The organism is Candidatus Flexifilum breve (assembly GCF_016713355.1).
This window is the reverse complement of the sequence record NZ_JADJPI010000015.1, coordinates 172,161-229,329: the sequence shown is the minus strand read 5'-3', so window position 1 is coordinate 229,329 and position 57,169 is coordinate 172,161. Positions and strand designations below refer to the sequence as shown.

General features: G+C 56.1%; 57 protein-coding genes and 4 pseudogenes (1 of these 61 running past the window's edge). 36 read left to right on the top strand and 25 right to left on the bottom strand.

What is annotated here, in order from left to right:
- Window positions 1-902 precede the first annotated feature (902 nt).
- The 11 genes from IPK17_RS15395 to IPK17_RS15345 all read left to right on the top strand — a co-directional run bounded on the left by IPK17_RS15395 (window position 903) and on the right by IPK17_RS15345 (window position 7,066).
- A complete protein-coding gene (locus tag IPK17_RS15395) occupies window positions 903-1,472 on the top strand; it encodes a sensor histidine kinase (protein ID WP_343418573.1) in 570 nt (189 codons plus the stop codon).
- A gap of 2 nt (window positions 1,473-1,474) precedes the next feature.
- Window positions 1,475-1,912, top strand: coding sequence for a sensor histidine kinase (locus tag IPK17_RS15390; RefSeq protein ID WP_343418572.1), 438 nt, complete (start codon window positions 1,475-1,477; stop codon window positions 1,910-1,912).
- Between the two features lie 10 nt (window positions 1,913-1,922).
- A complete protein-coding gene (locus IPK17_RS15385) occupies window positions 1,923-2,300 on the top strand; it encodes a response regulator (RefSeq protein ID WP_343418571.1) in 378 nt (125 codons plus the stop codon).
- Between the two features lie 513 nt (window positions 2,301-2,813).
- The gene (locus tag IPK17_RS15380; protein ID WP_343418570.1) at window positions 2,814-3,200 is read left to right on the top strand and encodes a helix-turn-helix domain-containing protein; all 387 of its coding nucleotides are present in this window, start codon (window positions 2,814-2,816) and stop codon (window positions 3,198-3,200) included.
- Between the two features lie 16 nt (window positions 3,201-3,216).
- Entirely contained in the window at window positions 3,217-3,423 is a 207-nt protein-coding gene (locus tag IPK17_RS15375; protein ID WP_343418569.1) for a hypothetical protein, read from the top strand.
- Window positions 3,424-3,509: 86 nt separating this feature from the next.
- Complete coding sequence (locus IPK17_RS15370) at window positions 3,510-3,743, top strand: hypothetical protein (protein WP_343418568.1); 234 nt, start codon at window positions 3,510-3,512, stop codon at window positions 3,741-3,743.
- Window positions 3,740-4,207: a glycoside hydrolase family protein gene (locus tag IPK17_RS15365; RefSeq protein ID WP_343418567.1), complete on the top strand. Its 468-nt coding sequence runs from the start codon at window positions 3,740-3,742 to the stop codon at window positions 4,205-4,207. Before IPK17_RS15370 ends, IPK17_RS15365 begins: the two co-directional genes overlap by 4 nt.
- A gap of 220 nt (window positions 4,208-4,427) precedes the next feature.
- Complete coding sequence (locus IPK17_RS15360) at window positions 4,428-4,835, top strand: extracellular solute-binding protein (RefSeq protein WP_343418566.1); 408 nt, start codon at window positions 4,428-4,430, stop codon at window positions 4,833-4,835.
- Window positions 4,819-5,907 (top strand): sugar ABC transporter permease, encoded by a 1,089-nt coding sequence (locus IPK17_RS15355; protein WP_343418565.1) that lies wholly within the window; start codon window positions 4,819-4,821, stop codon window positions 5,905-5,907. Before IPK17_RS15360 ends, IPK17_RS15355 begins: the two co-directional genes overlap by 17 nt.
- A 46-nt stretch (window positions 5,908-5,953) precedes the next feature.
- On the top strand, window positions 5,954-6,244 hold the full coding sequence (locus IPK17_RS15350; protein WP_343418564.1) for a carbohydrate ABC transporter permease: 291 nt from the start codon (window positions 5,954-5,956) through the stop codon (window positions 6,242-6,244).
- A 480-nt stretch (window positions 6,245-6,724) separates the two neighbouring features.
- A complete protein-coding gene (locus tag IPK17_RS15345) occupies window positions 6,725-7,066 on the top strand; it encodes a carbohydrate ABC transporter permease (protein ID WP_343418578.1) in 342 nt (113 codons plus the stop codon).
- 320 nt (window positions 7,067-7,386) lie between these two features.
- Here the strand turns inward: IPK17_RS15345 and IPK17_RS15340 are convergent, their stop codons facing one another.
- From IPK17_RS15340 to IPK17_RS15320, 5 genes are all read right to left on the bottom strand, one after another.
- On the bottom strand, window positions 7,387-8,127 hold the full coding sequence (locus IPK17_RS15340) for a hypothetical protein (protein ID WP_343418563.1): 741 nt from the start codon (window positions 8,125-8,127) through the stop codon (window positions 7,387-7,389).
- Window positions 8,064-9,941: a toprim domain-containing protein gene (locus IPK17_RS15335; RefSeq protein WP_343418562.1), complete on the bottom strand. Its 1,878-nt coding sequence runs from the start codon at window positions 9,939-9,941 to the stop codon at window positions 8,064-8,066. The genes IPK17_RS15340 and IPK17_RS15335 overlap by 64 nt, the downstream gene beginning before the upstream one ends.
- A gap of 214 nt (window positions 9,942-10,155) precedes the next feature.
- Window positions 10,156-10,365 (bottom strand): DEAD/DEAH box helicase family protein, encoded by a 210-nt coding sequence (locus tag IPK17_RS15330; RefSeq protein WP_343418561.1) that lies wholly within the window; start codon window positions 10,363-10,365, stop codon window positions 10,156-10,158.
- Window positions 10,366-10,406: 41 nt separating this feature from the next.
- A complete protein-coding gene (locus IPK17_RS15325; RefSeq protein ID WP_343418560.1) occupies window positions 10,407-11,534 on the bottom strand; it encodes a ParB/RepB/Spo0J family partition protein in 1,128 nt (375 codons plus the stop codon).
- Between the two features lie 56 nt (window positions 11,535-11,590).
- A complete protein-coding gene (locus tag IPK17_RS15320; protein ID WP_343418559.1) occupies window positions 11,591-12,409 on the bottom strand; it encodes a ParA family protein in 819 nt (272 codons plus the stop codon).
- A gap of 537 nt (window positions 12,410-12,946) precedes the next feature.
- Here IPK17_RS15320 and IPK17_RS15315 point away from each other — a divergent pair.
- The 7 genes and pseudogenes from IPK17_RS15315 to IPK17_RS15280 all read left to right on the top strand — a co-directional run.
- Window positions 12,947-13,147 (top strand): annotated as a pseudogene (locus IPK17_RS15315) (TrmO family methyltransferase domain-containing protein); the annotation flags it as partial.
- 408 nt (window positions 13,148-13,555) lie between these two features.
- On the top strand, window positions 13,556-15,682 hold the full coding sequence (locus IPK17_RS15310) for an alpha-galactosidase (RefSeq protein WP_343418558.1): 2,127 nt from the start codon (window positions 13,556-13,558) through the stop codon (window positions 15,680-15,682).
- A gap of 127 nt (window positions 15,683-15,809) precedes the next feature.
- Entirely contained in the window at window positions 15,810-17,717 is a 1,908-nt protein-coding gene (locus IPK17_RS15305) for an ABC transporter substrate-binding protein (RefSeq protein WP_343418557.1), read from the top strand.
- A gap of 69 nt (window positions 17,718-17,786) precedes the next feature.
- Window positions 17,787-18,770, top strand: a complete 984-nt coding sequence (locus IPK17_RS15300; RefSeq protein WP_343418556.1) for an ABC transporter permease — start codon at window positions 17,787-17,789, stop codon at window positions 18,768-18,770.
- Between the two features lie 24 nt (window positions 18,771-18,794).
- Window positions 18,795-19,937, top strand: a complete 1,143-nt coding sequence (locus tag IPK17_RS15295; protein WP_343418555.1) for an ABC transporter permease — start codon at window positions 18,795-18,797, stop codon at window positions 19,935-19,937.
- A 7-nt stretch (window positions 19,938-19,944) separates the two neighbouring features.
- Window positions 19,945-20,989, top strand: a pseudogene (locus IPK17_RS41060) (ABC transporter ATP-binding protein).
- A pseudogene (locus IPK17_RS15280) lies at window positions 20,973-22,014 on the top strand (ABC transporter ATP-binding protein). The pseudogenes IPK17_RS41060 and IPK17_RS15280 overlap by 17 nt, the downstream one beginning before the upstream one ends.
- Here IPK17_RS15280 and IPK17_RS15275 read toward each other — a convergent pair.
- A complete protein-coding gene (locus tag IPK17_RS15275) occupies window positions 22,011-22,943 on the bottom strand; it encodes an AraC family transcriptional regulator (protein WP_343418552.1) in 933 nt (310 codons plus the stop codon). The pseudogene IPK17_RS15280 and the gene IPK17_RS15275 sit on opposite strands and share 4 nt — an antisense overlap.
- A gap of 85 nt (window positions 22,944-23,028) precedes the next feature.
- Here IPK17_RS15275 and IPK17_RS15270 point away from each other — a divergent pair, with 85 nt between their 5' ends.
- The 3 genes from IPK17_RS15270 to IPK17_RS15260 are packed head-to-tail and all read left to right on the top strand — an operon-like array spanning window position 23,029 to window position 27,321.
- Complete coding sequence (locus IPK17_RS15270) at window positions 23,029-25,644, top strand: DUF5107 domain-containing protein (protein WP_343418551.1); 2,616 nt, start codon at window positions 23,029-23,031, stop codon at window positions 25,642-25,644.
- Window positions 25,538-26,350 carry a tol-pal system YbgF family protein gene (locus IPK17_RS15265; RefSeq protein ID WP_343418550.1) on the top strand — a complete coding sequence of 271 codons (813 nt, stop codon included), beginning with the start codon at window positions 25,538-25,540 and terminating at the stop codon, window positions 26,348-26,350. The genes IPK17_RS15270 and IPK17_RS15265 overlap by 107 nt, the downstream gene beginning before the upstream one ends.
- Window positions 26,350-27,321, top strand: a complete 972-nt coding sequence (locus IPK17_RS15260) for a hypothetical protein (RefSeq protein ID WP_343418549.1) — start codon at window positions 26,350-26,352, stop codon at window positions 27,319-27,321. The genes IPK17_RS15265 and IPK17_RS15260 overlap by 1 nt, the downstream gene beginning before the upstream one ends.
- A 78-nt stretch (window positions 27,322-27,399) precedes the next feature.
- Here IPK17_RS15260 and IPK17_RS15255 read toward each other — a convergent pair.
- The 10 genes and pseudogenes from IPK17_RS15255 to IPK17_RS15215 form a co-directional block, all read right to left on the bottom strand.
- Window positions 27,400-28,319 (bottom strand): annotated as a pseudogene (locus IPK17_RS15255) (glycosylasparaginase).
- A 28-nt stretch (window positions 28,320-28,347) separates the two neighbouring features.
- Window positions 28,348-28,575, bottom strand: a complete 228-nt coding sequence (locus IPK17_RS15250; RefSeq protein ID WP_343418548.1) for a hypothetical protein — start codon at window positions 28,573-28,575, stop codon at window positions 28,348-28,350.
- Window positions 28,572-29,741, bottom strand: coding sequence for an aminopeptidase P family N-terminal domain-containing protein (locus IPK17_RS15245; RefSeq protein WP_343418547.1), 1,170 nt, complete (start codon window positions 29,739-29,741; stop codon window positions 28,572-28,574). Before IPK17_RS15245 ends, IPK17_RS15250 begins: the two co-directional genes overlap by 4 nt.
- A 101-nt stretch (window positions 29,742-29,842) precedes the next feature.
- On the bottom strand, window positions 29,843-30,082 hold the full coding sequence (locus IPK17_RS40580; RefSeq protein ID WP_350341634.1) for a hypothetical protein: 240 nt from the start codon (window positions 30,080-30,082) through the stop codon (window positions 29,843-29,845).
- Between the two features lie 478 nt (window positions 30,083-30,560).
- On the bottom strand, window positions 30,561-30,686 hold the full coding sequence (locus tag IPK17_RS15240; protein ID WP_343418546.1) for a hypothetical protein: 126 nt from the start codon (window positions 30,684-30,686) through the stop codon (window positions 30,561-30,563).
- A gap of 117 nt (window positions 30,687-30,803) precedes the next feature.
- Window positions 30,804-31,892: a GTP-binding protein gene (locus IPK17_RS15235; protein ID WP_343418545.1), complete on the bottom strand. Its 1,089-nt coding sequence runs from the start codon at window positions 31,890-31,892 to the stop codon at window positions 30,804-30,806.
- Between the two features lie 93 nt (window positions 31,893-31,985).
- Entirely contained in the window at window positions 31,986-34,601 is a 2,616-nt protein-coding gene (locus IPK17_RS15230) for a GH116 family glycosyl-hydrolase (protein WP_343418544.1), read from the bottom strand.
- Window positions 34,602-34,603: 2 nt separating this feature from the next.
- Complete coding sequence (locus IPK17_RS15225) at window positions 34,604-35,476, bottom strand: carbohydrate ABC transporter permease (protein WP_343418543.1); 873 nt, start codon at window positions 35,474-35,476, stop codon at window positions 34,604-34,606.
- Window positions 35,477-35,489: 13 nt separating this feature from the next.
- Window positions 35,490-36,392: a carbohydrate ABC transporter permease gene (locus IPK17_RS15220; RefSeq protein WP_343418542.1), complete on the bottom strand. Its 903-nt coding sequence runs from the start codon at window positions 36,390-36,392 to the stop codon at window positions 35,490-35,492.
- A gap of 63 nt (window positions 36,393-36,455) precedes the next feature.
- Window positions 36,456-37,754: an ABC transporter substrate-binding protein gene (locus IPK17_RS15215; RefSeq protein WP_343418541.1), complete on the bottom strand. Its 1,299-nt coding sequence runs from the start codon at window positions 37,752-37,754 to the stop codon at window positions 36,456-36,458.
- A 397-nt stretch (window positions 37,755-38,151) separates the two neighbouring features.
- On the opposite strand from IPK17_RS15215, the gene IPK17_RS15210 reads away from it, so the two are divergent.
- The 4 genes from IPK17_RS15210 (at window position 38,152) to IPK17_RS41055 (ending at window position 41,234) form a co-directional block, all read left to right on the top strand.
- On the top strand, window positions 38,152-39,105 hold the full coding sequence (locus tag IPK17_RS15210) for a LacI family DNA-binding transcriptional regulator (RefSeq protein WP_343418577.1): 954 nt from the start codon (window positions 38,152-38,154) through the stop codon (window positions 39,103-39,105).
- A gap of 231 nt (window positions 39,106-39,336) precedes the next feature.
- Window positions 39,337-39,783 (top strand): tRNA (N6-threonylcarbamoyladenosine(37)-N6)-methyltransferase TrmO, encoded by a 447-nt coding sequence (tsaA, locus tag IPK17_RS15205; RefSeq protein ID WP_502748796.1) that lies wholly within the window; start codon window positions 39,337-39,339, stop codon window positions 39,781-39,783.
- 238 nt (window positions 39,784-40,021) lie between these two features.
- Window positions 40,022-40,561 (top strand): TetR/AcrR family transcriptional regulator, encoded by a 540-nt coding sequence (locus IPK17_RS15200; RefSeq protein WP_343418540.1) that lies wholly within the window; start codon window positions 40,022-40,024, stop codon window positions 40,559-40,561.
- A 106-nt stretch (window positions 40,562-40,667) separates the two neighbouring features.
- Window positions 40,668-41,234 (top strand): MBL fold metallo-hydrolase, encoded by a 567-nt coding sequence (locus tag IPK17_RS41055; RefSeq protein WP_502748806.1) that lies wholly within the window; start codon window positions 40,668-40,670, stop codon window positions 41,232-41,234.
- 178 nt (window positions 41,235-41,412) lie between these two features.
- On the opposite strand, the gene IPK17_RS15185 is transcribed toward IPK17_RS41055, so the two are convergent.
- Window positions 41,413-41,964, bottom strand: coding sequence for a hypothetical protein (locus tag IPK17_RS15185; protein WP_343418539.1), 552 nt, complete (start codon window positions 41,962-41,964; stop codon window positions 41,413-41,415).
- 282 nt (window positions 41,965-42,246) lie between these two features.
- Window positions 42,247-42,621 carry a hypothetical protein gene (locus IPK17_RS15180; protein WP_343418538.1) on the bottom strand — a complete coding sequence of 125 codons (375 nt, stop codon included), beginning with the start codon at window positions 42,619-42,621 and terminating at the stop codon, window positions 42,247-42,249.
- 383 nt (window positions 42,622-43,004) lie between these two features.
- Here IPK17_RS15180 and IPK17_RS15175 point away from each other — a divergent pair, with 383 nt between their 5' ends.
- From IPK17_RS15175 to IPK17_RS15165, 3 genes are all read left to right on the top strand, one after another.
- Entirely contained in the window at window positions 43,005-43,778 is a 774-nt protein-coding gene (locus IPK17_RS15175) for an ATP-binding protein (RefSeq protein ID WP_343418537.1), read from the top strand.
- Between the two features lie 94 nt (window positions 43,779-43,872).
- On the top strand, window positions 43,873-44,682 hold the full coding sequence (locus tag IPK17_RS15170; protein ID WP_343418536.1) for an ATP-binding protein: 810 nt from the start codon (window positions 43,873-43,875) through the stop codon (window positions 44,680-44,682).
- Complete coding sequence (locus tag IPK17_RS15165) at window positions 44,664-45,419, top strand: tetratricopeptide repeat protein (protein WP_343418535.1); 756 nt, start codon at window positions 44,664-44,666, stop codon at window positions 45,417-45,419. The genes IPK17_RS15170 and IPK17_RS15165 overlap by 19 nt, the downstream gene beginning before the upstream one ends.
- A gap of 223 nt (window positions 45,420-45,642) precedes the next feature.
- Here IPK17_RS15165 and IPK17_RS15160 read toward each other — a convergent pair whose 3' ends face one another.
- Both IPK17_RS15160 and IPK17_RS15155 read right to left on the bottom strand, forming a co-directional pair.
- Entirely contained in the window at window positions 45,643-46,614 is a 972-nt protein-coding gene (locus IPK17_RS15160; RefSeq protein WP_343418534.1) for a ribokinase, read from the bottom strand.
- Between the two features lie 2 nt (window positions 46,615-46,616).
- Window positions 46,617-47,474, bottom strand: coding sequence for a MurR/RpiR family transcriptional regulator (locus IPK17_RS15155; protein WP_343418575.1), 858 nt, complete (start codon window positions 47,472-47,474; stop codon window positions 46,617-46,619).
- A 258-nt stretch (window positions 47,475-47,732) separates the two neighbouring features.
- Between IPK17_RS15155 and IPK17_RS15150 the strand changes: the two genes are divergently transcribed.
- The 4 genes from IPK17_RS15150 (at window position 47,733) to IPK17_RS15135 (ending at window position 52,509) form a co-directional block, all read left to right on the top strand.
- Window positions 47,733-48,716 carry a sugar phosphate isomerase/epimerase family protein gene (locus IPK17_RS15150; protein ID WP_343418533.1) on the top strand — a complete coding sequence of 328 codons (984 nt, stop codon included), beginning with the start codon at window positions 47,733-47,735 and terminating at the stop codon, window positions 48,714-48,716.
- A gap of 128 nt (window positions 48,717-48,844) precedes the next feature.
- Entirely contained in the window at window positions 48,845-49,921 is a 1,077-nt protein-coding gene (locus IPK17_RS15145) for a sugar ABC transporter substrate-binding protein (protein WP_343418532.1), read from the top strand.
- 78 nt (window positions 49,922-49,999) lie between these two features.
- Entirely contained in the window at window positions 50,000-51,493 is a 1,494-nt protein-coding gene (locus IPK17_RS15140; protein WP_343418531.1) for a sugar ABC transporter ATP-binding protein, read from the top strand.
- Window positions 51,494-51,522: 29 nt separating this feature from the next.
- The gene (locus tag IPK17_RS15135) at window positions 51,523-52,509 is read left to right on the top strand and encodes an ABC transporter permease (protein ID WP_343418530.1); all 987 of its coding nucleotides are present in this window, start codon (window positions 51,523-51,525) and stop codon (window positions 52,507-52,509) included.
- Window positions 52,510-52,962: 453 nt separating this feature from the next.
- On the opposite strand, the gene IPK17_RS40575 is transcribed toward IPK17_RS15135, so the two are convergent.
- Together IPK17_RS40575 and IPK17_RS15130 are read right to left on the bottom strand one after the other, a co-directional pair.
- Complete coding sequence (locus tag IPK17_RS40575; RefSeq protein WP_350341633.1) at window positions 52,963-53,265, bottom strand: hypothetical protein; 303 nt, start codon at window positions 53,263-53,265, stop codon at window positions 52,963-52,965.
- A complete protein-coding gene (locus tag IPK17_RS15130; RefSeq protein ID WP_343418529.1) occupies window positions 53,168-53,830 on the bottom strand; it encodes an ATP-grasp domain-containing protein in 663 nt (220 codons plus the stop codon). Before IPK17_RS15130 ends, IPK17_RS40575 begins: the two co-directional genes overlap by 98 nt.
- A 15-nt stretch (window positions 53,831-53,845) precedes the next feature.
- Between IPK17_RS15130 and IPK17_RS15125 the strand changes: the two genes are divergently transcribed.
- From IPK17_RS15125 to IPK17_RS15110, 4 genes are all read left to right on the top strand, one after another.
- The gene (locus IPK17_RS15125) at window positions 53,846-54,061 is read left to right on the top strand and encodes a hypothetical protein (RefSeq protein ID WP_343418528.1); all 216 of its coding nucleotides are present in this window, start codon (window positions 53,846-53,848) and stop codon (window positions 54,059-54,061) included.
- 2 nt (window positions 54,062-54,063) lie between these two features.
- Complete coding sequence (locus IPK17_RS15120; protein WP_343418527.1) at window positions 54,064-54,324, top strand: hypothetical protein; 261 nt, start codon at window positions 54,064-54,066, stop codon at window positions 54,322-54,324.
- A 276-nt stretch (window positions 54,325-54,600) separates the two neighbouring features.
- Window positions 54,601-55,611, top strand: a complete 1,011-nt coding sequence (locus IPK17_RS15115) for an MFS transporter (protein WP_343418526.1) — start codon at window positions 54,601-54,603, stop codon at window positions 55,609-55,611.
- 143 nt (window positions 55,612-55,754) lie between these two features.
- Window positions 55,755-55,916 carry a hypothetical protein gene (locus tag IPK17_RS15110; RefSeq protein ID WP_343418525.1) on the top strand — a complete coding sequence of 54 codons (162 nt, stop codon included), beginning with the start codon at window positions 55,755-55,757 and terminating at the stop codon, window positions 55,914-55,916.
- Between the two features lie 134 nt (window positions 55,917-56,050).
- Here the strand turns inward: IPK17_RS15110 and IPK17_RS15105 are convergent, their stop codons facing one another.
- The 3 genes in view from IPK17_RS15105 to IPK17_RS15095 are tightly spaced (at most 51 nt apart) and all read right to left on the bottom strand, a layout consistent with a single transcriptional unit that may run on beyond the window.
- Window positions 56,051-56,530, bottom strand: a complete 480-nt coding sequence (locus tag IPK17_RS15105) for a LacI family DNA-binding transcriptional regulator (protein WP_343418524.1) — start codon at window positions 56,528-56,530, stop codon at window positions 56,051-56,053.
- Between the two features lie 51 nt (window positions 56,531-56,581).
- Window positions 56,582-56,929 (bottom strand): pyridoxamine 5'-phosphate oxidase family protein, encoded by a 348-nt coding sequence (locus IPK17_RS15100; protein ID WP_343418523.1) that lies wholly within the window; start codon window positions 56,927-56,929, stop codon window positions 56,582-56,584.
- 10 nt (window positions 56,930-56,939) lie between these two features.
- Window positions 56,940-57,169, bottom strand: partial view of a hypothetical protein gene (locus IPK17_RS15095; RefSeq protein WP_343418522.1) — the final stretch only. 307 nt of this gene lie beyond the right edge of the window; only the last 230 of its 537 coding nucleotides appear in the window; the start codon falls outside the window, past its right edge; its stop codon occupies window positions 56,940-56,942.

The following is a 57,169-nucleotide window of genomic DNA, read 5'->3' as shown; positions in this document are numbered from 1 at the left end:
ATATGCCGGGATTGAGTCGCGAAACGTGCATTCTCGAAAACACGATGGTCAAAGGAAGATCGTTCATGTGGGGTGGCTGCTAGCGGGTGAATCAAGGCTGGCCACAGCGTTTGTTTGCTCGATAGCAAAGTAGATTTTGAACAACCATGTTAAGAAGATTACGCGATTACGTCAACTGAAGTCATTTCTTGAAGACGAACGTTGTTCTTCTTTGTGCCCTATAATATGCGCTGTTCATCGCCGATGACGCTGCTGTTGTTCAACAGCTTTAACACGCTCAAACAGGAAAAAGAAAACAGCACCCGCACCGTACCAGATTCGCGACAATTTCGGATCACTACTACTGCGATATCAAGAACATCGTGGCGTACATCAGTATCAACGGTGATGTCAACAGGCGGTTACACGGTATGAGACTATGAGCTTCGCGGAACAAACTTTCTCAATAACCGCATTGCGAATGCGTTCAGTAACGTCAACGTCTTCCAAAACTTCCATCAACGACATCATCATTATCGGGCACAACGGGTATGTGCATAACCTGCCCAATATTATGCTGTCCAAGAGACGTATGACTGGTTAGCGCAGGACTGGTTGCAGAACGCCTCATCCGTCGGGCAATTCAAACTTTGGTTTCACCGACCCTCATTTAGCGAACTACTATGTGGCGAACTCTCCAGCGCGCTGGGTAGTCTCCTCGGTGCTGCCCCTGATGATTCAGGGACGGACGCTTGGCTTTGTGCAGGGGGATATCGATTATGAAAAGCTGCGCGAAGGCTTGGACACCGTGTATCGGCAGAACGAGATCGAAATCACCGTCGTGACTGCCGATGGCGTAGTAGTTTTCGACCGCGACCTCAACCGGGTGAACACCCCACTTGATCCGGCTCTGTTGAGCCAGCTTGAAGCGACAGAAGGCCTTCGTCAATCGGGGCCAGGGGCGACAGCAGCCTCAATGTGTATTGCAGTCGGAAGTGACGGGGTGGTATCTGATTGCTTCGATTCCCTATGCAGCACTCCTCAACCCTGCGTATCAGGTTTCCAGTACGATCCTGTTCGTCATTTTGCCCGTCAGCTTGTTGATTGCGCTGGCGCTGTTCCTGTTTCTCTCCGACCAGATCCGACAGCCGTGGAGCAAACTGGTGCATCGGATCGAGACCGTGACCGTCGCGGATTACGAACACGCTCAGATCGATTACGGGGTGGGGAAATCGCCGAGCTGGGGGACAAGTTTGAGGGCGATGCTCGCGCTGAATAAACAGCTTATCGAGCAGGTGTATGTGGCGGAGATTCGCAAGAAGAACGCTGAGTTGTATGCTCTTCGGGAAACAGATTACCCGCATTTCGTCTACAACTCGCTGCAAGTCATCAAAGGCCGAAGCGATTTTGCCAAGAATAAGGCGATTAGTCAGGTCGTCACCGCGATTGCTGAACTCCTGCGCTACTCCATGGATACGCGTCATCTCAGGTGACCGTGGCCGATGAACTCAACTATGTACGTAACTACCTCGACATCTACAAACGGCGCTATATCGGCAAATTCGAATATCAGATCGATGTCGCTGAGGTGATGCTGCCCTGCCGGATGCAAAAGATGGTCTTACAGCCGCTGGTGGAAAACTGTCTGAAACACGGGTTTGAAAATATGAAAACGGGCGGCTGTATTCAAATCACTGGGCGGCGTGATGGTGATGACTGCCTCTTTGAAGTGCAGGATAACGGCAAGGGGATTGCGGCGGCGAAGCTCCTCCAGCTTCGAGAGGAGCTGGACACCGCCGATCAGACCGAGGTAGAAGGCATCGGGTTATTCAACGTGCATCAGCGGATTGTCATGGAATACGGATTGGGCTATGGTATCCGAGCGATTGAGAGCCAAGAAGGAGCGTACACAGTGATGATTTTGAAAACATAGGAGCTTTAGGGTGTACAAGGTCATTTTTCTCGACGATGCACTGATTACCTTGCAGATGCTGGAGAGCGCGATCGACTGGCAGCAATACAGCATCGTCCTAAGTGGGGTGGCGACGGATGGTGAAGAGGGACTCGCGCTGTTTGAGCAGGTGCAACCGGATATCATCATCGCGGACATCCGCATGCCGAAGATGAACGGCATTGAGTTTGCTCGTGCTATCCGCCAGACCAAAGGACCCGTCAAGATCATCCTGTTGTCAGCGTATGCCGAGTTTGAATACGCGCAGAGCGCCTTAACCTATCAGATCAGCGACTATCTCCTGAAACCGCTGGATGAGAAACAAATTAGAGGCGGCGGTGGCGCGGATCGTTCAGGAGTTGGATCGTGACAGACGGTGAGCAGCACCATCGAAAATTATTTCGGCTGGAACGAGCTGAGAAGCTGCTTCAGCGCACTTTGAGCGAGTATCGCGACAATCCCAGGCTCGTAGAGCTGCCCGCCGAGCGCTGCCCAGCTGCGCGCTGCTTTTTCACAAGCTGATTGCGCTGCTGCTGTCTTGCGGGCTGATCCCGCCGAACCTCAGGTGGCTGTGGATGCTGAAGGGATCGGCCTTTTTCTCAAGGATCGGTTTGTCTGCACACCCCCGTGGTGTCGATCAGCCCGGTGGAACAGGTCGTCTTGTGTGCGGAACAAGCTGTTCAGCGACAGCTAGAGAAATTGTCACGGGTCTGCGTTTGCGCTCACAACCGATCAAAGTCGGCATGGCAGTCGGATACCCGAGCCATTCGACCTGCTTCAAGCCGTCCGAGAGTGGCAGCCTTTCTCGGATGATCTATCCATCAAGCTGTCCGACTTTGAGCCAGCCATCACCGAATTGGTTGAGCAAGGGAACAGCGGCGGGGTGATTGAGCAGTTACAGCGCCACTTGATGCCGATGTTCAGCCGTCAAGTCAAACCAGAGCTGATCGAGACGCTGCTGGTCGATTTCCTCGAATTGGGTCAAAATCGGGCTGGCAAAGCAGTATCCCGGGTATGCGTTCGGCGAATTGACGATTATGTTGGCCTGAGCAAAAATCACTTCTCCCGTGTTTTTCACAAAACAACCGGCGTTAAATTCTGGGATTATGTGACGCAGCTTCGCATCGAAAAGGCGAAAGAATTGCTCAAAGGGAGCAATCGCTCCAATTATGAGATCTGTCGCGAAATCGGATACGAGAGCGAGTTCTATTTCAGCAAAATCTTTAAAAAGGTGGTCGGCGTAGCCGCGCAGGAGTTCAGACGATTATGAAGCAAGCGCCAGCCCTTTGTTTCGCGACCCGATCCATGATGGCGCTGCCGATCCTGTGGTGATCTGGAATCGCGAGGAACAAGCGTGGTGGCTGCTCTATACCAACCGCCGCGCTAACGTGGAATGCCCCGGTGTCGCATGGGTGCATGGGGCGGATATTGGCATTGCCAGTTCGTCAGATCACGGCAGACGTGGCGCTACCGGGGCATCCTGCAAGGTTTAGAATTCGAGCACGGGCGGAATACCTTTGGGCACCGGAAGTGCTGTGGTACGAGGACTCTATCACATGTATGTGAGCTATGTCCCCGCGTGCCGCAGGACTGGTCGGGAACGCGCTCGATTGTGCATATGACCAGCCGCAACCTGTGGGATTGGCACTATGAAAGCACCTTGAGCTTGTCGTCGAATCGCGTGATCGATGCGGCCGTGATCCGGTCTGCCAAACGGGCGTTGGCGCATGTGGTACAAGGACGAAGTCAACCACGCGTACCTATGCTGCCGACAGTGACGACCTGTATCACTGGACGGTGCGCGGCCCGGTGATTACCGACTGTGCCCACGAAGGCCCGAATGTGTTTGTGTGGCAGGGCAGCTACTGGATGATCACCGATTTCTGGAATGGACTCGGCGTCTACCGCTCAGACGATGCGGAACACTGGGAGCGCCAGCCGAGTCCGCTTCTCGCCGCTCCGGGTCGGCGGCGCGATGATGGCGCGATCGGCGGCCATGCTGACATCGAAGTGCAGGGGGAGCGCGCCTTCATCTTCTATTTCCGCATCCGGATTGGGATCGCACCCGGCAGTACGGTCTGCACGAAACCATCCCTATCACGTGAAGCGCACGGCCATTCAGGTCGCGGAACTTGGAACTCCGCGATGGCGCTCGTTACGTGTGATCGAGACAAACATTTCGATTTTACGCTCCTGCCGGGGCGGACTAGTCAGACCGGTTTTATCCAGAATGCGACCGCAGAACTCCGTATTTTTGGACAAAAGGTGATATTTTAGGTCATTTTTACTTGCGGAAGTTCCTGTCACACTGTACTTGATGACCGTTGGCAAAGAGCTGAAGCTAACGGATGAAGAATAGGAGCTTCTAATATGAAGAAGAGTTTGTTGAGTCTTTTGGTACCCGTCGTCGTTCTTTTTCTCTTGGTGAGCGCCCCGAGCCTCGTCGCACGTCCCGGTCGCCGCGCAGGATGCCGCCGTTTCCGGAACTTTGAGCTTCTTGAGCTGGTACACGCAGGATCACTATCAGCCGGTGCTGGATGCGTTTCTCGCGCAGTACCCGGATGTCCAGATCGACTATCAGAATGTCCCGCCGGCGAACAACCAGTACGTGCAGCGCCTGCAACTGCTGGCCAGTTCTGGTGAACTGCCGGATCTCTTCTACTCCGGCCCGCCGATCACTCTGATGGCGGAAAATGGCTATCTGGCTGACATCACCGATCTCGAAGTCGTTCAGGCCTGCCCGAAGGGTACAAGCAGTACTATACCTACGAAGATCGTGTTTACGCCTACGCACCGGATGCCTGGGTCGGTGGCGTCTTCTACAATATCGCCCTGTTCCGCGACAACAACATCGCCGTTCCGACCACGTGGGATGAATTCATTGCGGCGTGCGCAACTTCTCTGAATTGGGCATTAAGCCGATCACCATGTCCGCGGACTCGATCCCGGATCTGATTTACTGGCTGCACAACACCGAAGTTCTGTCACAAGATCCTAATTTCGATGTGCGCATCAACACGGGCGAAACGACCTTCAGCGAAGGGTATCTGGATGCGCTGACCACGTGGAAGACGCAGTTGGTTGACACGGGCTACATTTCGCAGGATACGGTCGGCCTGACGGACGATCAGCGCTTCACCGAATTTGGGACCGGCACTGCCGCGGGGAGATCATCCTCGGGACGCTCACGCCTGAAGAACTCGTGCAGCAGCTCGACGAGCAGCAGGCCGAACTCGCGGCCAGCGGCGGCTAAGCTCAACAGTTGGGTGTCGCTAAAGGTGAACCGCCTGATCGACACCCTACAGGTCAGGCGGTTCATCCCCAAAGCGGATGTCCACTACCAGCAGTCAGGTCAGGAGAACATGATGACCGAAAAGGGTATCCGCCTCTCGCTTTCCCAAGGGTTTGCACGAAGAGCGTCGAGACGATCCGCGAAAGATTTCTTCAAAGGCAATCTCACCTACATTCTTTTTGTCCTTCCCGCTTTCACGATCTACACGATATTGACCATCATTCCCCTTGTGAACACGGTGGTCTACTCCTTCACAAACTTCAATGGGTTGTCGCCCAACTATGAGTTTGTGGGGATTGATAACTACCTACGGGCTTTCTCGACGCGGAATGCGGCGACCGCTTTCGGCAACAGCATCACCTATGCGCTGGTCGTCCCGATTTTGATCACGCTGCTCGCCCTCCCGCTGGCGCTGCTGCTCGACAGTCAGATGAAGACGCGCAACATCCAGCGGGCGATCTTCTTCTTCCCGTCAGTGATTAGCTCACTGTTCCTCGGTTTTATCTGGAATTTCATCCTTTCGCCGTCGAATCAGGGGTTGATCAACAGTTTGCTGCTGTCCGCGGGCCAGCAGAAGTTGCTGCTGCTGGCCGACCCGCGCGCGGCGATGGTTTTGCTGATTCTGGTAAGCGTGTGGGCGAGTACGGGTGGCATGCCTGCATTTACCTCGCCAATCTGCAAGTGATCGACAAGACCTTTTACGAAGCGGCGGATATCGATGGCGCGAACGGTTGGCAGAAATTCCGCTTCATCACTCTGCCGATCTCGCTCCGGCGATGACGGTGAGCGTCATGTTCCTGCTCATCGGCAGCCTCAAGGCGTTTGATCTGCCGTTCGCTTTGACCAATGGTGGTCCGGGCTACGCGACGACCATGATCACCCAGACCATCATCAACGAAGGCGTCAATTCCAATCGAGTCGGGTTTGCATCGGCGATGTCGGTGCTGTTCCTGCTGTTGATCGGTGTGGTGACCGCGTTCCAAGTGGGGATATTAGGCCGCCGGGAAGAGAAGCTGACATGAGAAAGTATCGGTTGTCGACGTTTGTCAGCGAAATCATCATGCTGGGCGTCTGCGCAGTTTTCGTGATCCCTATCTACTATCTGGTAGTCAGCACGTTCAAGACACAGGCGCAAATCATCGAGTCGCCGCTTGGACTACCGACCGCTGTAAATTTTGATAACTACCTCCGCGCGCTGGAAGGGATCGATTTCTTCAAGCATTTCTTCAATTCACTGCTCATCACGGTGGTTTCAGTGGTGCTGATCATCGTGTTTGGCTCGATGGCGGCCTATACGATTGCTCGGAAAACGAGCCGTTTTACCAAGATTTTGCGCGCTTACTTCCTCGTCGGGTTCATGGTGCCGCTGCAAACGACGATGCTCCCCCTGTTCCTGATTATGAAAAGCTTTGACCTGATCAATACGTATCAGGGGTTAATTTTTCCTGCACAGCAACGGTGCAGTGTTCGCTTTGTTCCTGTACACGGGCTTCATCCGCGCCATGCCGCGCGACTTGGAAGAGGCCGCGTTTGTCGACGGCGCGGGCGTATTTCGCACCTTCTGGCAAATCATTTTCCCGCTCTTGCGACCCGTTACCGCAACGCTCGTCATCTTCAACACGATCTGGATCTGGAACGATTTCCTGTTGAGTTATCTATTCCTCAGCTCGACCGATAAAGCAACACTGACCATGCAGGTGTACAACGGCGTCGGCCAGTATTTCACTGACTGGTCGATCATGATGCCGATGCTGGTCTTGGCGATGCTGCCAATGGTCATCTTCTATTTGTTCATGCAGCGCCATATCGTCAGCGGTTTGACGGCGGGTTCGTTGAAGGGGTAACCCGATTACAGCGATGAGCAGATTTGGGCAGGCCAAAACAGGCGTAGGGCGCAGCAATCGGGAATCGTTAATAATCCCCTACATACTTTCGCGCCCCAGTTGACCTGATTTTGACGGCTTCCCGCGCGTGCATGGCGCGAAATGTGCATTTGAGAAGGCGAAAAACTCTACATGGACTGCATACTCTACATACTCTTCATGGATCGAGGCTTCCTATGTAGAGTATGCAGAGTATGTAGACAATGAAGTGTTTTTTCGAGATTGCATCAACGAATTGATTACATCAGAACGCTGACCAACTCGTTGATGCATGAGTTAAATCACGAGACGGCGGCAATCTCGTAACGACGCATCATGTCGAGTACCACATCCCGACGGATGCAGTACATCATGCCGTCCATCTGACGCTTGCGATTGCCCGTGTCCAACAATTGCAGTCGAGTCATGATGTGGGCAATCCATTGAGCGTGCCCCAGTTGCTCAACTGGTTGTCCAAGGAGTCGGGCGACGTGTTCGCGAACCTGAGACGCTTTAATCCACATCTCGCCCAGCTCATTTCGTGTCATCAGCTCCAGCGCCTGCAAAACCGCTTCTTCGCGGTCGCTGAGTGCTTTGCCTTCGCTCATCTGCTCGTCCCACTGCGCCGCCTCAGAAATCGCATCGAGCAACCCCTTTACCCCGCCTTCCTCCTCGAAGAAGGCTGCCAGCGCGACGAGCGGTGACCACAGTTCACCTGACCGGTTGTGCAGCTTGTGCAGATCGGGGCGGTCGAAGTAGTTTCGGTGAATCGCTTCGAAGTGGGTCAGTGCCAGTGTGTAAAGCTGGTGACGAATCTCCGACCCGTCGAAGTTGGGCGGGAGGCACGGCATTTTCTTATCTGTGCGGCGCATCGGTATGGCAATGCAGCGGGAGGCGAGAATGTCTTCCAGACCGGCTATCGCCGCGAGGATCTTCGGCGAATACACGTCGAACGCCTGCGGTTTCATGTCCTCGCCGATCAAGCGGATGGCGGGCATCCCCGCCTTGTAGCCGCTGTTGAGCAGCTGGCGGATCTGCTGCATGCCGGGTCTTTCGGATTGTGATAGCGTTCCGCTTCGTCAATGCCCACCGTGCAGCTCGTTGTGTGGATGAGGCGGAACATCGCCGCGCCGGTCGGATCAGAGGTGGTGACCATGTTGAAGGCAATTGGCTGAAGCACCCGCATGACCGTGCTCTTGCCGCTGTTCTTTGGTCCGTTCAAGGCGAGGTAGGGGTATGCGGGGAACATCGTATAAAGATAGGTGCCGCACACCCATAGGGTGAGGATGCGGCTTTCAATCGGTGAGCGGAAATCGACATACTGCGTGAACAGATCATGCACCGACTGAAACACCTCTCCCGCGCTGACCACTTCCCCATTGAGGAAGCGCTGAATATCGCCATAGCGCCAGCGCCGCAGGAATTCGCTGCCTTCGGGCAGCACCCGCAAGGCGATCTCCTGCCCGCCGATCTGCAAGACCTGCTTATCCGTCAGACGCTTGATTTCGCGCTTGCTGGTGATGAGATACGGCTGAACGTTGAGGCGATCATCCTTGGTGCGCTCAAGGATGCAAGTCGTCACCAGCGCCAGATCGCGATGAAATCCGAGCGCGGGCGACAAAACTGGAATACCATCATCAACGATCCCCGGCATTTCCTCCTCTTTCTCTTCCGGTGCTTTTGAACGGGCAGCGCGCAGCATCTCGTTGAACGTGGCGCGCTTCACGCCCAATTCCGCCAGCGCTTCTTTGAATTCTGCCAACGCAAAGCGATCCAGATCCGCCGCGAGGGTGAACAGATCGCGGATCGCGTCCTGTCGTTCCAAACCTTCCAACCGCTCGACGCGGGCGATCTCCGCACCGATCCAACTTTGCGCGCGGTTGAGCATCGACCGTGCATCCTCCTCGGTCGCGCCGTGCTGTGCCAGCCATTCGTTTGCATCCTTTACGGCGGAGGGGAACTGGGGCAGATAAGCAGCACGGCCTAACGCCGCCGCAATCGTCTGGCTTTGCTTACGCGCATCGTCGGTGTTGTCCAGCGCGACGAAGACACGCTTGTGTTGTTTGAGCAGCGCCAGCAGATCGTCCGAGAGTTTCATCCCGCCGAGCGCGATTGCCGGGATGTTCCATTCCGCAAACGTGATCGCATCTGCCTGACCTTCGACCACAATCACGCGATCCGAATCGGCGCTGTAGGCATGATTGTAGTACGGCTGCCGGTCGCCGAGGATTTCACGCGGCGGGTTGTAGTGGCGTTTGCCTTCAATCGACCTTCCACTCAAGTACGTCAGCTGCCCTTGATCGAGGTGGACATACACGATCATTTCGGCTGGAAACTTGTGCAGTACAGAACGCCATTTATCCGGCAGGTTAAGGTCGGCAAGCAACGTGCGCTTATCTTGCGGCATATAGCCGACCCGCGCCGCCTCAACGGTTTGACGCTGCCATCCGCGCTTCTCGGTCACATAAGCGAATGCAGTTGGCGTTTTGAGCAGCGCCTCATGCAGTCGATCAATCAACTGGCGTTCTGCCCAGTCAGACGACTTACGAACATCCTCATTGGTATCCAGCGAAATCCCAGCCCTTTCTGCGAGAAATTTCACGGCCTCCATAAACATCACCGCATCACGTTGATTCCATGCCGAGCCGTAGTTGAGTAAATGCCGCCCGACAAAATCGAATACGTCGCCCTGTTCGCCCTGCGAGTTCCAGAAGTACCAACCGGTCGCAGGCACGACGACGAGACTGTCATGTTCCACGCCGATAAAACGCGTCCCCGATTTTTTGAGGACGAACTTTTCCGCGACCAGCGCCTCAATCGAGCTGCCGGAGCGGATGAGATTCAGATTTATTGACATTTGAGTTTCCCCGGTTACGAGCAAATCAAAGCTAGAGGCGCGCAGTTTTTCCGCGCCCAACGGGAGAATTTCAGTTGCAGGCAAGCCGGAGGTGTGATACATTGAGGGTGTCCAGTCCAACAATGTATCGTTTTCTCCAGCCCACCTGTGCGTTTCCTTGGTGGGTCTTTTTTTATCCGGGTGGAGATCGGGCTAAATGACTGGTCATGTCGGCTTACCCTCCAAATTCATCTTCGAGAAGCTCGAGAACCTCGTCAACAAAGGGCTGCAGCTTCTCCAGCAGCATGTATCCGACTTCCCCGTGATTTTGGTTTTCCAGCTTGCTGCGAAAGTAATTCGCGAACTCCTGTGGTGACGGAAGCTCTCCCCAACTGAGGATGTTGAACAAATCCTCGGTCGTGTCTTCGATGATTTCCTGATTCATGCTTTGTTATCCAAATCTATAAGTCCACCCGGGTGGACTTATCATTCATCCAACGGTGAGTTAGCAGCAGTGAGTGCGAGTTGCGCGAGGCGTTTCAAGTAGGCTTGTGCCAGCAGTGGATCCTTTTGTATGCGACATATAGCGAGCCACAAAGTCTGGGGATCATGCTTCTCAATATCCTTGACAATCATTCTCGCCAGCTTGATTGCGAAAATTGGCAGTTGCCCTTGCTCTTCAACGTGCCCATCCTCCTCATTGATGATTGCTTCAACCTGTCGACTGGTCAGATTGAGTTGAACGACTTGCTGAACCATCTCCGCCTGATCTTGTGCGGGCAAAAGCAAGATGTGACGCAGAATACGCTCGTCAATCTGATGACGATCCGCTAATTCCATTGCTTCGTCCGAAAGCTTGAGTAGGTCTTTGAACTGGCTAAACCGTCGCTTATCGATACCCCCCATCGCGCTGTAAACCCGTTCCGCTTCTCCACGAGGAAGTCGCAAATCCAGTGCCTGTCGATAAAAGTCGTTGGTGACGGCATAAGTGGGGATTTCGTAGCCATGGACCGTCAACAGCAAAAGAGCGGCTTGCCGAGCCATTGCCACTGCCGACAATCCGGAACGTGCTGAATTCTCTTTTGCCTGCCGAAAGACAGTCGAAGTTGTAAGCGGAACGATCGTGCACGGGATCATGCCATCACCCGTATAGCCGGGGATGAAATCGCGGAGCAGCCACGCTGCCCAGTAGCGGCGCTCACCTGTTTCGATGCGATACAACCGGGTCACGCCTTCCGATACATCCACCACGGTGATCGGGTTGACCTGACCATCATCGTTGATGGTGACGGCCAGATTGACCAAATCGCGGAGCAAAATCTCTTCCGGCGAGAGTTTTGCTTCACCGTCGTCATCGTTCTCGCTTTCGGGGTTGGGCAGCAGTTCCAGCACATTGCTGAACGGGCGTCCGCGCTGACGAGCCGCCACTTGCACAAGCTGAACCAGCTCGCGCAGCGCCTGTGTTGGAGTCAGACGGTTGTGATGGAAAGCCGTGTGTATCCGTTCGGGCAGAACGCGGCGGGGCTGCACCGGATCAGGGCGTACCAGTTCCAGAAGGATGCGCTCAACCCGGATCGAGTTATCCGCAAACTGCTGTGGATCGAAATCGAGCATGTCGGCGCTGACCGAGTCGAGCAGGGCTTGGGTGCGATCAATCTGTCGCTTGGACATCATGTACCTCCCATGCGGCGAACGAGCGTCGCGACAAGCTGGGCGTAGGCTTTGCTGGCAGGGGCGTTGGGGTCGTAGGTGAAAATGCTCTCGTGATTCCGATGGGCGTAGGAAATTGCTTCATTGGCGGGGATAACGCCGCACAACAGCTTGCCCAACACGCCGTGCGCTTTGAGGTCGCCCAGTAAATCGTTGTGCCCGCGTACCCGCTTATCCAGCTTGGTGACGAGGATGCCGCTGATCCGCAAGTTGGGATGCCGCCAGCCTTCCCGAATCTCGTTGATCTTGCCGATGACGCTCATCAACCCAACCGTTTCCAGATACCGCGGTTCGACTGGAACAATCGCATCGGTTCCGGCAATCAAACCCATCTCAGTCATGAGGGAGAACGACGGGCGCGTATCTATCACAATGGCAGCGTATAGGTTGGCAATCTTCGAGAGCGGATCGGCGAGGCGATAGGGCGCGCCCGCTACACCCATCAATTCCCGCTCAGCACCTTCGAGCAGGGGAGAGGCGGGCAGGACATGCAGATCGGCGTCCCACAGGCTCGGCACGATGCACTGCGTCAGGACATGCGGCGCATTCTGGCGATCGGCCATCAGCACGCTGTAGAGGCTGTCATCAACGCCGTAGTCCTTACGCCCTGTAGTGATGAGCGTCGCGTGCGCCTGCGAGTCAGTATCAATCAGCAGGACGCGCGAATTCGCTGCCTGCGCATGGCGCAGTACATTGGCGATGCCGAAAGCAATGGTGGTGGCGGACGTAGACTTGCCTACGCCCCCTTTGTGGTTGGTCAAAACGAAAACCGGTGTCACAGTTAAACGCTCCTCTTCTCGCGTCGAACGAATGATGCCGGGCGCTTGAAAACCACACGCTTCAGAACTGTGCTAGACTGAAATCGTGTCAGGTCAAACGCTCGACACTCTTCAAAGCGGGCGGGAGAGCAGTACTCTCCCGTTCGCAACGAAGTCAGACCTTCGCCAAGAGGCGTTCAACCTGAGCGTGTTGGTGATAAGTAATGTGGATTAAGAAATCGGCGTCCGGACGAGGTGAGGGGCGTCTTTTCTCGTCTACAGTCTCGGAGTGTACGCTGAAAGCGGAGATGAGTTACTCATCTCCGCTTTTTTGTTACCCCTTGGCGATGGCAGTTACTGATCCCGCCACGTCTCCAGTACCCGCGCGCCAAGAAGCTCCAGAACAAACAACTGCCCCCGCCACTGATTTGGTTGCCGTAGGGGGCAAGCAGGCGGCTTTCCAGCACGCTGAGGTCATTCGCCGCCACGCCGCGCACACTGCCCAACCCATCGTTGACCATCCACTGTCAGTTCCCCGCCGCGTGATGTACTCCAAGTCATCCCCGCGGCGAGATCGAAAACCCGCTTACAGGTGTTTTTGCAACGCGCTCCCCGGCGCGCCCGAATCCTATCGGCTTGCATCGCGTGACTGTGCTTGAGATCAATGGATGCCGCTTAAAAATCGGTCCCATCGAAGCAATTGATGGGACGCCTGTTATTGACATCAAAGCGGCACTATCCCAGTTGGATGACTCGTAAAATGCGACTCTGATCGGCGGAAAAACAGCTCAAACCGATCAAAATGGTCAAAGCTGAATGCTCTTTTTTTGACCAAAACGGGAACGTGAAAGCGCAATCTGAATTCTCAATGATTCGTGTTAGCTGCGCCGCGCAGCCAACGCGAATAGCTCAAGATTGTCGCAGTTGAGTTTCGCTTTGGGTAGAGCAAGGACAACAATAATCAGAAGATAATCCAATGAATGACGTAATTTTCTATTGCACGTCATCGGCGGTTGATGTATCGTAAAACAAAATAAGAGAAACACACGTATGATTTTCTTGAAATTGACACTTACTCCACTCCTCATGGCTCCATCTGCCTAACTCAAGAAATAGGAAGATATTCCATCATGCGTTGTGCCTGTCTCTCTGAGGAGCAGCGATTTGATGCGCTTTGTTCAATTCATTGAAACCAGCCAAAACGAATATCTTTGGGTACTCGAAACGCAAAACATGGGATATGCCTTTGTGTGGAACGCACATCGGCTTGAGAATGTGTACTGGGGAGCAAAACTTCCCTATCCCGCCGACTACCTGCCCCGCGAGTTACCGTTCGACCCACTGGGAAACTGGAACTTTGCGCGCAATACCCATGAAGAATTTCCCGCATGGGGCGACTACAAGTTCAATGAGCCGTGTTTGAAAGTACGGTTTGGCGATGGCGTCCGCGCCTGTCTCCTCGACTATCGGGATGCGACGATCAGCGAAAATGGCGCTGTTACGAGGCTGACCATTCATCTTCAAGATGAGCATTATCCCCTCCGCGTACGCCTGATCTACGACATCTACGCTGACTATGATCTGATTGTGCGGCGCGCCGAGATCGAAAACGTGGGCGGCGAGGCTGTCGAGATCGAGCAGATTCTTTCAGCAGCCTGGCATCTCCCGCAGCGCGACGCTTATCAACTCACATCGCTCAGCGGCAAGTGGGGCGGCGAATTTCAGCTTCAGCGCGTTGAACTGCCGCGGGGCAAGCAAATCATCGAACGGCGGCGCGGCAGCACTGGTTTCGACTCTAACCCGTTCTTCGCGCTGGCCGACGGTCTGGCACAGGAAGACGATGGCGAGGTCTGGTTCGGCGCGCTGGCGTTCAGTGGCAACTACAAAATCGTCATCGAACGGGACGCCTTCGAGCATATCAACGTGAGCGGCGGCATCCACGATTTCGATTTCCGCTGGCGGCTTGATGCGGGCGAAACGTTTGTGACACCCAACTTTGTCGCGGGTTATACCGCGGCTGGCTATGGCGCGGCGAGCCGCGCGCTCCACGCCTACGAGCTGGAGCACGTTGTGCCGCGCGCCACTGCCCGCCAACCTCGCCCCATCGTGTACAACTCGTGGTATGTCACCGAGTTCGATGTAAGCCTCGAAAATCAAGAAAAAGCCGCAGAACTGGCGGCGAAAATGGGCGTCGAATTATTCGTGATGGATGATGGTTGGTTCGGTCAGCGCAACACTGACCGCGCCGGACTGGGTGACTGGTACGTCAACCGCGACAAGTTCCCCAGCGGCTTAGCGCCGCTCATCAACCGGGTGAATGAACTCGGCATGGAATTCGGCATCTGGGTCGAACCAGAGATGGTTAACCCGGACAGCGATCTGTACCGCGCGCATCCTGACTGGGTCTACCATTTCCCGAATCGTCCGCTCAGTACAGGGCGCAACCAGTATGTCCTCAACGTAGCGCGCCCCGATGTGCAGCAGTTCATACTGGACTTCATGCACGATCTGCTGGGGAACAACAACATCAAGTTCATCAAATGGGATATGAACCGTCACTTCAGTGAACCCGGTTGGATGGACGCGCCTGAGGGGCGTGACCGCGAACTCTGGGTCCGCCATACCCGCGGTGTGTATGCCATTTTCCGCCAACTGCGTGAGGCGTACCCGAACGTACTCTTTGAGTCGTGTTCTGGGGGCGGCGGGCGCATCGACCTCGGCATTATGCAGTACGCCGAGCAGTTCTGGATGAGCGACAACACCGATCCCTATGATGACTTATTTATTCAAGAAGGGTTTACGCTGGCGCACGCTCCGCTGACGCGCATGATGTGGGTGACTGATACCAACTGGCTCAATGGCCGCAGCTATTCCCTCGAATTTCGCTTTCATCTGGCGATGATGGGCGTCCTCGGCATGGGAGCGGACATTACCCGCTGGTCGCAAGCGGACTTGGACAAGGCCGCGGAATTGATCGCCCTCTACAAGGACATCCGCGAAACGATGCAGTTCGGAGCTTTTTACCGCCTGCGCTCGCCTCGTGAAAGCGCGCTCAGCGCCTTTGAGTTTATCCACCCTTCAGGACGCGAAGCTGTCGTCACCGTCTTCCTCAGCCAATCACAGTTCGGGTATTTTTCCACCAACGTGCGCCTCGCCGGACTTGAACCCAATACCCGCTATCAGGTAGACGGCTGGGACGAACCCTGGAGTGGGCAAGCGCTCATGCAGCGCGGGCTGCCGATCGCACTCAAGGGGGCTTTTATCAGCAAGCTGATCCGGCTGGCGCGGGTGTAGTTGGTACGCACCAGATTTGACGAGCATATGCGCCGCACATCTGAGAAAGGAGCAAACCGAGGTTTCTGCCCATTCCAGCATCTTCGAAATAGATTTAGCACGGCTAGATGAGGTTAGGAGTATTGCAATGCTTAAGCGTGTTTTGTTAGTGGTTGTACTAGTGCTTGCGGTCAGCAGCATGGTGATGGCGCAGGCTACTTACACTGAAGCTCCATCACTCGCCGAACAAGTAGCGGCGGGCACCCTACCCCCGGTCGAAGAGCGTTTGCCCCCAGAACCGCTGGTCATCGAACCGGTCGAACAGGTGGGTGAATACGGTGGCACCTGGCACATGATCGACCAGAACAATGAGCTCGGTTTCACCCTCATGACCACAGGCGTCGAGGGCTTCCTCAAGTGGAACCGCGATGCGTCGGGCTTCCGCCCCAACGTTCTCGAATCGTATGAGTGGAACGATGATGCCACCCAGTTAGTCGTGCATTTCCGTCAGGGCATCCGCTGGTCGGATGGCGAACCGCTGACGGTGGATGATTACCTGTTCTGGTGGAACGACATGGTGCTGGACGAGAATATTCCCGTCGACCCGGCATCCGGGACCGTTGTGAATGGCGAGCCGATGACTCTGGAGAAGATCGATGACTTTACGCTCCAGTTCACATTCGCTGGCCCGAATCCGCTCTTCCTTGAAAATCATTCGCGTGGCCCGTGGAATTCGGCGCAGTCGATCGTGCCCGCGCACTATATGGAACAGTTCCATCCCGGCTACAACAGCGCGGTGACCGACACGACCGAGTTGATGAACCGTTATAACACCTCAACCCGCCTCCACTACCCGGATATGCCGACGCTTGGCCCGTGGATGGTGACGAGCTATGTGCCGGATCAACTGGCGACTCTGACACGCAACCCGTACTATTGGAAGGTCGATACCGCGGGCAATCAACTGCCGTATATCGACAACCTTCAGGTTGAAATTGCTTCCGGCGCGGTGTCGGAACAGGTGGCGCTGCGCGCCATTGCCGGTGAGCTGGACATGCAGGTGCGCGATATCGCATTGCAAGACGTGCCTCTCATCCTCGAAAGTGCTGAAGCTGGCGACTACCACGTGATCATGTGGGATCGTGGCGACTTTGCATGGCCGTGGCTGATGCTGTTCTACGATCTGGCGGATGATGGTCTGGAAGACCTGATGTATACGCAGGCATTCCGGCAGGCCTTGTCGGTGTCGATTGACCGTATCCAGATGAACGATGTGACCGCGCTTGGTCTCGCGACGCCGCGCCAGTTCTCGATGCTCCCGTGGGCAGAGGAATTCCAGAGCCCTGAGGGTCAGGCGCTCTACGAAGAATGGGCGAACTCGTACATCGACTACAGCCCGGAACAAGCGGGCAGTCTGCTCGACTCGATTGGCGTCGTCGATGCGGATGGTGACGGTTTCCGGGATCGTCCCGATGGCACGCCGCTGGAACTCACGATCACCATGTTCCCCGATGATCCGAAGGTGACGCAGAGCCTCGAACTGATCCAGGGAGACTGGCAGGACGTCGGCATCAAGACGAACATCAACATCATGACATGGGATGAATACACGGCCGCCAACGAAGCCGGTGAAGTTCAGATCTTCGCGTGGCCGAGCGCCGCGGGTTGGGGTCTGCTGTCCGCGCCGTCGGTGTGGGCACCGGTCGAAGGTGTTCAGTGGGCAATGGCGGGTATGAACATCGGTCAGTATTATCAGACGGGTGGCGCTGAAGGGGTAGCGGCGCGCGAAGGCTCGATGCTGGCGCAGCTGCAAGAAGTGTACAGCCGCGCGGCAGCGGCAACGAACGCCGAAGACCGCAATGCTGCGCTTCTGGAAGCGTATCGCATTCACGTCGAACAGGGACCGATCACCATTGGGACAATTGGTCAGCATCCCAGCCCGGTCATTGTCAGCAATGACTTCCACAATGTACCGGAAGTCGGTCTGGTTGCCTCGTGGGATCTGGGTTACCCCGGCACCGCCGACCCGGAACAGTTCTACATCGACCAACCGTAACGGGATATCAGCACGTTAGTGTGAGGGGGTGGTCATCCTGCCCCCTCACCAATGATTGGAGCAGAAAGTATGTCGAGATATATCGTGAGGCGGTTGCTCCAGTTTATCCCGTCGATGATCTTGATCGCGTTTGTCGGCTTCCTCATCATGGAATTGCCTCCCGGCGACTACGTGAGCAACTATATCCGCGGGCAGAGTCTGGGCGGCAACCGCGACGCGGCGGCTCAAGAACAAGCGATGCGCGAGCAATTCGGATTGGATAAGCCGTTCCTGCTGCGGTTTGTCGACTGGACGGTGAACCTCGCTCGCGGTGATTTCGGCATTTCATTAGCAACGGGCATGTCCGTTCGAGACATCATCGGCAGCAAGCTGGGCGCAACGGTCGCGGTTTCACTCTGCGCATTCATCCTGTCATGGGGGATCGGCATCGGCCTCGGCGTCTACTCGGCAACGCATCAGTATTCCCGAGCGGACAATTTTTGGACGACCGTTTCGTTTCTTGGTCTGGGCTTGCCCGATTTTCTGATCGCGCTCGCGTTTCTGGTGTTCGCGTGGCGGCTGAACGGCGAAGTCCTGACGGGACTGCAATCCCCTGAATTCATTGGTCAGCCGGTGTCCGTCGGGCTGGTGATCGATTTCCTCAAACACCTGTGGATTCCGGTTGGCGCAGTGGTCATTACCGGCATGGCGTGGGTCATGCGCGTGATGCGTGGTAATCTGCTCAATGAACTGGGCAAAAATTACGTGATCGCCCTGCGCGCCAAAGGCGTACCGGAACGCACTATCATCTGGAAACATGCTTTCCGCAATGCGCTGCATCCCCTCATTGGCGCGCTGAGCCAGACACTCGCATTTTTGGTCAACGGCTTTGTGATCACCAGCGTCGTGCTCGACCTGCCCACGATCCAAGTCACGTATATGGATGCTACGCAGGCACAGGACTTGTATCTTGCGGGGACGATCTTAACGTTTATCGGCTTGCTCGTCTTGCTCGGAACCCTCGTATCCGATCTGCTGCTGGCGTGGCTCGACCCACGTATCCGGTTCTCGTAGCGCGTGGGAGGCTGATCGATCAGCATGGCGACTCTACCTAAAACAAGTGATCATACCGACGCCCGGCTTGCGCGCAAAGCGGACGAAGTCAAACTGGTATCGGTGCGCCGCCTCATGTGGCTGCGTTTCAAGCGCAACCGTCTGGCGCTCGTCGGGGGGATCTTCCTGCTGCTGATGTACCTGGCAGCGATTTTCGCCGGGTTCGTTGCCCCGAATGACCCCACGCTGGTTAACGGCCAGTTTGTGTCCGTCGCGCCGCAGGGGCTGCATTTTTTCGATGAGACGGGCGCTTTCCACCCGATTCCATTTGCCTACGGCCTCAAGTCGGCGGTTGACCCGGCGACCTTCCGCCGAACGGTCGAGATTATCCCGGAAGAAAAATACCCGCTTCAGTTTTTTGTGCGGGGCGCGGAATACAGCATTCTTGGCCTCATCAAAACCGATATCCATCTGTTTGGCGTCGAAGAGCCCGGAAAATTGTTTTTGTTCGGTACGGACTCACAGGGGCGAGACATTTTTAGCCGCGTGTGGTATGGCGCGCAAGTGTCGCTGTCGGTCGGCTTGATCGGCGTGTTTCTGACGCTGCTGTTTGGTTCGATCATCGGCATTGCCAGTGGGTATCTTGGCGGCTTGTTCGACGACATTGTGCAGCGTATCATCGAGCTGTTGATGTCGTTCCCCCAACTACCTCTGTGGCTGGCCCTGGCGGCGCTCGTCCCCGATAACTGGCCGTCCGACCGCATCTATTTCTCGATCACGATCGTGCTGGCGATCCTCAGTTGGGGTGCGCTGGCGCGACAGACGCGCAGTATGGTCTATGCCCTGCGCGAAGCGGATTTTGTGACGGCGGCGCGTTACTCCAACTGCAGCGACTGGCGCATCATCACGCGCCACCTGCTGCCGAATACGATGAGTCATATCATCGTCATCGCCACCACCGCCATTCCCGGCATGATTCTGGGCGAAACAGCCCTCAGCTTCCTCGGTTTGGGGATTCGATCACCGCTGGTCAGTTGGGGACTGCTCCTCAGCGACGCGCAGCACGTTCGTGTCTTGATCCAACAACCGTGGATTCTCACGCCCGCCATGTTCGTCATCGCGACGGTCATCGCCTTCAACTTCTTGGGTGATGGTCTGCGTGATGCCGCCGATCCATTTGCAAAGTAGCGCTGATATGACGACTGAACAACCGCTGCTCCAAATCAAAGACCTGCGGACGCATTTCTTCACCGAAAACGGCGTCGTCCGCGCGGTGGATGGCGTCAGCTTTGACATCCCGGTCGGCAAAACGCTCGGGGTGCTGGGGGAGAGCGGCTGCGGCAAATCCGTCACCGGCTACTCCATCCTGCAGTTGATCAACGCCCCCGGTCGCATCGTCGGTGGTCAAATCCTTTTTGAACGCGATAGCAACGGGCGCAAAGAGGTTGTTGACTTACTGAAATACGGCGCACGCGGCGAGGACATCCGCCGGATTCGCGGCAATGAGATCGCGATGATCTTCCGGGAGCCGATGACCTCGCTCGATCCCCCTGTTCACCGTCGGCGATCAGCTTGCCGAAGCGGTGCTGGTCCATCAGAAAGTGTCGAAGCGGAGCGCCCTGGATCGCGCCGCTGAACTGCTCGACAAGGTACGCCTACCCCAAGCGCGCGAGCTGCTGACGAAGTACCCGCATCAGTTGAGCGGCGGGATGCGTCAGCGCGTCATGATCGCGATGGCGCTCACCGGGCATCCCCGACTGTTGATCGCGGACGAACCGACCACCGCGCTCGATGTGACGACCGAAGCGCAAATCCTCGAACTGATGCGCAGCCTGCAAGAGGAATTCGGCATGGCGATCCTGTTCATCACGCACGATCTCGGCGTGATCGCCGAGATGGCGGAGTCGGTCGTCGTCATGTATCTGGGCAAAGTGGTCGAAAAGACGGACATCCACACCCTGTTCGCCGATCCAAAGCACCCCTACACGCAAGCGCTGCTCGAATCGATCCCCAAGATCGGACACAAGCAGGGAGGCCCACTGCGCACCATCGAAGGGATGGTGCCTTCGCCCTTCGACATTCCATCAGGCTGCCTGTTCCACCTCGCGCTGCGCGCACTTCATGCCCGGCGTCTGTGATGCTGCCGTCCCAGCCGAAACCCCACTGACGAGGCGCACACCGTGCGCTGTTATCTCTACTCCCAACAGGCAGAAGGAGACGCTCATGTCAACTGGGCCTAACGCGGTGCGCGTGGCGGAACGCCCGCTGCTGGAAATCTTCCACCTCAAGAAGCACTACCCGATCACGCAGGGGCTGCTCAAGCGCACAGTGGGTTACGTCAAAGCCGTCGACGATGTGAGTCTCACGCTCTACGAAGGACAAACGCTCGGGCTGGTGGGCGAGAGCGGATCGGGCAAAACGACCTTAGCCCACAGCGTGATGCGCGGCATCGACCCGACGGCGGGATCGGTGATCTTTCACGATCAGGAGCGCGGCGCGGTTGATGTGGCGAGCGCCGATCGCGCAACCCTGCGCCATGTGCGCCGCAACATGCAGATGGTGTTTCAAGACCCGTTCTCATCGTTGAATCCGCGCATGACGGTGCTCGACATCATCGCCGAGCCGCTGGAAGTCAACGCGATCGCCACAGGGAAAGAGGCGCAGGAGCGCGTCGCCGAACTGTTACAGCTCGTTGGGCTGCGGCCGGAGTACATGCGCCGTTATCCGCACGCCTTCAGCGGTGGTCAGCGACAGCGGATCGTCGTCGCTCGCGCACTGGCGCTCAATCCGCGTCTGGTACTCATGGATGAGCCGACGTCAGCACTCGACGTGTCAATTCAGGCGCAGACGCTCAATCTGCTCAAGGAATTGCAGGATCGGCTGCACCTATCGTACCTGTTCATCTCGCACGATCTCGGCGTGGTCGAACACGTCAGCGATGTGGTGGCCGTGATGTATGTCGGGCGCGTGGTCGAAATCGCGCCCACGCACAAGCTGTATCAGCAGCCCAAGCACCCCTACACCGAAGCCCTGCTGTCCAGCATTCCCAAACCCGATCCGACGCGCAAAAACAGCGCATCGCCATTACCGACGAAATCCCGAATCCGGCGAATCCACCGACGGGCTGCCATTTTCACCCGCGCTGCCCTACGCTCAAGCGCTGTGCAGCCGGGAAGCACCACCGCTGCGGGAGATCACGCCGGGGCAGTTTGCGGCGTGTCATTTCAGCGAAGACTTGAATCTGAAAGGTGTGAACGACTTTTAGTCCCACGGACCTTCGCGCGGTTCGAAACGCTCTTCGATGCCGCCGCGCGGCTTGTTGCGATACTCCGTGGGAGCCATGCCAACCATTTTTTTGAAGAGGCGCGAGAAATATGCCGGATCATCGTAACCCAGCTCATCGCTGATCTCGCGCACTGTCAGGCTGGTGAGGAAAAGCAGTCTGCAGGCATGTTGAATTTTTAGGTGAATGAAATAGTCGATGGGCGAATAGCTCGTCTGCTCTTTGAAGAGACGCGAAAAGTGCGACGGCGATAAATCGGCGTGCCGTGCCATTTCCGCCAGCGTCAGCGGCTTATGGACATTGTGGTTGAGGTATGCGAGCGTCGCGTCGAGGTTATGAAACTTGCTGGTTTGGAGGGTAGGCGAAAACGCTCGATTGTTGAAGAACAGGCAGGCGAGCAGGTGATGCAGCGTTTGCGAGGCGTAGATCATGCGCTCCAGCACGAAACCAGTCATCAGTGCCTTGCAGCATTCCGCAAACAGGTTTTGCAATGTGGACATCGCATCTTCATCGACGGATAGGCTGTGTTCCCCGGACGAAAGCTGATGCGCGAAGTAATCCGCGTTGCTGCCCGTGAAGTGAACCCAGTAGATCGACCAGGGGGCAGAGTCGGATGCCCAGTAGGTATGCGGTGTGTTGCGCGGAATGAGCAGCGCTTGATGCGCGTGCAGTATTCCCTGTTCGCCGTTCAGATCATACCAACCCGACCCTGCAAGACAGAGGATCAGGATATGTTCGTTCGCGCCATTTTCGCGCTCGCAGTAGTGAAACCGTGCTTCGGGATACCAGCCCATATCAGTCGCCATGAGCGGTTGAACGAGCGGGTGTTCGGAGAAGCGGGGCAGGATGTGCCGGGGAATAACGTAACGAATCTCGTTTTTGAAGCCTTCGCGGAGTCTGATCTGAGTCATCGAACGCCTACCCAAGTCAATTTCTGAGCGATTATAGCATGTGCGCACTGGTGAGCGTGAACCGCCCTGGTGCAAGGAGCAGCTTATGGGAACAACAGATCATTCCGTGCAGATGCGGGAAGAACGGGTCACGATCCTGACTTACCCGGTCGGTCAGCCCGACAAGAACCCGATGTTTCTGGAAAAGCGTGTTTATCAGGGGAGCAGCGGCAGCGTCTATCCGCATCCGATTATCGAACAGGTCTTCGACGAGAAAGAAGACCGCTCGTACACTGCGATTTTTCTCGAAAACCGCTACCTCAAAATCATGCTTCTGCCCGAACTCGGCGGCCGCGTCCAAATGGCGCTGGACAAAACCAATGGTTACCACTTCATTTACTACAACCGCGTCATCAAGCCGGCGCTCGTCGGTCTGACCGGCCCGTGGATTTCCGGCGGCATCGAGTTCAACTGGCCACAGCATCACCGCCCGAGCACGTTTGAGCCCGTGCATTACCGCCTGCAAGCCAATGACGACGGGAGCAAAACAGTCTGGTTCAGCGAAATTGAGCGCATGTTCCGCACCAAAGGCATGGCTGGTTTCACCCTCTACCCTGACCGCGCCTACCTCGAAATTAGCGTTCAGCTTTACAACCGGACAGATTTCCCGCAAACGTTTCTGTGGTGGGCCAATCCAGCCGTTCACGTCAACGATACGTATCAGACGGTGTTTCCGCCGGATGTGTACGCGGTAATGGATCACGGCAAGCGTGACGTATCCAGTTTCCCGATTGCGACGGGTACCTACTACAAGGTCGATTATTCCCCCGGCACCGATATTTCCCGATACAAGAACATCCCCGTGCCGACATCCTACATGGCCTATCATTCGGATTTCGACTTTGTGGGCTGCTATGACAGCACCCCCGAGGCGGGCATGCTCCACGTCGCCAATCATCACGTCGTTCCCGGTAAAAAACAATGGACGTGGGGCAACGGCGATTTCGGACAGACCTGGGATCGGCATTTGACTGACGAAGACGGCCCCTACATCGAGTTGATGTGCGGCGCGTACACCGACAATCAGCCCGATTTTAGCTGGCTGCAGCCCGGCGAAGAGAAGCGGTTTACGCAGGTGTTCATGCCGTACAAGCGCATCGGCGCAGCGAAAAACGCTTCGAAGGATGTTGTTCTCAATCTCGAACCTTCTCTCGGTTGCAGCCGCATTGGCGTGTACTGCTCTGCGCCGCGCCGCGTGCGGGTGACGCTGAGCGCGCGCGGGCAGCAGGTCTACGATGCGACCCATGCCCTCGATCCCGAAACAGTGCCCGACACCACGGTCACTTTGCCGGATGACGTGTCCGACACCGACTTGACGCTCACGGTGTGGGACAAGGATCAGCCGCTTCTGACCTATACACCGCTCGCCCGCACTGACAACGACGTGCCCGCACCCGCGACACCCGCCAAACCGCCGGCTGAGTTGGAGTCGAACGAGGCGCTGTTCCTGAACGGCCAGCATCTGGAGCAGTACCGCCACGCGACCTATCGCCCGGAGCCATACTACGAGGAAGCCCTGCGGCGCGATCCGCTGGACAGCCGCTGCAATAACGCGCTCGGTTTGCTGCTCCTGCGGCGCGGCAAATTCGCGGACGCTGAAGGCTATTTCCGCACGGCTATCAAGAGTCTGACGCGCCGCAATCCGAACCCCTACGATGGTGAACCGTACTACAACCTGGGTCTAGCGCTGGATTACCAGAGCCGATACGACGAAGCCTTCGACGCGTTTTACAAGGCGGCTTGGAACAGCGCGTGGCAGGATGCTGCCTACTTCGCGCTGGCGCGGATCGCCTGTCGCAGACGGGCCTGGCAGGAGGCGCTTGAATTGGTCGAGCGATCGCTGCAGCGCAACACCCGGCATATGAAAGCGCACATCCTGCGGGCGGCGGTGCTCCGGCAGCTTGGACAAACCGAGGCAGCGCAGCGCGCCGTCGCTGGCGCGCTGCAGCTCGACCCGCTCGACTTTGGCGCGCTGTTTGAACGGCGCTGGTTAGCGGGAGATACCACCTACCGCCAATTCATGGGCGCTAATGTCCACGCCTATATTGAAATTGCACTCGATTACGCGCACGCGGGTTTGTCTGAGGAGGCGCTCGACCTGCTCCACGTCGCACCGCAGACGGATCCCATGGTCAAGTATTTCGCCGGTTGGATTCAGTTGGAAGCGGGCAATGCACAGGCAGCGGCAGTCAGCTTCGCCGAAGCGCAGGTTCTACCACCCGATTACTGCTTCCCGAACGCTGTCGAAACTGTGCCCGCGCTTCAGGCGGCCATCCAGCACAATCCGACTGATCCACGCGCGCCATACTACCTCGGCAGCTTCTGGTATGCTCACCGTCGCTACGACGAAGCGCTGACCTGCTGGGAACACGCTGCCGAACTCGATCCGTCTTACCCGACCGTTCACCGGAATCTCGGGCTCGCTTACATGAATAAGCTGCACGACAGCAACCGCGCACGAACGAGTTATGAGCGGGCATTCAGCCTCAATCCGCTAGATGCACGTGTCCTGTTTGAACTTCGACCAACTCGCCAAGCACCTGAAGCGACCGCCAGTGGAACGCCTAGCGCGCCTGGAACAGCACGACGAGCTGGTGCGGCAGCGCGACGATCTGACCGTCGAGCTGGTGACGCTGCTCAATCTGCTCGGGCGGCAGGATGAAGCGCTCGACATCCTGCTTCGGCGCACGTTTCACCCGTGGGAAGGGGGCGAAGGCAAGGTGATCGCGCAGTACGTCACCAGCCGGATCGAACGGGCCAAGTGTCACCTTGCAGCACAGGACTATGAGGCGGCAGTACGCGAACTCGACGCGGCACTGGTCTTTCCCCGTAACCTCGGCGAAGGCAAGCTGGCAGGTGCGCGGAATAATCATATTCATTATTTCCTCGGTGAAGCGTATGCGGGACTTGGCGATCAGACTCATGCGCACGAGCATCGGGAGTTCGCGGCTTCGGGATCAAGCGATCCAACGTCCCCGCTGTACTACAATGACCAACCACCGGACATGATCTTTTATCAAGGGATGGCGCGTCTGGCACTAGGCTCGGTTGATCAAGCCCGGGCGATCTTCGAACGGCTCATCAGCTACGGGCGCGAGCACCTGAACGACGATGTGAAGATGGATTACTTCGCCGTATCACTGCCGGATTTCGTCGTATTTGACGCAGATCTGAATCAGCGCAACCGGATTCACTGCCACTACATGATCGCGCTTGGTCTGCTCGGTTTAGGCGATGAGGCAGGCGCGGATCAAGCGTTTGCGTGGGTGCTGGCAGAGCAGCCTGCTCATCTCGGAGCTGCCCTGCACCGCGAGTGGATGCGGGCGCGCCGCAAGTACGCGACTCTGAGACCGGAGGCAAATGATTGATGTGCCCGGTTGCTCGTGCTTCTGAAACGGACTGGTTAGGTCAGCCCGCCCTCGCCCTTGAGACCATTGCGCTGCGCTTCGTGACCGTGCCGGCGATGGGCGCGAAAATCGTTTCACTGTTCGACAAGCGCGCGAACCGCGAATGGCTGCTGCCGCCCATCCACCGCCGCTTCGAGCCAGCGGCTTACCGATCAGTTTTCACCGATCAGGACATGAGTGGTTGGGATGAGATGTTCCCAACAATCGATGAATGTGTCTATCCGGTAGACGGAGCGTATCAGGGTAAATTACTTCCCGATCACGGTGAGGTGTGGGCGATTCCGTGGGAAATCAACAACGTGACCAACGACAGCTTCAGCTTGTCGACGAGCGGACGTGCGCTGCCATATCGCTTGACGAGAACCACACAGATCTTGGAGGATGCGCGCTTACGCCTCACCTTCGACGTAGTCAACACGGGGAGTGAACCCCTCGTCGCGCTGTGGGCGGCGCATCCGCAGTTTGTCGTCGATGGCGACACGCGGATCCGGCTGCCGCACACAGTGACGCAAGTCGTCAACGTGCACCCAACGCCCGATTGGGGCGCGGTCGGAAACATTTACGACTGGCCGAACGCCCGAGCGCAAGACGGCAGGCATCACAATTTAGATCACATTGGTGCGGCTGACCGGCATAACTGCCGCAAGTTCTATCTGCTGCCCGACCAACCCGTGAATTGGGCAGCGCTCCAGCAGGGCGGCGATGGCGCGTGGCTTCGTCTCTCGTGGAATGCAGCAGAAGTACCCTATCTGGGAATCTGGGTCGACGAGGGGACGTACAATGCGGCTCCGACCACCGCGCTTGAGCCGTCGACGGGGTATTACGACAAGTTGGATTTTGCATGGCAGAACGGGCGGGCGATGGTGCTGCCGTCCGGTGAACCCGTGAGCTGGCAGCTCGACTTAGAAGTCGGCAATGGACCGCTCGCCTAGCTCACGTTCGCGCCACGAGGTTTGATTTGGTCGATAGGGGGCGCGACATGTCGCGCCCCCACAACGACCTTCGGCGGCCTACTTCACGCCGAGGTTGACTCCCATCTTCTTCACAGGCATGTCGTCGCCATCTACCGCTACGTAGTAATGCGGTGTTGGGTGATCACTGCCATAGCTGTAACCGACGAATCCGCCGCCACGCGCATCGATGGCGTACAGCGTAATGCCGATATTCTGATCAGGATGGTAGCGGATATCTGCCAGCGCTTCCCTGACCGCTTCTTCGACTGAACGCCCTAATTGCAGGTAGGCGACGGTCATCCGTGCGAGCCCGAAGCGGATGGCGATCTCTCCCATCCCCGTGCAGGCCGCCGCGCCATAGCGATTGTCCGCATAGAAGCCGGCCCCGGCAATCGGCGTGTCACCCAACCGACCGGGATACTTCCACGCCCAACCGCTGGTGCTGGTGGCAGCGGCGATATCGCCAGAGCTGTCTTGGGCGAGATAGATGGTCGTTCCGCCCGAACGCTGCGGATCGCGCCCGCGATAGACGGCATCGATCAGAGATTGCTCCCCCGAGGCGGGATCGAAGTTAAACTGACGCCGCCATGCTTCCCACTGCGCGCGCATCTCGTCGGTCAGCAGTTCACCCCGCTCAGCGTGGATTTCGTGGGCGAAGCGTGCCGCGCCTCGCCCACCAGCAGAACATGGGGCAGGTCCTGCATCACCGCGTAGGCCACACTCACGGGATGAAGATAGCCTTGCAGGGCCCCAACAGCGCCGCTCGCCCGTGTGCGCCCATCCATCACGCCCGCGTCGAGTTCCATCACGCCGAGCGCATTCGGGTATCCGCCTCGACCAACCGATTCGTCCGCCGTATTCGCCTCGACCGCCCGTATGCCTTGTTCCAGCGCCTCAAGCGCGGGTTTTCCCTCACGAAGTAACTGCCAAGCGATCTGCGTGCCCGAGTTGAACCAATCACCACACAGCAAAATCATCGTTTCGCTCCGTTATGGTGGTCAAGATCTAACGCACGATGCGCAGCGCGAGACGTGGGTTAAGAACGTAGGGCGTGAGATACCCCTGAAGGTTGCTAAACGGCAGAACTTCCGGCTTGAGTGTAATGCCGAGCATTTGCTCCATGAAACGACGGCGAGCCTGAATGCGCTCCCAGGCTTCGGGGTATTTTTGCGCGAATTCGGCGCGCAGCGCATCGTCCGCCAAAGCGATTCCGTCCTCAATGTTCGTGCTCACGTAGGCACTCCCCGTCGCTGGGATAATGTCGATTTGCAGCGCCATCCCCGACTGGAGCGGAATCTCCGAGCCGGCGTAGATGGGCGAATTGACCCATTCATCCAGATGGATATAGTGCCGGGATTCAGCCCAAGGCCGAAAAACGGATCGCCGAGCCGTTCATGCACAAGTTGGTAGATTTCCCCGCCCGTCACGCCGATGCCAATCGCCTCATACCATGCAGCAGCGGTGGCGAAATACGGTGCCACAAGCTTGTCAACATAGTCACTTATCCCGCCGGGCAGTTCGTCACCGCTTTCCACAAGGAAACCACCGCGCGATGTGAGCGCTCCCCACAACCCGACCGCCGTCGTCAGGTATTCGCCCCGTTGAATCGCGCGCAGACTCGGGCTTGGGAGGCCATAGGCGGCCCGGTGACCTGCCGATAGCATCGTGTGAACTGCCACTGGCAGACCCGGCAGCTGCATACGCTGAGAGAGTTCGAGTTCCGTCATCCCGGGTTGAACTGCAAACAAAACATTGCGGACCGCCTGTGATGCCCACGTCGCCGAGAATTCGAAGGCTGCCAGTTGATCGACTTCATTGATGATGCGCAGCCCATCCACCGGATTCATGAACAGGGCCGTCGCGTTGACCACATTAGCCGAATTTCCAGCGATTTCGCGCAGCGTATCGGTGATGAACGCCGGTACTTCGATCCACGTTTGCGGTGAAGATGTTTCCCGCGTATCAAAGTACTTCCAACCGACCAATCCGATCCGTTGACCTGCCTGAAGTCCGGCATTCCGGAAAATTTTAGCTAAGGAGGGGTTACCAGCGCGCGGCATGCCCATCAAGCTGAAGCTACGGTAGAGTACGCGCTGGATGGGAGCAGGCGAAAGCTCGGCGTATCCCCAGCCTTCCAGCCCAATGACCAGCGCGGCTTCCCGTCCGGGCACTAAGATCAGCAGAGACTCCTCAAATCGCGGATCATAGCCGCTTAGGTAGGCCAAGTTGGCGAAATGCTCGCGATCGCCGTAAACGACCAACGCATCGAGTTCCGCCGCTGCCGCTCGCTGCTGAGCCTGGGCAATCCGCCTCGCGTAATGCTCTCCAGATACCGTTGGTTGCACGGTTGGAAGTCCAAATTCAGGTAAATCAATTACAGCCAGTTCAACATGAGACATTAGTTTTTCCTTGTGTATCCGTAGATACGGTTTATCCTCACATTTGTGGAAGCAATATAACTTGCCCTCAGAGCTCTAAACAACTCCCTTACTCTATTCTCTCAGGCGCAGGGATTATAGCCAACTCCCAGAATGCCGGGTGGTGATAATGGCGTCCCACTTAGCACTGGTGTCCCATACGGCCAACAAAGGCTGCCGCTGTATACGCCGCTGGCAGCAAAATAACGTCCATTGGGACTCCATCCGATAGTAGTAACGTGGCTAAAATGACCTTGATCAGGGACGGGGATGCGAATTAGTTGGAGGGCAATCCAGAGAAACAGTTTGTGATCGTCATTCACATCGACAATATAACGCCCGTCGGGGCTGAGCGCCGCCAGCGCCCTTCCCGGCAGATGCGCGATGAACTCCAAATCCGCTGTGTAAACGAATGCGCCGCGCCCGATCACGCCGCGCGTCTATCACGTCCGAGGGATTAAAGACTTGGGCGGAGGCAGGGACGATCTGGGGTATCACGACCATGAACGACAAAACAAACCAGATCGGCGGCGGACGGCGCATCGGGTAGACTCCTCGGCAAGTCTCACCCAAAGTTGCCTGATTGTCAGTCTGCTCGCCTGACGGCTTTCCCGCGCTTGCACGGCGCGAAATTTGCATTTGAGAAGGCGAAAAACTCTACATGGACTGCATACTCTTCATGGATCGAGGCTTCCTATGTAGAGTATGCAGAGTATGTAGACAATGAAGTGTTTTTTCGAGATTGCATCAACGAGTTGATTACATCAGAAGGCTGACCAACTCGTTGGTGCATGAGTTAAATCACGAGACGGCGGCAATCTCGTAACGACGCATCATATCGAGTACCACATCTCGACGGATGCAGTACATCATTCTGTCCATCTGACGCTTGCGATTGCCCGTGTCCAACAATTGCAGTCGAGTCATGATGTGGGCAATCCATTGAGCGTGCCCCAGTTGCTCAACTGGTTGTCCTATGAAACGCCAAAACTTGGCCCACTGGGGCGCACACTTTAGCGAATCCGGGTGGTGAGGGTGCTGGGCTTATGTTGCCCTTTTGGGGTTTCCGCTTATTCGATGAGTGGGTTTGGGCGGCAGCGGGCGAAAACACTCTAAATGAGTCAGGTAGTACCGCGACAGGGGATCAGGTCGATTAGCCTCGATACTCTGACTCACGGCTTGCTGCAATCGGGCCGTTTGGGTATCGACCCGAGCGTTCAGAACAAAGTCAAGCTGATCAGTGGGGTCATCTTGCATATCAACATCCCATGTCACGTTCCCACCATAGTCGGTCAGACTCGTTTTGAAGGTCGAAACGGGAGTTGTGACCTTCGCCTTAATATGGGCGATAGGGGCAGGATGCAGGGTTTCTTCAAGCGATGTGAATAACTGAGTTATCCAGTGACGGGGTAAAAATGGACGAGATGCACGGATGCTGCCCCGCACATTCAGCCAAGCTAACTCGGCCTCGGCTTCGGCATACCGGGCGTAATCTATGTCTAGTTCGATCTCATTGGAGCTGGTTAGTCCCGCCAAATGATTAGCCCAGCGCTCGATTCCAGCGCCGGATCGGGCTGAGACGATAAACGCACGGCTATCAGGAAACTGTGACTGAAGCTCGTCCTCACGTCGACGCTGCGCTGCGGCATCGATCAAATCTGTTTTATTGAGCAGGATGACATCTGCTTCTCTGATTTGGCGTTCGAATAGATAGGCCACATTTGGCGAGAGAGTCTGAACGTCTCGGGTCGCATCTACAACTATGCTCAACGGCGCGATTTCAAACTGTTCCGGGAATAGCTGCTTAAGTGGACGAATCACGGTTGCGAGGAGATCTGTGCAGCTGCCGACCGGTTCCGCCAGAATGATGTCGGGTTGAATCGAACTTTGGAGCTGCGCTATGGCTTTAAGTAGGTCATCAAACGCACAACAAAAACAGCTCCCTGCGACTTCTGCGACGGGAAACCCCTGATGTTCCAGCAACGCGGTATCGACTAGGTTGGAACCTTGGTCGTTAGTGATAAGTCCAACCCGGAAACCCTGATCGATGAACCGACGTGCTGCCTGTGCAAGCAGGGTCGTTTTGCCGGCGCCTAAGAACCCGCCAACGATCACTAAACGCGTTGCTACCATCCAATCACCTATTCAATAACAGCGTGAGACATCGCCTTAACATTGCGCACGCTGTCGCTGTGTTAAGACGATGCTCGCACTGTCCGGTCGATGCTAGTGTTGAATAGTCAGAGTGCTGCCCGCCTTCACGCTGAGCGCCTTGGCGAAGCGTACTGTGTTATCGTTAGCGGAGTGGGTGATAGTTTCATCATTTAACGCTGCCGACTGGATTTGCTGTCCGTTCGTGAGTGGTAGCTGTAATTCAGTGAGCCTTAGTTCCCCGTAGAGTACCTTGAGGACAGAGTACGATTCACGCGTGCTGAACTCACCCCAGGCGCTGTCCAGTGACCAGAAAACCCGGAATTCCCCGGCCTCCATGCGGATTGGGGCAAAACCGATGACCCCGCTCACCATGTCAAACTGAAAGCCTGAAAAAGCATTCAGCAGCCCGAAGCTTGCCATTGCCCGGGCATAATTGCTACCACACTCGATTTCGTTCCATGGATTCCGTTTTTCACCGTCGTAACGATTCCGAATTGCTTCTACACACTGCATTCCCTCATCAATCAACCCCGCTTGCAGCATGTGAATGGCAGCCGCCCACTCGAAACCTGTCATGGTCTCTTGGGAATACGGGACGGGGATCATCGGTTTGATCCGTCCTTCAGGCCAGGCACAAATGACCAGTCCCCCTTCATCGTTCAGTGAAAACAGCCGCCAAGGATTGTATTCATTGCGCATGGTGGATTTGAAGTTATAGCGGAAGGTTGCAGCCAGCGCAGTTTTGGTTTGTTCGGGGTCGAAGATCTCACCAAGTCCATAGAGGTTCGCGTGCCATTGGCCGATCAGCATGTCAATTTCTACGCCTTCGCCGATCTGATACTTGATTTCGCCGTGCTCTGCACTCCAGTACATTTCCGTGGTTCGATCATCCTCACGATCGAATTTTTCGAGCAGGCTGTAGTCCTTAATATCAACCACTTGTCCATAATATTCACCATTGAACAGGTGATCGTCCGCCCATATTTTTCCGCGGGCAAAGATGGAGCGCAGTTCCTGAGCAAATTTTGGTTCATCGAGCGCCTCAGCCATTTCTGCCGCCGCTTTGAGTGCTCCCAGATAGAAGCCTGTTAACCAAGCATTGGGACCGAACAACTCCATGTCTAGGGTGTGATGCTGGCGTCCCCACAGCACGCCCGTTTTCTCCGGGTCCCACAGATCCCGATTTTTGTCGCTCCACGCGAACTCTATCGTCTTCTTGATCGTTGGCCAGAGACTGCGCAGCCACTCCGTATCACCGGAGATTTTCCAGTCACGATAGGTCTTCATCACATCGCCAAACTGGCCGTCGGCGCAGGGACGAAAGTTACTATATTTCAGCCCGATGGGTAATTGAATGCGAAAGTGGCTGCCGCCATCAGGATCGACATTGTAGCGGTAGTTGGCGGTGCGCATGGAGCGTTCAAGTCGTGGGAAGAGAAAGGCTTGAGTCTGAGCATAATTCCAGACGTGGGTACATGAGCCGTAACAGCAGCCTTCAGTTTCGCCGACCCCTTCCCAGCCATAGAGTGTCCCATCCTGAAGCCGCAGGATTGTTGGGCTTTTGAGCACTGACATGGTTGCCGAGATGGCATCAATAGCGACCAGCGGCAGTGTACTGCCGAACAAGCTGTCCTTGAATAACTTGGTTGCCCCATACAAGCGATCCCATTCTTGCAAAGCGTAATGCGCACTAACGCGTGAATTTTCCCACTGAGTCGCATAATAGTTCTTCCACGCGTTGGGGATGCCTGCGGCTTTTGCCCGCTCATCGACATCGTGCTGCCAGTAGTTACGGTTATTCGGAAAGTTCCAAGTGATGACGAAGCGCACACAGCGGGTTTCGCCGGGGGCCAGCGTGAGATGGGCAGCGAGATTAGCGTTGTCGCGCTCATGCCACCCGCTGGAAACAAAGCGCTTCTCACGCGGATAGTGACGATTCTGGAATTTCCCGGGCTTCATCAGGTCGCGCCAATAGATTTCGAGCGCATCTGTCCACGTGCCGCGATACCAGTATTCCTGATAGCTGCAATCCGGGGCGTCCGTCGCGAGGGTTAAATCACCATACTCGAAGGCATCGGTCGCGATGTCGCTGGTGCCAATATGGAGCATGTGGTATTGACCGTCGTGGCTGACTTCGTTGAAACCCTGTGAGCGGAAAACATTCCCAAGTACGCCCACGACGGTATAGTCGAGCGGTGTCTCTGTGGTGTTCGTCAGGCTGATCTCGAAGAAAGCGGCTGGAAGACCGGAGTCATCCTCATTCGTAGGAATGAATGGATTGAAGGCGATCAGCGATATGTTTCCGGGGAAGTTGTGATCGGAGAATGTGATTTCGGCGAATGGATATTCTCCTTTGAAACTGTGTTGTTCAAAGTGGGGCATACCGCCCAGCGATTCGCGCAGCGGCCCCCATCCGTACCCTTCAAAGAACCAAGGACGCCCAAACAGGCCAGTGTAGGAACCGGTCAGTTCGCCGTTGAGCACACGCGCATCGAGCAGCTGACCCGCGCGCTCCGCTTTGACGGCGAAATGCGAGAAACCGTTCACGCTGCCTTTGTTCGGTTTGTTGAAGATTTCCCAATCGATCAACCGACCATTGCCGGCTAGGCCAATGCAACCTGTACCTATTCCGCCAATCGGGAAAGAGATTTCTGCCGTATGTGCATCCGTATAGTCAAAACGACTCATATTTAACCCTTAATTCCTGTTGCGATGACGCTCTTGACAATGTAACGCTGCAGCACGATGAAGACGATTAGAACCGGGATGACCCCCAGTACTGTGCCTGCCGCGGTTGGGCCTAGAGCACCCCCATAAATGCCTTGCAGTTTCTGTAGACCAACCGTATAGGTCAAGAGATTCTCGTCCTGGATGAACACCAGTGGGCCGAGGAAGTCATTCCATACGCCGACGAACGTCAGGATGCCGAGCGTAGCCATACCGGGAGCGGCCAGCGGCAGCATGATGCGAAGAAAAATGGCAATCGGTCCAGCCCCATCCACCCGTGCCGCATCCTCGTAATCGGTCGGGATCGTCAGGAAGTACTGGCGCAGGAAGAAGACACCAAAGGGATTGATCAAACCCGGCAAGATGAGCGCGAGATGCGTATTGTAGAGTCCAAGTTGCCGGATGACGATGAACATAGGCACGAGTGTGATCTGTCCCGGTATCATCAACGATGCGAGAAGAATGAAGAACAATGTATTGCGGCCCGGAAATCTGAGGCGCGCAAAGGCGAAAGCCGCCGTCGATGTGGTAATTAACTGGCCAATTGTCACCGCTGTGGCAATTTTGACCGAATTCCACATGAACAGCCCGAAAGGCAACCGGTCGAACATCTCGTTGAAGTTGTCGAGGTTCGGATGCGTGGGAATCCACTGAGGAGGCAACCGGACAGCTTCGGCAGGATCGCCAAAGGCACCCTGAATAGTCCAGCCAAATGGCGCGATAATGCCGAGCGCGCCGAGTGCCAGAACGATGATTGCCAACAACTGCGGAAGATCCTTGCCGAAGCGGGATGGAGAACGTTGTGTTTCGGCAGGACTGAAAAGTGCCTGTAGCATGGTTGGCTCCCGCTTATTGATAATGAATATAACGGCGACTTAGGATGAACTGCAGGGTTGTCATGCCAACAATGACCAGCAGCAGCGATACCGACAGCACAGCGCCGTATCCAACGCGGAAGGAGCGAATTCCGCTTTCGTAAATGTACATAACAATTGTACGGGTCGCATCGCCGGGACCGCCACCAGTCAGGATGAAGGATTGACCGAAGATCTGCATGGCACCGATAGTGCTCGTAATGATGAGAAAGAGCATGGTGGGGGTCAACAATGGCATCGTGATATAGCGGAATTTGTGGAGCGTCGTCGCACCATCAACTTCAGCGGCTTCATAGTAATCGCGTGGGATGTTCTTCAGACCGCCGAGGAAGATCAATGCATAGAAGCCAACATTCTTCCATGTATCGGTGATGATGACAGCGATGGGTGACCATGTGCTTGAGAGCAACCAGTTGATCCGATCGACGCCCAGAAGTCCCAAATAGTAATTTACAAGCCCTAGGTCCTTGTTCAACAAAAACTGCCAGATTACAGCAACGACGACGGTTGATACGACCGTGGGGAAAAAGTAGGCGGCACGAAAGAAACCGCTGAGCACCCCTGGCATTTTGGCATTCAGGAGCAGGGCGATGCCTAAGCCGAGGGTTAGATTACTAATGATGAGCCCGAAGGCCATTCCAAAAGTTGTTTTGTAGACAGTCAAAACACGCGGATCTTGAAGAAAAGCCTGTATATTTTCTAACCCAACGAACTCAGGCGGTTTGAACATGGACCAGTTAAAAAACATCAGGCTGATGCCAACGAGCATTGGAATTGCCAGAAAGACGACGAAACCAAGCATCGTCGGTGCAATAAAGGCGTAACCGATCAGCGCTTCGATCACTTTGCGCCTGCGCAATGTCATGGTGCGTTCCATAAAGGCCTCCTCGGCTGAAAATGAGTGGGGCAGTTCTTTCACTAGAACTGCCCCATAACTTCCTTAGCCGCAGCTTGAAGAGGTGATTTCGCTCTGGGCAGCGTTTAGTGCATCTTCAACGCTGACTTCGCCTGAAAAGATATTGGTGCTGGCCCGTCCAAGTGCACCGTAAACGTCAGACGCGTTCTTGGGGGATGGCAGCATGTTTGCACCGTTTCCAAACGAGAGTGAACCGTAGAAACGTTCAGCATGATCTGGCGGGAAGTTCAGCAGCGATTCAGCCACACTCCGGCGAGCGGGAACGTTGGAAGCCGGTGCATCATCAGCGCCGACCAGCGTTTGCTGGACCGATTCGCTCGTCAAATACTTGATGAATTCCCAGGTCGCATCGGGGTTCTGGGTTGTACTAAACATGGCGTAGCCGTCGACGCCGACAACTGTTCCGCTGCTGGGATTACCAGGCCAATAAGCGATGTCGTAGTCGGAGAAATCCATGCCCATGAAGATCCCGACCATCCACCGACCTGCGCCGAACATCGAGATGTCACCATTCTGGAACTGCTCGAACAGATTGGCGGTGCTGCCGGGGGTGGGTGAGACTCCATGTTCGTAGACGAGGCTGCTGAGGAATTCGAACGCCCCGACGACTTCCGGAGAATTCAGTTGGGCATTGCACCAGTCGCCGGACATGAAGCTACCGCCATTGGATGCGAACCACGGCTCAAGACCGAACGGCCCACCGCCAATATCATACCCGTAGCGGTTCGGTTGCCCGTCCCCGTCCGTATCTTCGGTCAAAGCCTGCGCTGCCACGAGAAAATCATCCCAAGTCCAGTCGTCAGCGGGCGGTTCCAAACCGGCTTCGGCGAAGCGCGCTGTGTTATAGTACATCAGCATGCTGTTCCAACTGTGGGGCAGCAAGTATTGACTGCCGTCGATAATGAACGGCTCGATCAATGCCGGATCGACGTCATTCAACAGCTCGTCGACTTCGGCTTGATCCCGGGCGATATATTCATTAAGTGGGGTCAGGACACCTAGATCCACCAGGGTGGCTACACCTTCAACTGCGACATAAATCACATCGAGCGGCTGCCCACCAGCGATAGAACGGGCTGCCGCCTGAGCGTAGCCATCCCAGCCTTCGGTCGCGGGACCACCGATCAGATTAACTGTCACATTCAGGAAGGTTTCGTTGAAACCGGCGACAATGGCTGCCCAGTTGTCCCGCGATTCCGGACGATCATCGAGGAAGAAGAAGTTGACTTCGCCGCTCACGTTATCCTGTCCAGATACCGGGACGACAAATGCGACTAGCAGAAGAAGCACCAGCAGGGCAAAAATGCTGCGTCGTTGCGCCATTGATCAAGCTCCTTAAATTCAGTTGTTCTGTCAAATTTTGTCTATGCTTTTGTTGGAATGCCTATGTTAACTCGCGTATTCACCTCCTTGACCTTCCTCCTTTGAGGGAGTTGTAGTTTTAGGGAAATAGACCTAAAAATTTCACTGAAACTACAGTAAAATATTTAGAAAAAGAGTAGCGCGGTTTTAGCGAAACGTCAAGACCACTGGTAAAATCAGTTTAGCAGTAGACAAGTGGTATTCAGTTCGATCTCCTCGACACGCTTCCATCAACAGATGGGATGGGCCTTCGCAAGGGCGTGAGATTGTCATGTTAAAATCAAGCGCGGCGAATGAGCAGGCATAGAAACTATGGCAAAAAGACGACAATGCAGGATGTAGCAGCGGAAGCCAACGTATCTTTAGCGTCGGTCTCCTATATCTCAACAATAAGCCCGGCCTCAGTGATACAACACGCCAACGCATTGCCGAGGCAGTAACTAAGCTTCGTTATACTCCGCGCAAGGCGAATGGCAGCGAGTCAACGCTCATTGGGCTCCTCGTCGAGCGCCTGCCATTTTCAATGTTCTCGGAATTGCATTACGGTGATGTTCTGCACAGTATGGAGGCGGCAGCGCGGGATCTCGGTTATAATCTCATCCTCGTCATTGTCGAGCCCGGTCAAAACATCTCTGATCTCAGAACGACTACGCAACCTTGGGGTGTGATTGTGCTGGGCGGTGGTGACATCACTGCCGAGGTTATCAGTAGTACCTTGGAAGTCGACATTCCTGTCGTGTTAGTTGACGTCTCGCTACCGGGACGCGCGCTCAACTGTATTCTGGTGGATAACCAGTCCGGGGCGTTTCAATCTACACGATACCTGATCGAACGCGGGTATCAGCGAATTGCGTGTATTCAAGGTCCAAAAAAATACCCCAGTCTGATCGAGCGCTTTCAAGGCTACTGTTTCGCCTTGATCGATGCGGGTATTCCTCTGGAAGCCGGGTTGATCCAACCGCCGATTTCTTCGGGCTTTCCAAACAAGGGGTATCGCGAAATGCTAGCTCTGTTAGAGCGTGGCGAGCGGTTTGATGCTGTGTTCTGCGTGAGTGATCGTACTGCCTTTGGGACGCTTCAGGCGCTACAGGAGTCTGGATTACGCGTGCCTCAGGATGTTGCTGTGATTGGCTTTGACAACACTGTCCAATCGAGTTACACCACGCCGCCGCTCACTACCGTAAACATGCCCAAAAAAGACTTGGGTGAAGTGGCGGTACATCGCCTGTATGATCTCATGAACGGCGAAACGCTCTTGCAGCCCGTAAAGATTGTGCTGCCAACCTCGCTTGTGATTCGCGACTCGACCTAACGTTTGAAACACTATTTCAGTTGTGAACAAGGTCTATAAGTTAGACAAAAAATCACTCGCTCTTTTCCTACGGAGCAAGAAGTTGGGACAGGGTGACGTGCGAATACGCTATACTTGGAACTAATGGTGTTTTGTCCCTCTGACTGGACGACTAGTCCACACGGATTGAGAGTCGAGCCTGTACGGCAATACTGGAAGGTACCCGCCAATGGAAACAGCAACGTGTGATCGGTGAGCAAGGTCAGCGTGGAAGGCGACCAGATGATGGCCAACAGCTACACGCTTCATCCGATTGGCGTTATCCGCTCTGACCTCACGGAGCTCGAAGCTGCGCTGCGGCAAGGCTACGAAGGCGCGCCCGACGCTTGGATCGAAGTTTTCCCACCATTTGAGCAGGCGCTTCATAGAATTGTCGCCGGGGATGAGCTCATCATCCTCACCTGGCTGCATCGTTCTGCGCGTGATGTGCTCCAAGTGCATCCCCGCGGCGAGATCGAAAACCCGCTCACCGGGGTTTTTGCGACGCGCTCCCCGGCACGCCCGAATCCTATCGGCTTGCATCGCGTGACTGTGCTTGAAATCAACGGGAATCGCTTGAAAGTCGGTCCCATCGAAGCAATTGATGGGACGCCTGTTATTGACATCAAAGCGGCACTATCCCCGTTGGATGACTCGTAAAATGCGATTCTGATCGACGGAAAAACTGCTCAAACCGATCAAACTGGTCAAACCGGTCAGGAAATATCGACAGAAAACAAAATCACAACCAGAAACAGAACCCAATGCAGTTGATGTCCGAACTTTGCCTCTTGCATCCAAGTTTTATCGGTGTATTATTATGTAGAATACTCTATTTATTTTGGGTAGAGATATGAGTAAGGGTGATGAGACAAAAGCGCGCTTAGTGCAAAAGACCGTGGAGCTCATTGCAACGCAGGGTTACCATGGGACGGGGTTGAACCAGATCACGCAGGAAAGCGGCACGCCGATGGGATCGCTCTACTATCACTTTCGTGGTGGCAAAGATGCGCTGGTTGCCGCCGCGATGCAGGCGGGTGGCGATGTGATCACTCAAGCTCTGCAAGCGGCATTTAGCGAAACCGCGGACGTCCCTAGCGCCATCCATTCGCTTGTTGAGCTATTGAGTCAGCAGCTCGAAGCCTCTGCATTCACGAAGGGCTGCCCTATCGCGACGGTCACGCTCGAAACGGCTGCCCAGAACGACACGATCCAGCATGCTTCCCAAACCATTTACCGCCAGTGGCAGACGCAGATCGCCCAATTCCTCGTACAAACCGGTTATGAGGAATCCGCAGCCCCGTCACTCGCTCTGTTCGCGCTAACCGTGATCGAAGGGGGGCTGCTGTTGAGCCGTGCCGAACGCAGCATCACTCCTTTGCAGCAAGCGGGCGAGCAGTTGATCTTCTTTCTACAGTTGAACCAACAGAAAGGCTAAGCCCGTGTACGAAGTTGCGCCGAATGTCTTTCTCCTTAATGGAACGCCCAATTACCTCGTGAACGTTTACCTGGTCTGCGACGTGTTGATCGACGCGGGAACGAAAATGGCGCAGCGCGGGTTACTGCGTCAGTTAAAAGGGAAGCGGATTTCCAAGCATGTTCTGACCCACGTCCATCCTGATCATCAGGGCGCGAGTAAGTCAATCTGTGAGGGTTTCAGCATTCCGCTCCTGTGCGGTGAATCAGGATGCGCCAGCTATGGAGAGCGGCGACATGCGTGGGCAGATTCCGCGCAATCTGATCACGCAAACGCAAGATATCTTCTGGACAGGTCCTGCACATCCTGTCGAACGGACGTTGCACGAAGGCGATCTCGTTGCCGGCTTCACGGTGATCGAGACGCCGGGGCACAGCCCCGACACCTCGCTTACTGGCGTGAATCGGATCGTACGCTGATTCTCGGTGATGTCGCCGCGAACATTGACTTCCTGACGCTAAAGACACGTTTGGGAGAACCGCCCACAATCTTCACTCAGGATATCCCGCAAAACCGAGCATCCGCACGTAAGCTGGCAGACCTTCATCCACAGACTATCCTGTTTGGGCATGGGCAGCCGCTTTATGATGGTGGAAGGTTTGTAGATTGGGCATATAGTCTGCCCGCAGCGTAACCGCTCTGTAGTATCCATCGTCAAAGCTGCAATCAGCAGCGTTCTATTGATCAAGGCGAAACAGCGCGCCATCAAGCCATTGAAACACTAGGTGACTAGTGTCTCAAGATATTGACTTGATGGCGCTAATGCCTGACCGGTTGATCGGTTTGACCAGGTTGATCAGTTTTTCGGGCGATCAGGATTCGATGTGCGCGACGTCATAGCGCCGCATGATATCCAACAGTTCATCACGCTGAACCGCATAGAGTTGACCGCCCACATGATGCTTTCGCCGCGCTGGATCGGTAAGCTGCATCCGCTTGAGGATGTGCACGATCCACTGGGCTGCGCCCATCTGTTCCTGTGAGTAACCGAGCAGCCCGCGCACCCGCTCGCGCAGTTCTGCGGCTTTGATCCACATCTCGCCCACCGCATTTCGTGTCATCAGCTCCAGCGCTTGTAAGACCGCTTCTTCCCGGTCGCTGAGCGCCTTGCCTTCGCTCATCTGCTCGTCCCACAGTGCTGCCTCAGAGATTGCGTCGAGCAGCCCCGTCACCCCGCCATCCTCCTCGAAAAAGGCTGCCAGCGCGACGAGCGGCGACCACAGCTCACCCGACCGGTTGTGCAGCTTGTGCAGATCAGGGCGGTCGAAGTAGTTGCGGTGAATCGCTTCGAAGTGGGTCAGTGCCAGTGTGTAAAGCTGGTGACGAATCTCCGACCCGTCGACATTGGGCGGGAGGCACGCCATCTTCTTATCCGTGCGGCGCAGGCAGTACAGCGCGAAGCGAGAATATCTTCGGAGATTAAGCTGTTTCTAGGAAATAATGACTTATCGACTTAAAGCCTTGCCATGTGTGGCGGGAAAGCTGATGGTTGATTATTTGTGGTAGCGGCCCATCACAAATCTCTACCTGTCCTTCGTTGACAGGCTCACCTCCCAGAACAACTTTGAGAACCAGCGTGTCGGGACCGAGCACACCGGTTCTGCCAACTTGGCTCAGCAAATGCAGGGAAGGATAGTGGAGCATCACTACGCCGTGTAACCGATAAATTTCAATACATGTCGGTGGCCCATACAGGAAAGCACTGCTGCGAGCGGCAAGTTTTGATCAAATGAGATATCTAGCAGGATGGATGCCAAGGTGGTGCTGTCTGATGTTGGGAGTAGAACGATCTGTGCGTACTCAGTATCATCCAGAATTTGGTTGTGTCCATTGAATTGCTCGATCGCCTCACTCCATGGGGTTTCATAGGGGATGAGACCGCGAAAGCATGCTCTGTCACCGCATCTTGCCAGATCGGGAGCTTTACGTGGCGCAAGTAAGACGCTGGTTTGCCCAAAGAAGAGCGAGACATAGGCGAAGAATCCAAACCCGGTCACTAAAGCAAGAATCGAAATATGCATTATGCGTCCCCGTCTATTGAGCGCGAGGATCAATGGCATTAGGTATCGAAAGGTTTTGTCTGGGGCGAGAGTTTGGCTTCCCTCAGTAGATGTATTTGCGGGAGTATGCAGAAGGCGCTTCTGCCAAAGCTGTAGCACGTGCTTGTAACTTGAACCCTGCATCTCCACGGTTCGGTCGCTAGTAATCCCAAGACGTCTGGACACGTTCGATGTCCTTTACACAGTGGAGCCGATCTTTGTTGAAAAACGGTAGTGGTGTATAACTAGGAATTTATATGAGGAAAAGAAATATGTAAATCAAAAAAGAGATACAATTGGGGATACAGAAATTGCTACAACAACTTGTCTTGCTACAATAGGTTCTTGAGCTATTAAGGCTTCCTATGTTCCGAGCTGAGACGTTTGGAGCTTGGTTAAAGCATCAGCGCCAATCCCGCGATTGGACGCAGTTCGAGCTCGGCCAACATGTGGGGTGTTCAACTGTGCTGATCCGGAAGTTTGAAGCGGATGAACGGCGTCCATCTAAACAGATTGCCCTCATTCTCGCGGCCTTGTTCGATATCCCCGTTCGTGAACACGAGCAGTTTGTAGCGTTCGCGCGGGGCAGTAAAACCAACGCGACGCCATCGGTTAGCGATCGGCTAGTTGATACAACGTCTTTCATCGGCAGGCTGCATGAATTGAATCAGCTGCAGCAGAAATTATCATCGCCACAGTGTCGTTTGCTCGTGTTAACAGGGCCTGGCGGCATGGGCAAGACGCGCCTTGCCCTTCAGCTAAGTCGTCAAGTTTTCGATCAGTTCCCCGACGGTGTTTTCTTTACCAGTCTGCTTGGCATCGACTCCGCCGAGTCTCTGGTGAGTAGTATTGCGCTTGTACTATCGCAGCAATTCAATCGTCTGAGCGATAGCAATGCCCAGCTCTTGCATTATCTTCAATCGCGTAATCTGCTGCTGATCCTCGACAATTACGAGCATTTGCTTCCAAAAACGGAATTGATCACCGAGATTCTGGCTGCGGCACCCCGTGTGAAAATCATCGTTACCTCTCGTGAACGATTGAATATCCGCGAGGAGTGGACCTTTCCGGTTAGCGGTCTATCCTATCCGGAAAACAATCTCCGATGTCGGCGTGTACAGTGCTATCGAGCTATTTAAAGAGCGAGCAGTACAGGCAGACCTACGTTTCAGTTTAACATCCGGGGACCGTGAGTTCGTGGCTAGGATTTGCTCTCTGGTACAGGGAAATCCTTTGGCAATTGAACTTGCGGCCGTTTGGGTAAGGACGATGACCTGTGCGGATATTGTGCGCGAGCTTGAGCGTAGTCTTGATATTCTCTCCACAAGCGCCCGTAATGCTCCTGAAAAGCATCAAAGTATGCGCACGACTTTCGAGTCATCCTGGAATTTACTCGACGAGGATTTGCGCACGACTCTTCGTAAACTAGCGCTATTTCGAGGCGGATTTACTCGCGAAGCTGCAAAAGCTGTCGCGTTGGTGACACTGTCGCAGCTTGTCGCTCTGGTTGATAAGGCGCTGGTCCAACTTGATACCTCGACCGGTCGCTACAGTCTCCACGAACTGCTCCGCCAATATCTGTTGGAAAAGCTGTACGAAGCGGGAGAGCGAGCCGCGGTTGCCCAACGTCACTATCACTATTTTCTCGCTCTTGCTCAAAGATCAGAAGCACATGCGTTTGGAGGTGAGCAAATCACTCACTTTGACGTGCTCGAAACCGAACTAGACAATCTACGGGCGACATTGACCGACTCCATCGCGTCTGAGGATGGGCTACAGTTAGCTGCAACTCTAGGTTGGTTCTTCAGTGAACGTGCCCATTGGCGAGAGGGTTTTGACTGGTTGGAACGGGCGCTTTCAGCGAACAAGGACGCGCCCGTGACTCTCCGTGCCAAAGCGCTGCACAGCGCAGGTGCTCTCGCAGGACGCTTTGATACTCAGCAGGCGCAAAGCTATTTTAGCGAAGCACTCCTACTAGCCCGGGCAGCTAATGACCCTTGGAACACCGCGTGGGCGCGGCCCACATGGCGATTTTCAGATTAATGATTCCTGAAGTGTCGAGACCCCTACTCGAAGAAAGCTTGAAGCTGTTCCGAGAGCTTGACGACCATATGGGAATCGCCCATACCCTCGTCCGCTTATCGTGGTGCGCTTTGGACGCAGCAGATTATCCCTATGCGCGTGAATTAGCTGAAGAAGCTCTGATGCGCGCAAATCAGGCGCGTGACCAAGCAATTACTGCGTGGGCGTTACTGACTTTGGGCGAAGTCTGCTGGTCTCATGATCATAATCTCTATCAAGCGCGAACCTGTTTCGAGCGGAGTCGAAGCTTATTTCGGGCACTCCACATGTATTCGATTCATTCGAACCGTGCTTTGGCAGATGTGGAGCGCACCTTAGGAAACTGGACGCGCGCAGACTTCCTCTATCGTGAAGTGTTGGAAACCGGAGCAAAGTCGGGAACTGACCATCCGGGGCACGCGTATTGTCTGGCTGGACTCGCCGCTGTTGCCCTGGAATTGCGCCAGATTGAACGAGCCGTCATTCTACTCGGGCATGTGGAAAGAATTATTACGCTTGTACCTGAAAGTGATACGCACGGAAATGTGACCTTTTATCGCGATGTTTCGACGGCTCAGTCCCTACTGGATCAATCCACTTTTGCAGCGCTTTGGGAAACTGGTAAGGCGATGCCACGCGCGCAGTGTATTCGTTTTGCATTGGATGAACCGCCGTATCGATATACTAAAAACAATCAATTGGTTCGAGATGATTTGTAGCACTTGAGATTGTCGGTAGAGGACATCTATAAGAGGCGCAGGTAGGTTATCAGCCACCTAAATACTCGCTTGATATCGACTATATTTCCTGACGCTTGATATCGCTCTAATGATTCTTCAAGCCTCGGCTCTGATGACAGAAGTTCGAAGTGTCCAAGCCTTTTCCTACGGAACAAGAAATTGGGGCTTTGAATCCCTCTAGGCACGCTAAAGAAGACGACTCTCACACAGAAGATGGTTGTGTTTTCACGAGTCCATAAAGTGATCGCTGTGCTGTTCCATGAGACCGCAGCGCTCCCCTAGTTCGCCAGCAGCGCCTGCATTTTTTCTGGCACAGGCGGAGTTTTCGCGCACATGAGCGCGCCGCGGCGCTGGCATAACGCACCGCTCTGCTGAGCGGAATGCCCGAGCTCAACTGGGAGGCCAGCGCGCCGACAAAGGCATCGCCTGCGCCGTGGGTATCGACCACGTCGACTTTATAGGCGGGCAGGTGATAAATCGCGCCTTCAGTGGCGATAATCGCACCCTTCCCGCCGAGCGTGAGGATCACGGCGCGCACCTGCTGCGCGAGCTGCTCCGCGATGGCCAGAGCCGACTCGCGGTCGGTGATAGTGCGACCGGAGAGCATTTCGCCTTCCACTTCGTTGACGACGAGAATGTCCACATATGGCAGCAGACCCGGCGGCGGCGGATAGGCGGGTGCGGCGTTGAGCACCACCTGCGTCCCGGCGGATGCGGCGGCTTGGGCGGCCAGCGCGACTGTCTCCAGCGGGACTTCATATTGCAGCACCAGCACATCGGCGGCTTGGATGAGCGGCAGCGTGCGGTCGATATCGGCGGCATCCATGTGCATGTTCACGCCGGAGACGATGACCGCGCCGTAGTCGCCGGTTTCGTCGACAATGGCGACGCTCATGCCGCTGCCTGCGCTGGCGTCGAGCAGAACGGCCTCGGTGTTCACACCAGCGGCGCGCAGGTTTGCGAGCAGTTGCTGACCGAAGTCGTCGTCCCCGACGCGGCTGATCATGGCCACTTCCGCACCGTGCACAGCGGCTTGCACAGCTTGATTGCCGCCTTTGCCGCCGCAGCGCAGCCCCCAACCGGAACCGCGCAGCGTTTCCCCTTTGCGCGGGCGATCCGGAGCATACACCATCACATCCATGTGAAGACTGCCGAGGACGACGACCTTACCCATTATTAGGACTCGCGTTTCTGCCGGACTGAAGTCATAGTCTTTTCCAGCGATTGTTCTGCACGGGCATAATCTTGCTGCGCGATGCACACAAACAGCGCATCGAGGATGTTGAGCTGGGCGACCCGCGCTGCGGCGTTTTCGCCCATCAACGGCGACCCACGGGCGGTCGAACACAGCACGATATCCGCTTCCTGCGCGAGCGGCGACGTGCTGTAGTTGACCAGCGCGATCACCGTCGCGCCGTTCTGCTTGGCGAGCCGCGCCGGTTCGATCACCGCGCTGGTGCGCCCGGAATGTGAGACGGCCAGCACCACATCGTCGGCGGTGAGCAGGGCGGCGGACATCATCATCAGGTGCGGATCATCGTAGGCGGCGGCGCGAATGCCGATGCGCAGGAACTTGTGCGCCGCGTCCTGTGCGATGATCGCTGAACCGCCAACGCCGTAAAAATCGCGCTGGCGGGAGCGGTAGACCGCATCGACCGCCCGGTTGAAGCCGTCGATATCGAGAATGGCCTGCGTCTCTTGCAGCGCCTGAATCGCGGTTTTGAACACCTTGTCGATGATCATCTCCGGCGTGTCGCTCGGCGACAGGTCTTCGTACATTTCCGAGACGGCGAGCTGGTTGTATTCGGTCAGCGCGGCGCGCAGTTCACGGTAGCCGTTATAGCCCAGCTTTTTAGCCAACTTGACGATCATCGCGTCGGACACGTTGTTGGCTTCCGCGACATCGGCAATGGTCACACGGTGAATCTCGCTTCCCCGGTTGAGCATGTATTGCACGACACTTTGTTCGCGCGGTGTCAGCGTTGGCAGCAGCATTCTGATCTGCGGACCGACGGCGCGGCTGGAATTCGTAATCAACTGGCTTGTCCTCTGAAAAAGTCACAAATCTATTATAGAAGAACAAGGCTCATCTCTTTGTATTTTACTCAATATAGAATATTTGTAAAGCAAATTCACTGTATTGTCAGTAAGTAGTGAGTTTTATACCGGAAATTGGCAGATATTTTGCTATTTGACAAACCAAAGATTCGGGATAAAGTAAAGTTGTACTAACTAAATGCGATGAATTAGTGAAGTTTTGCGCTTCGCGTCGTACTAATCAAGGCTTTTTTGATGACCTTAGCACCAGTTTTTGCCACCCGTCTCAATTCGTTCAAGACGCGTCCGGAGCTGTTCTGGGCGCAGCCCACGCATAAGCCCACGACGCTCGATCTGCTGGACCGTGTGGCGTCGGTACCGGGCTTGACGCAGGTGGATTTCAACTACCCCGATCACTTTGATCGCTGCACCCCGCTTGAACTCGCCGCTGCGCTGCGCGAACGCCAGCTCACGCTGAACGGCTTGGCGATGCGCTACTACACCGACCCGGCGTTTGATCAGGGCGCGTTCAGCAACCCCGACCCAGCGGTGCGCGAGAAGGCGATTCAGCTCACCTGCGAAGGCATTGACGCGCTGGTGGCGATGGGCGGCGACCTCCTGACGATCTGGCTCGGGCAGGATGGCTTCGACTACGCTTTTCACGTCGACTACAACCAGGTGTGGGAACTCGAACTGGACGGCATCCGCCGCGTCGCGCAGTACAACCCGAACGTCCGCATCAGCATCGAATACAAGCCGAACGAACCGCGCGCCTACAGCATCCTGTCGGATGCGGGGCGCACGCTGCTCGCGCTGCGCGAACTCAACCTGCCGAACCTCGGGGTGACGCTCGACTTTGCCCATGTCATCTACGCGAACGAAGTCCCGGCAGCGGTTGCAGCGCTGGTCAATCGCTACAGTCGCTTGTTCGGCGTTCATCTGAATGACGGGTACGGCAAGCGCGACGATGGCCTGATGGTCGGCAGCGTACATCCAATGCAAACGCTCGAACTGCTCTACACGCTGCGCCAGATCGGCTACGACCAAGCGATCTACTTTGACACGTTCCCGGATGCTATTGGGATTGATCCGGTAGCGGAATGCGCGCTCAACATTGACGTGGTGCGGCGGATGCTCGCTCTGCTCGACCGCGTCGACGAAGCGCAGATGCAGCGGCTTTTGGATAAGCAAGATGTCATTCAGGCGCAGCGGTTGATCCAGATGCTGCTGTTGTCGTGATGCGCTTGAAGGGGGAGAGACCAAATCATGGAGGTGACGCGATAGAACGAGATGGGCTGTAAGCAAGCTTTCGCAGCAGTTGGATGTCCGAGAAGTGGTTTTCTACATAAATAAGGAGTTTCCATCCCATGTTTAAGAGTTTCCGTTTGCTGTTCATTTTGGCGCTCGTCCTCGGCGCTTTCAGCTTTGTTTTCGCTCAGGAAGAACTCCCGCCGCTCGATTCCGATACGGAACCGGATCGCATTGAATGGTGGCAGTTGGAATCGGAATTTGGCGCCGTCCCCACATTTGAAGAACAGATTCGCGTCGGCGCGGTTGCCAAGACGCTGATCAATGAATACTGGCGTCTGCTCGGCGAAGGCTACACCAATGCGGGCGAACGCTTCGGCGTCGATGTCATCCTGCAGGCCGCGCAGAACGAAGCTGACCAGCTCGGTCAGCTCACGATTGCCGAAGCCATGCTCACCCTCGGCTTCGACACGCTGCTGGTCTCCCCGCAGTCCGACGCCAACCTGATCCCGGCAGTTGATCAGGCCGCCGAACTCGGCATCCCGGTCATCAATGTGAACGACGCGGTCATCGCGACGGCGCAGCACTATGTCGGCAACGTCCAGCGCGATAACGGCGTGCGCGCCGCCCGCTGGTTCATCGAAAACTATCCGGATGGCGGCAAGGTCGCGGTCATCGAAGGTCAGCCCGGCGTGTATGCGGCGGGTCAGCGCACCGAAGGCTTCACCATGACCATCACGGAAGAATCGTCGGCCTTTGAAGTCGTCGCCAGCGTCCCGGCGAACTGGGATCGCCAGTTGGCCTATGACACCGCGGCGACCATTCTGCAGCAGCACCCCGACCTCGTCGGCTTCTACTGCAACAATGACGGCATGGCGCTTGGCGTCGTGGAAGCGGTCAAGGCGGCGGGTCTGCTCGAACAGGTCGCGGTGATCGGCACGGACGGCATCAGCGATGCGTACGCCTCCATTCAGGCGGGCGAACTGCGCGGTACGGTGGACTCCTTCCCGGTTCTGACGGGTGAAGTCGCCCTCGAAGTCGCGCTCCGTCTGCTCGGCGGGCAGGAACTGCCGCGCGTCGTCTCGACGCCGCAGGCGCTGATCACGCTGGAAAACTTCGACCGCTACTACGGCGAAGGTGCGGACACCCGCGCGGCGCTGATCGAAGATGCCGAAATGGCCATGCAGGGCAGCTAAGCCCGAATGAGGCTCACCGGGGCGCGCGCTCAAGTCAGCCCGCGCCCCACCTCCACCGCTCCGACTGAGGAACGCACCATGTCCGATGCATATCTGCTGGAACTCGACAACATCACCAAATCCTTTCCCGGCGTGCAGGCGTTGAAAAACGTGTCACTGCGCGTGCGCCGGGGAGAAGTGCACGCCCTCGTGGGCGAAAACGGCGCGGGGAAAAGCACCCTGCTCAAAATTCTGTTCGGGGTGTACCAGCAGGACAGCGGGACGATTGCCATTGACGGCCAGCCCGTCCAGATTCACGACCCGAAAAGTGCATACCGGGCGGGAATTGCGATGATCCACCAGGAATTACAGCAAATTCCCGAACTGGACGCCGCCCAAAATATCTTTCTTGGTCAAACGCTGACCCGTTACGGGATTTTCAAAGATACCGCCCAAATGCGGCGGACGGCGCGCGAGATTCTCATGCGCCTGAACGTCGACATTGATGTGACCACCCCGGTCACCAAATTGAGCATCGCGCAGCGCCAGCTCATCGAAATTGCGCGCGCGCTGCTCGGCAACGCCCGCATCATCGCCATGGATGAGCCGACCTCCAGCCTGACGCCCAAAGAATTCGATGTGCTGGTGCGCGTCATCCGCGATTTGCAGGAGCACGGCGTCGGCATCATTTACGTGTCGCACCGCCTGCATGAGATCTTCCAACTGGCGAGCCGCGCCACCGTGTTACGCGACGGTGAACTCGTTGGCGAAGTAGCGGTGAGCGAGGTGACCGAAGAACAGATTGTTGGCATGATGGTCGGGCGCAAGACGACCGAAACCCGCCACATCACCTACACGCAAGACCAGTGTGTGCTGCGCGTGCGGAATCTGTCATGGGGCAGCAAAGTCCGCGATGTGTCGTTTGACCTGCACCGCGGCGAAATCCTCGGCATTGCCGGGCTGGTTGGCGCGGGACGCACCGAACTCATGCACTTGATCGCCGGGTTACGCCCGCCGACGAGCGGCACGATTGAACTGAACGGGCAGTCGGTCACGTTTGCCTCCCCGCGGCAGGCGATTCGCGCCGGGATCGGCATGCTGCCGGAAGATCGCAAGCGGTCAGGCATTATTCCGCTGCTCCCGGTGCTGTCGAATACCTCGCTGCCGGTGATTCAGAAGTACGCGCGTTTCGGGTGGGTCGCAAACGGGCGGCGGCGCGCTGATGTTACGCGCCTCGCCGAGCAGGTCAATCTGCGCCCGCGCAGCATCGACCGGCCCATTCGCTACTTCAGCGGCGGCAACCAGCAGAAAGCGATCCTCAGCCGGTGGCTCAACGCGAACAGCGAGATCCTGATTTTTGACGAACCGACGCGCGGCATTGATGTCGGCGCGAAGCAAGAAATCTATCACCTGATGGAAGCGTTGGCGCAGCAGGGTAAAGCGATCCTGATGGTGTCATCGGAACTGCCCGAAGTTCTGCGGCTCAGCGACCGCGTACTGGTCATGAGCGCCGGACGCGCGGCGGCCATCCTGGAGCGGGCGCAGGCCAATGAAGAGACGATCATGCGCCACGCGGTGAGCAAACAATCGTGAGCAAGCAAGAACTACCGAATGAGGCCCAGATGGCATCCGTAGACATCCAACAGGAAACGCGCTTACCGGCAGCCCGCCGCATCAGTCTGCGGGACAATGTGCGCGACGCTGGCACTTTGATCGGCTTGGTGGTGATCTTTGTGTTCTTCGCCAGCCAGTCGCTCATCTTCCTGACCGAAGCCAACCTGATCAATATTCTGCAGTCGTCGGCGATCAACGCGTGCATCGCGCTCGGCATGACGCTGGTGATCATCGCGGGCGGCATCGATCTGTCGGTTGGCCCGACGGCGGCGGTCGCGGCGGTGTTCACGGCGACCTTCATGTTCGACGGCATGCCCGTCATTCCAGCGGTGCTCATTGGTCTGGGGATCGGGGTGCTCGGCGGGTTGATTAATGGGCTGTTGATTTCCCGCGCGAAACTCCAACCGTTCATCGTGACGCTCGGTACGCTCAGCCTGTACCGCTCCATCGCTCTCATCTACACGGGCGGCAACCCAATTCTCTCCGTGCCGCCGGAATTCCGCACGTTCTTTAATGGACGAGTCGGCTCAATTCCGGTTCCGGTGGTGATCGTCGGCGTGGTCGCCGTGATCATCTGGGTCATTTTGCGCAAGACGCCGCTCGGCGAATACATGCTGGCTATCGGCGGCAATGAAGAGGCGGCGCGCGTCAGCGGCGTCCCGGTTAGCCTGACCAAAGTCAGCGCGTATGTGATCAGCGGGTTCCTCGCGGCGCTGGCGGCGCTCATTCTCGTCGGGCGGTTGGGCGCAGCAGAACCGATTCTCGGCAATCAGTGGGAACTCGACGCGATTGCGGCGGCGGCCATCGGCGGCGCGTCGCTGATGGGCGGCAAAGGCAGCATCGTCGGCACAGTGCTCGGCGCGATCATCCTCGGCGCGATGCGCAACGGCCTCACGCTGATGAACGTGCAGGCGTTCTATCAACTGATGGCGACGGGGTTGATCATTCTGCTGGCGATGCTCATCGACCGGCTGACGCGCGGCTCGAACAACTAGCAGTCGACAATTGCGGAGCAGCTCCCAAGGGGCTCAAGAACGGTTAGCTGGACAATTTTATACGGCTGACCGTTTTCCTACGGAGCAAGAAGTCGGCTTAGCTCACTCGGTGTTGGTAACTGAAAGCAGCAGTTTGCAGGACTATGTGCCTCTTTACACCAAATCACTATCTACTTGCGATATAAGTCCGAGAAAAGGGACTTATGCTAGTTGGTATGGATAAGGCGGCTTAACGACTCGCTTGGACACTCCTTTATCGACAGCCAACAATAAGTCTGAAGGATTAGCAATTAGAGCTGACGTTATTGATTTGGCGAGGCCGAAAATGGGCGGGGAGACGGCCTTGCTACTACCTATCAATTTTCACACGAGTTAGAGGTCAGAAAACAACGCTCTTCCTTCGCCGCGCTCAGGAAGAGCGGATACAGAAAATCCAAGTCAATGCCTTCTCAGCTATGCTCCTGATGCGAGCCGCGCTGCGGACGCCACCAAGGGCTTTAAGGGGATTTCCAGCCCGGTGATGATCTGGTTCAGACGCCGATCCGCTTCCGCGCGGGTATCCCCCTGCACGATAATCTCTCCGAGCCAGCCGGGGACATGCTCTTCCGGTCCGTCTATCCGCTCTCCTGCGCTGACGTAGGTTTTGCAGAAGATGACGTCAGGATGATGGTTCAGATGGTCGAGAAAACCGTCTTGGGTGACAATACCCGTATACGGTGCGACCAGAATGACGGATGAGAGATAAGTTTGTGGCACGCGCTTGTGGGGGCGAAATCGGCAGGCCAAGACTGGTCAACAGGTACTGCTCAATCAGGTCAACACCCCAAACCTGCCTGTTCATCAGGTGGATGGGGCCTCCACCCATGCGCGCGTTCACCTCAATCAGACGCGGTCCACGTGCGGTGTACTTGGCCTCAACATGAAAGACTCCATCGGTATAGCCCAATACCTTGAGAGTCTTTTGTGCCATGTCGATCAGCGCTGTTTCATGCTCTACCGGGCACAGGGCGGGAAGCCGCGCACCTGTCTCTATCATCATCGGTTGCGGCTTTTCTCCCGTGACGCTGGCATACACTAGCTCACCGTCAGACAGCAGGCAGTCGATGTCGTACTCATCTCCATCAAGATATTCTTCCAGTACCATTGTCAAACCACGCTGCCAGACCAACCAGCTTTCATCTCTGTCCCCGCTGTTGAAGGGTGTATCCCGGTGCTGCATCTCGCGCTGGTTTAGAATAGCTTCATAGCGTCCGCGTAATGCATCAAGCGACTCGACGCGAAACACATCAAACGAACTCGCCCCTTGTACCGGCTTGAGCACCGCAGGAAAGCCGACATGCCAAGCTGCTTTGACAAGGTCTTCCCGACTGTTAATCTGTACAAAGCGTGGACTGGGGAGGCCTGCCCGCTGGCACGTCTGCCGCACCTCAAATTTGTTGAGGTCAACAACTGCCTGTGGATGGCCGGGAAGTTTGAGGGCTGTGGCGAGGCCGGCGGTCGACGGGTAGCGTATTCGTCAAAGGTGATGATGGCGTCGAAGGGTTCCGGGTAAGCTTGAGCCGCCGCCAGGGCATCCGCAAGATTGAGGTTGTTGGGGGCAATCTCAAGGAAAGCTTCGAACAGGCCGCGCTCCACGTAATGCTGTGTCCAATGACCCGGCCCGTCCATGACGACCATGATGCAGCCAAGGGATTGCATGTGCTCATAAATATCCAGTTTCCCAAAATAGCTTCCCAATACGATCAGGAAACGCGCGCCGTGAAGCACTGGATGCGGGTGAATTGTCTCGAACAGACTCTTTTGGTTCAAGGCTAGGTTCACAGACAGCATTTGGATGTTTGCCTCGGCTTACGCTGGTGTTTCTTTCGATAGCTTAACTCTACGACTCGCGCCCCTGCCTGTGATCCGCCGAAAGGAGAATTCTGCGTTATGGGGGGTGAATAACTTCCATCCGGAATTCTCCCATTTCATCTCCGGAATTCTCCTCCGGATGACCGACTTTCCGCTCGCTCTTTGTTAGGCTGAAGGTATTGAAGTTTAGTCTGCGGCGGATACTGTCAGAATCCTCATTCCTCGATGCGTGCCTTTCTTATGCTTTGGTTCGGTCAGTTAGTCTCGGTCATTGGCACGGGCATGACCCAGTTCGCGCTGGCGCTGTGGATTTGGGAACAGACTGGCGAGGTCACCCCCGTCATGCTCACCACTGTCTGCTTCTTCTTGCCGTCTGTCTTGTTCGCGCCGTTTGCTGGCACGCTGATCGACCGCCTCAATCGTAAATGGCTGATGATCGGCTGCGACACTCTAGCGGGGGCCGTGACGCTGGCGCTGTTCATCCTCACTGCGACGGGCAGTCTCGAGGTGTGGCATCTGTACATCAGCGCCTTCCTCAGTGGTACATTCCAGACGCTGCAAGCCCCGGCATTGCGTGCCACCATCGTGCTGCTCGTGCCACCCCAGCACCTTACCCGCGCTTCTGGCATGATGGGGCTGTCCTCAACCATGAACCAAATTCTTGCGCCGGTATTGGCCGCTGTCCTGTACAGCCTGCTGCGAACCAACGGTATCTTCGTGATAGATTTCATCACTTTTCTTTTCGCGCTCACCACGTTGGTGATCATCCATATTCCCATCCCTGCCCAAAGCGAGGCCAACGACGGCACATTCTGGCAACAAACTCTATACGGCTTCCGCTACATCCTCAACGATAAGCGTATCCGTGCGCTGCTGCTGTTCTACCTCGGTTTCAACGTGGTGGTCGAGGTATGGTCGTCGCTGCTCTCCCCGTTGATCTTGGCGCGTACGGCCAGCGATGCCGGCGTATTGGCAACGGTGCAGGCTGCCGGAGGAATTGGCGCGGTGGTAGCCGGCGTGCTGCTCAGTGTGCTGCCGTCGCCGTGCAACCTGAATAAAGCCATGCTCATCTGCGTGGGGGTGATGGGAGTGCTGACATTGCCTATCGGCTTGAACCATGCGGTGGCTGCATGGATGTTCGCGCATCTGGCGTTCTTCATCATGCATGCGGTGTTTCTGGCCTATGGCTACAGCATTGAGCAGCAGATCGTTCCGCAGCCTCTACAAAGGGCGCGTCTTCTCCATTTTTAGTATGGTACTGGCGTCCACACCGGTGGTTATGCCGGGAGCTGCTGGGGCTGCTGTCAGACACAGTGTTTGAGCCGGCCATGCGCGGGGACAGTTTGCTCATGCAGGTCTGGGGCTGGCTGGTAGGGACAGGCCCGGGGGCAGGGATGGCTGTGTTGTTTGTGGTATGCAGTCTGGGGATGATCGGTTTGGCGGGAGTGGGGATGGCCAACCCGGTACTGCGCAACCTTGTCCCGCCGCAGACGGCTGCGCGGAAGGCCGCGACCCAAACGACGCAGGGGGTCAGCGCCAGAGGCAGCGAGGCGTAACCGTGCGCCGATCACCTCCTCAGGCGCATAAAATCACGACGACTCAATCTAGGATTCCGAGGAGAAGACATCTTTTATTCTCCTTAAGCAGCAGTAGACAAAAAGGTGCAGTTCAAAACCCGACTGGCGTTGATTTACGGCGTTCCTCCTGTGCTCTGACGAGCGACAACCCGCGTGGGCAAAAAGCTGCGGCGCTGCTGAAAGTCTTCGCCTTCCTGAATGGCTTCGAGCAGCAGTTTGACGGCGACCCGCCCCGTCTCGTGAACCGGGATGTGGATCGACGACAGCGGCGGAATGGTGTGGGCGGATGTAGAGAGGTTGTCGCAGCCGATAACAGCGCAGTCTTCCGGGATGCGCACGCCGTGATCGTAAAGGGCATGCAGGACGCCCAGCGCCATGAGATCGTTTTGCACGAAGATCGCATCGGTTGATGGCGCGCGCTGAAGCAGGCGCACCGCCGCGTCATAACCCGACTGCGGATCCCAGTTCGCTTCTTCGATGGCGGTGCATTCCAGCCCGTGCTGATGCAGCGCGGCCTGCGTGCCGGAGAGGCGCTTTTGGGCAGAGATGAAACCTCTGACCTGAGCGGATGACGGTTCCCGAATGAACGCCAAACGAATACGGAATGGCTTCCGAACGCCGGAGACGCCTTGATCTCGTTTCTGCTAGAAGTCGATGGTTTCGACGGTGCTCTGCCTGTCTTCGGAAAGGATATGGAGGCGGTCGGGCTGAACTTGCACGACGGTTTGCCATTCGTGGGGCGCAAGCCTGTTGTCCAAACGGACAGCGTGTCCGTCGAGCTTCCAGGTCGGCGTGAGCAGGGTGACCCGAGGTTGATGCTCAAGGTTAAAGAGGTGATCGGAATTCCGCGGCAGAAAGAGCAGCAGCGCGTTATTCCGAAATTGATACGAGACGATGCTGATCTGGGGACCTGCTTGTCCGCAAGTCCCTAGTGTGACCTCAGTGTACTGCTCAAGTAGTGCTTCGACACGCTCCCTGAGATGCGTGTTCATGCGGTGACTCCTAGTGGATGGATGCGATGAAGGTTTCGATCTGGTTTTCATCCCACGATGAGACGGGCTGGTTGATGACTATCAGCGCAGTGCCTTCGCGACCTTGAAAAACCAGGTTTAGGCTGCGGTAGCGCCGACCTTCCGAGTTCGTCCGGTCACTTACGGTGAGGGTTGCAACCTGGTCGCGGATTGTCCGCTGCTCGGTCCGCACCAGCGTCGGCTCATTCCAGCGGGTCTTCG

What these genes read in the sequence shown, in the direction of transcription:
- IPK17_RS15270 (WP_343418551.1), top strand. Translation starts at nt 23,029, where the DNA reads ATGGGAACAACAGATCATTCCGTGCAGATGCGGGAAGAACGGGTCACG.
- IPK17_RS15135 (WP_343418530.1), top strand. Translation starts at nt 51,523, where the DNA reads ATGGCATCCGTAGACATCCAACAGGAAACGCGCTTACCGGCAGCCCGC.
- IPK17_RS15230 (WP_343418544.1), bottom strand. Translation starts at nt 34,601, where the DNA reads ATGAGTCGTTTTGACTATACGGATGCACATACGGCAGAAATCTCTTTC.
- IPK17_RS15300 (WP_343418556.1), top strand. Translation starts at nt 17,787, where the DNA reads ATGTCGAGATATATCGTGAGGCGGTTGCTCCAGTTTATCCCGTCGATG.
- IPK17_RS15295 (WP_343418555.1), top strand. Translation starts at nt 18,795, where the DNA reads ATGGCGACTCTACCTAAAACAAGTGATCATACCGACGCCCGGCTTGCG.
- IPK17_RS15275 (WP_343418552.1), bottom strand. Translation starts at nt 22,943, where the DNA reads ATGACTCAGATCAGACTCCGCGAAGGCTTCAAAAACGAGATTCGTTAC.
- IPK17_RS15215 (WP_343418541.1), bottom strand. Translation starts at nt 37,754, where the DNA reads ATGGCGCAACGACGCAGCATTTTTGCCCTGCTGGTGCTTCTTCTGCTA.
- IPK17_RS15305 (WP_343418557.1), top strand. Translation starts at nt 15,810, where the DNA reads ATGCTTAAGCGTGTTTTGTTAGTGGTTGTACTAGTGCTTGCGGTCAGC.
- IPK17_RS15175 (WP_343418537.1), top strand. Translation starts at nt 43,005, where the DNA reads ATGTTCCGAGCTGAGACGTTTGGAGCTTGGTTAAAGCATCAGCGCCAA.
- IPK17_RS15125 (WP_343418528.1), top strand. Translation starts at nt 53,846, where the DNA reads ATGCCAAGCTGCTTTGACAAGGTCTTCCCGACTGTTAATCTGTACAAA.
- IPK17_RS15245 (WP_343418547.1), bottom strand. Translation starts at nt 29,741, where the DNA reads ATGTCTCATGTTGAACTGGCTGTAATTGATTTACCTGAATTTGGACTT.
- IPK17_RS15115 (WP_343418526.1), top strand. Translation starts at nt 54,601, where the DNA reads ATGCTTTGGTTCGGTCAGTTAGTCTCGGTCATTGGCACGGGCATGACC.
- IPK17_RS15180 (WP_343418538.1), bottom strand. Translation starts at nt 42,621, where the DNA reads ATGCATATTTCGATTCTTGCTTTAGTGACCGGGTTTGGATTCTTCGCC.
- IPK17_RS15235 (WP_343418545.1), bottom strand. Translation starts at nt 31,892, where the DNA reads ATGGTAGCAACGCGTTTAGTGATCGTTGGCGGGTTCTTAGGCGCCGGC.
- IPK17_RS41055 (WP_502748806.1), top strand. Translation starts at nt 40,668, where the DNA reads ATGGCGCAGCGCGGGTTACTGCGTCAGTTAAAAGGGAAGCGGATTTCC.
- IPK17_RS15145 (WP_343418532.1), top strand. Translation starts at nt 48,845, where the DNA reads ATGTTTAAGAGTTTCCGTTTGCTGTTCATTTTGGCGCTCGTCCTCGGC.
- IPK17_RS15340 (WP_343418563.1), bottom strand. Translation starts at nt 8,127, where the DNA reads ATGCAGCAGATCCGCCAGCTGCTCAACAGCGGCTACAAGGCGGGGATG.
- IPK17_RS15335 (WP_343418562.1), bottom strand. Translation starts at nt 9,941, where the DNA reads ATGTCAATAAATCTGAATCTCATCCGCTCCGGCAGCTCGATTGAGGCG.
- IPK17_RS15110 (WP_343418525.1), top strand. Translation starts at nt 55,755, where the DNA reads ATGGCTGTGTTGTTTGTGGTATGCAGTCTGGGGATGATCGGTTTGGCG.
- IPK17_RS15185 (WP_343418539.1), bottom strand. Translation starts at nt 41,964, where the DNA reads ATGGCGTGCCTCCCGCCCAATGTCGACGGGTCGGAGATTCGTCACCAG.
- IPK17_RS15240 (WP_343418546.1), bottom strand. Translation starts at nt 30,686, where the DNA reads ATGACTCGACTGCAATTGTTGGACACGGGCAATCGCAAGCGTCAGATG.
- IPK17_RS15330 (WP_343418561.1), bottom strand. Translation starts at nt 10,365, where the DNA reads ATGAATCAGGAAATCATCGAAGACACGACCGAGGATTTGTTCAACATC.
- IPK17_RS15165 (WP_343418535.1), top strand. Translation starts at nt 44,664, where the DNA reads ATGGCGATTTTCAGATTAATGATTCCTGAAGTGTCGAGACCCCTACTC.
- IPK17_RS15140 (WP_343418531.1), top strand. Translation starts at nt 50,000, where the DNA reads ATGTCCGATGCATATCTGCTGGAACTCGACAACATCACCAAATCCTTT.
- IPK17_RS15150 (WP_343418533.1), top strand. Translation starts at nt 47,733, where the DNA reads ATGACCTTAGCACCAGTTTTTGCCACCCGTCTCAATTCGTTCAAGACG.
- IPK17_RS15100 (WP_343418523.1), bottom strand. Translation starts at nt 56,929, where the DNA reads ATGAACACGCATCTCAGGGAGCGTGTCGAAGCACTACTTGAGCAGTAC.
- IPK17_RS15310 (WP_343418558.1), top strand. Translation starts at nt 13,556, where the DNA reads ATGCGCTTTGTTCAATTCATTGAAACCAGCCAAAACGAATATCTTTGG.
- IPK17_RS15325 (WP_343418560.1), bottom strand. Translation starts at nt 11,534, where the DNA reads ATGCTCGATTTCGATCCACAGCAGTTTGCGGATAACTCGATCCGGGTT.
- IPK17_RS15160 (WP_343418534.1), bottom strand. Translation starts at nt 46,614, where the DNA reads ATGGGTAAGGTCGTCGTCCTCGGCAGTCTTCACATGGATGTGATGGTG.
- IPK17_RS15345 (WP_343418578.1), top strand. Translation starts at nt 6,725, where the DNA reads ATGCCGCGCGACTTGGAAGAGGCCGCGTTTGTCGACGGCGCGGGCGTA.
- IPK17_RS15225 (WP_343418543.1), bottom strand. Translation starts at nt 35,476, where the DNA reads ATGCTACAGGCACTTTTCAGTCCTGCCGAAACACAACGTTCTCCATCC.
- IPK17_RS15220 (WP_343418542.1), bottom strand. Translation starts at nt 36,392, where the DNA reads ATGGAACGCACCATGACATTGCGCAGGCGCAAAGTGATCGAAGCGCTG.
- IPK17_RS15260 (WP_343418549.1), top strand. Translation starts at nt 26,350, where the DNA reads ATGTGCCCGGTTGCTCGTGCTTCTGAAACGGACTGGTTAGGTCAGCCC.